The sequence below is a fragment of the Parundibacterium terreum genome (genome assembly GCF_014636315.1).
Taxonomy (GTDB): domain Bacteria; phylum Pseudomonadota; class Gammaproteobacteria; order Burkholderiales; family Burkholderiaceae_D; genus Undibacterium; species Undibacterium terreum.
This window is the reverse complement of sequence record NZ_BMED01000009.1, coordinates 1-57,671: the sequence shown is the minus strand read 5'-3', so window position 1 is coordinate 57,671 and position 57,671 is coordinate 1. Positions and strand designations below refer to the sequence as shown.

General features: G+C 53.3%; 48 protein-coding genes and 1 pseudogene (1 of these 49 running past the window's edge). 15 read left to right on the top strand and 34 right to left on the bottom strand.

What is annotated here, in order from left to right:
* Positions 1–697 carry the 3' portion of an EAL domain-containing protein gene (locus IEW12_RS27770; RefSeq protein ID WP_188569408.1) on the top strand. Its footprint begins 83 nt before the window's first position, so the window shows 697 of its 780 coding nt (coding positions 84–780); its start codon lies beyond the left edge, outside the window; its stop codon occupies positions 695–697.
* 134 nt (positions 698–831) lie between these two features.
* On the opposite strand, the gene IEW12_RS27765 is transcribed toward IEW12_RS27770, so the two are convergent.
* A complete protein-coding gene (locus IEW12_RS27765) occupies positions 832–1,407 on the bottom strand; it encodes a sigma-70 family RNA polymerase sigma factor (RefSeq protein ID WP_188569407.1) in 576 nt (191 codons plus the stop codon).
* A 361-nt stretch (positions 1,408–1,768) separates the two neighbouring features.
* Positions 1,769–5,137 (bottom strand): bifunctional diguanylate cyclase/phosphodiesterase, encoded by a 3,369-nt coding sequence (locus IEW12_RS27760; protein WP_188569406.1) that lies wholly within the window; start codon positions 5,135–5,137, stop codon positions 1,769–1,771.
* A gap of 755 nt (positions 5,138–5,892) precedes the next feature.
* On the opposite strand from IEW12_RS27760, the gene IEW12_RS27755 reads away from it, so the two are divergent.
* Complete coding sequence (locus tag IEW12_RS27755) at positions 5,893–6,309, top strand: hypothetical protein (RefSeq protein ID WP_188569405.1); 417 nt, start codon at positions 5,893–5,895, stop codon at positions 6,307–6,309.
* A gap of 348 nt (positions 6,310–6,657) precedes the next feature.
* Here the strand turns inward: IEW12_RS27755 and IEW12_RS27750 are convergent, their stop codons facing one another.
* Positions 6,658–7,590 carry a LysR family transcriptional regulator gene (locus IEW12_RS27750; protein WP_188569404.1) on the bottom strand — a complete coding sequence of 311 codons (933 nt, stop codon included), beginning with the start codon at positions 7,588–7,590 and terminating at the stop codon, positions 6,658–6,660.
* Positions 7,591–7,946: 356 nt separating this feature from the next.
* On the opposite strand from IEW12_RS27750, the gene IEW12_RS27745 reads away from it, so the two are divergent.
* Positions 7,947–8,612, top strand: a complete 666-nt coding sequence (locus IEW12_RS27745; RefSeq protein ID WP_188569403.1) for a TetR/AcrR family transcriptional regulator — start codon at positions 7,947–7,949, stop codon at positions 8,610–8,612.
* A gap of 75 nt (positions 8,613–8,687) precedes the next feature.
* Here IEW12_RS27745 and IEW12_RS27740 read toward each other — a convergent pair whose 3' ends face one another.
* The 7 genes from IEW12_RS27740 to IEW12_RS27710 form a co-directional block, all read right to left on the bottom strand.
* Positions 8,688–9,491: an enoyl-CoA hydratase/isomerase family protein gene (locus tag IEW12_RS27740; protein ID WP_229751398.1), complete on the bottom strand. Its 804-nt coding sequence runs from the start codon at positions 9,489–9,491 to the stop codon at positions 8,688–8,690.
* A 124-nt stretch (positions 9,492–9,615) separates the two neighbouring features.
* Positions 9,616–11,352 carry an AMP-binding protein gene (locus IEW12_RS27735; protein WP_188569402.1) on the bottom strand — a complete coding sequence of 579 codons (1,737 nt, stop codon included), beginning with the start codon at positions 11,350–11,352 and terminating at the stop codon, positions 9,616–9,618.
* Positions 11,353–11,498: 146 nt separating this feature from the next.
* Positions 11,499–12,287 carry an enoyl-CoA hydratase/isomerase family protein gene (locus IEW12_RS27730; protein WP_188569401.1) on the bottom strand — a complete coding sequence of 263 codons (789 nt, stop codon included), beginning with the start codon at positions 12,285–12,287 and terminating at the stop codon, positions 11,499–11,501.
* Positions 12,288–12,364: 77 nt separating this feature from the next.
* The gene (locus IEW12_RS27725; protein ID WP_188569400.1) at positions 12,365–14,104 is read right to left on the bottom strand and encodes a CocE/NonD family hydrolase; all 1,740 of its coding nucleotides are present in this window, start codon (positions 14,102–14,104) and stop codon (positions 12,365–12,367) included.
* Positions 14,105–14,480: 376 nt separating this feature from the next.
* Positions 14,481–14,666: a hypothetical protein gene (locus IEW12_RS27720; protein ID WP_188569399.1), complete on the bottom strand. Its 186-nt coding sequence runs from the start codon at positions 14,664–14,666 to the stop codon at positions 14,481–14,483.
* Between the two features lie 88 nt (positions 14,667–14,754).
* Positions 14,755–15,171: a DoxX family protein gene (locus IEW12_RS27715; protein WP_229751397.1), complete on the bottom strand. Its 417-nt coding sequence runs from the start codon at positions 15,169–15,171 to the stop codon at positions 14,755–14,757.
* A gap of 18 nt (positions 15,172–15,189) precedes the next feature.
* Complete coding sequence (locus IEW12_RS27710) at positions 15,190–15,888, bottom strand: pirin family protein (RefSeq protein WP_188569398.1); 699 nt, start codon at positions 15,886–15,888, stop codon at positions 15,190–15,192.
* 103 nt (positions 15,889–15,991) lie between these two features.
* Between IEW12_RS27710 and IEW12_RS27705 the strand changes: the two genes are divergently transcribed.
* Complete coding sequence (locus tag IEW12_RS27705; RefSeq protein ID WP_229751396.1) at positions 15,992–16,930, top strand: LysR substrate-binding domain-containing protein; 939 nt, start codon at positions 15,992–15,994, stop codon at positions 16,928–16,930.
* Here IEW12_RS27705 and IEW12_RS27700 read toward each other — a convergent pair.
* The gene (locus IEW12_RS27700) at positions 16,927–17,907 is read right to left on the bottom strand and encodes a LysR family transcriptional regulator (protein WP_188569397.1); all 981 of its coding nucleotides are present in this window, start codon (positions 17,905–17,907) and stop codon (positions 16,927–16,929) included. The genes IEW12_RS27705 and IEW12_RS27700 overlap by 4 nt on opposite strands.
* 179 nt (positions 17,908–18,086) lie before the next feature.
* On the opposite strand from IEW12_RS27700, the gene IEW12_RS27695 reads away from it, so the two are divergent.
* Positions 18,087–19,067 (top strand): LysR family transcriptional regulator, encoded by a 981-nt coding sequence (locus IEW12_RS27695; protein WP_188569470.1) that lies wholly within the window; start codon positions 18,087–18,089, stop codon positions 19,065–19,067.
* On the opposite strand, the gene IEW12_RS27690 is transcribed toward IEW12_RS27695, so the two are convergent.
* On the bottom strand, positions 19,054–19,920 hold the full coding sequence (locus tag IEW12_RS27690) for a pirin family protein (RefSeq protein ID WP_188569396.1): 867 nt from the start codon (positions 19,918–19,920) through the stop codon (positions 19,054–19,056). The two genes, IEW12_RS27695 and IEW12_RS27690, sit on opposite strands and share 14 nt — an antisense overlap.
* A 483-nt stretch (positions 19,921–20,403) precedes the next feature.
* On the opposite strand from IEW12_RS27690, the gene IEW12_RS27685 reads away from it, so the two are divergent.
* The gene (locus IEW12_RS27685) at positions 20,404–21,012 is read left to right on the top strand and encodes an FMN-dependent NADH-azoreductase (protein ID WP_188569395.1); all 609 of its coding nucleotides are present in this window, start codon (positions 20,404–20,406) and stop codon (positions 21,010–21,012) included.
* Positions 21,013–21,235: 223 nt separating this feature from the next.
* The gene (locus tag IEW12_RS27680; RefSeq protein ID WP_188569394.1) at positions 21,236–22,738 is read left to right on the top strand and encodes an MFS transporter; all 1,503 of its coding nucleotides are present in this window, start codon (positions 21,236–21,238) and stop codon (positions 22,736–22,738) included.
* 95 nt (positions 22,739–22,833) lie between these two features.
* Here the strand turns inward: IEW12_RS27680 and IEW12_RS27675 are convergent, their stop codons facing one another.
* From IEW12_RS27675 to IEW12_RS27665, 3 genes are all read right to left on the bottom strand, one after another.
* Complete coding sequence (locus IEW12_RS27675) at positions 22,834–23,691, bottom strand: substrate-binding periplasmic protein (RefSeq protein ID WP_188569393.1); 858 nt, start codon at positions 23,689–23,691, stop codon at positions 22,834–22,836.
* A 222-nt stretch (positions 23,692–23,913) separates the two neighbouring features.
* Positions 23,914–24,396, bottom strand: a complete 483-nt coding sequence (locus tag IEW12_RS27670) for a cache domain-containing protein (RefSeq protein WP_188569392.1) — start codon at positions 24,394–24,396, stop codon at positions 23,914–23,916.
* A gap of 189 nt (positions 24,397–24,585) precedes the next feature.
* A complete protein-coding gene (locus tag IEW12_RS27665; protein WP_188569391.1) occupies positions 24,586–25,443 on the bottom strand; it encodes an aldo/keto reductase in 858 nt (285 codons plus the stop codon).
* 321 nt (positions 25,444–25,764) lie between these two features.
* Here IEW12_RS27665 and IEW12_RS27660 point away from each other — a divergent pair, with 321 nt between their 5' ends.
* A complete protein-coding gene (locus IEW12_RS27660) occupies positions 25,765–26,784 on the top strand; it encodes a zinc-dependent alcohol dehydrogenase family protein (protein WP_188569390.1) in 1,020 nt (339 codons plus the stop codon).
* A gap of 197 nt (positions 26,785–26,981) precedes the next feature.
* Here the strand turns inward: IEW12_RS27660 and IEW12_RS27655 are convergent.
* The 7 genes and pseudogenes from IEW12_RS27655 to IEW12_RS27630 all read right to left on the bottom strand — a co-directional run bounded on the left by IEW12_RS27655 (position 26,982) and on the right by IEW12_RS27630 (position 31,894).
* Positions 26,982–27,674, bottom strand: a pseudogene (locus IEW12_RS27655) (LysR substrate-binding domain-containing protein).
* Complete coding sequence (locus IEW12_RS29090) at positions 27,675–27,902, bottom strand: LysR family transcriptional regulator (protein WP_308789161.1); 228 nt, start codon at positions 27,900–27,902, stop codon at positions 27,675–27,677.
* A 327-nt stretch (positions 27,903–28,229) separates the two neighbouring features.
* A complete protein-coding gene (locus IEW12_RS27650; protein ID WP_188569389.1) occupies positions 28,230–28,478 on the bottom strand; it encodes a hypothetical protein in 249 nt (82 codons plus the stop codon).
* Positions 28,479–28,776: 298 nt separating this feature from the next.
* Positions 28,777–29,406 (bottom strand): NrsF family protein, encoded by a 630-nt coding sequence (locus tag IEW12_RS27645; protein ID WP_188569388.1) that lies wholly within the window; start codon positions 29,404–29,406, stop codon positions 28,777–28,779.
* The gene (locus tag IEW12_RS27640; RefSeq protein ID WP_188569387.1) at positions 29,399–30,037 is read right to left on the bottom strand and encodes a sigma-70 family RNA polymerase sigma factor; all 639 of its coding nucleotides are present in this window, start codon (positions 30,035–30,037) and stop codon (positions 29,399–29,401) included. The genes IEW12_RS27645 and IEW12_RS27640 overlap by 8 nt, the downstream gene beginning before the upstream one ends.
* A gap of 8 nt (positions 30,038–30,045) precedes the next feature.
* Complete coding sequence (locus IEW12_RS27635; RefSeq protein WP_188569386.1) at positions 30,046–31,293, bottom strand: protein-disulfide reductase DsbD family protein; 1,248 nt, start codon at positions 31,291–31,293, stop codon at positions 30,046–30,048.
* Between the two features lie 40 nt (positions 31,294–31,333).
* Positions 31,334–31,894 (bottom strand): peroxiredoxin, encoded by a 561-nt coding sequence (locus IEW12_RS27630; RefSeq protein WP_229751395.1) that lies wholly within the window; start codon positions 31,892–31,894, stop codon positions 31,334–31,336.
* 758 nt (positions 31,895–32,652) lie between these two features.
* Between IEW12_RS27630 and IEW12_RS27625 the strand changes: the two genes are divergently transcribed.
* Positions 32,653–33,462 carry a sensor histidine kinase gene (locus tag IEW12_RS27625; protein ID WP_188569384.1) on the top strand — a complete coding sequence of 270 codons (810 nt, stop codon included), beginning with the start codon at positions 32,653–32,655 and terminating at the stop codon, positions 33,460–33,462.
* A gap of 95 nt (positions 33,463–33,557) precedes the next feature.
* Here IEW12_RS27625 and IEW12_RS27620 read toward each other — a convergent pair whose 3' ends face one another.
* The 11 genes from IEW12_RS27620 to IEW12_RS27570 all read right to left on the bottom strand — a co-directional run bounded on the left by IEW12_RS27620 (position 33,558) and on the right by IEW12_RS27570 (position 47,879).
* Positions 33,558–34,316 carry an enoyl-CoA hydratase gene (locus tag IEW12_RS27620; protein ID WP_188569383.1) on the bottom strand — a complete coding sequence of 253 codons (759 nt, stop codon included), beginning with the start codon at positions 34,314–34,316 and terminating at the stop codon, positions 33,558–33,560.
* A gap of 449 nt (positions 34,317–34,765) precedes the next feature.
* Positions 34,766–36,634, bottom strand: a complete 1,869-nt coding sequence (dsbD, locus tag IEW12_RS27615) for a protein-disulfide reductase DsbD (RefSeq protein WP_188569382.1) — start codon at positions 36,632–36,634, stop codon at positions 34,766–34,768.
* Between the two features lie 49 nt (positions 36,635–36,683).
* Entirely contained in the window at positions 36,684–37,580 is an 897-nt protein-coding gene (locus IEW12_RS27610; protein ID WP_229751394.1) for an FAD:protein FMN transferase, read from the bottom strand.
* Positions 37,574–38,761, bottom strand: a complete 1,188-nt coding sequence (locus tag IEW12_RS27605) for a DUF3570 domain-containing protein (protein WP_188569381.1) — start codon at positions 38,759–38,761, stop codon at positions 37,574–37,576. Before IEW12_RS27605 ends, IEW12_RS27610 begins: the two co-directional genes overlap by 7 nt.
* A gap of 21 nt (positions 38,762–38,782) precedes the next feature.
* A complete protein-coding gene (locus tag IEW12_RS27600; protein WP_188569380.1) occupies positions 38,783–39,022 on the bottom strand; it encodes a DUF4266 domain-containing protein in 240 nt (79 codons plus the stop codon).
* Complete coding sequence (locus tag IEW12_RS27595; RefSeq protein ID WP_188569379.1) at positions 39,019–39,552, bottom strand: TlpA family protein disulfide reductase; 534 nt, start codon at positions 39,550–39,552, stop codon at positions 39,019–39,021. Before IEW12_RS27595 ends, IEW12_RS27600 begins: the two co-directional genes overlap by 4 nt.
* Before the next feature lie 91 nt (positions 39,553–39,643).
* The gene (locus IEW12_RS27590; protein WP_188569378.1) at positions 39,644–41,824 is read right to left on the bottom strand and encodes a choice-of-anchor D domain-containing protein; all 2,181 of its coding nucleotides are present in this window, start codon (positions 41,822–41,824) and stop codon (positions 39,644–39,646) included.
* Positions 41,825–41,850: 26 nt separating this feature from the next.
* Positions 41,851–42,363 carry a JDVT-CTERM system glutamic-type intramembrane protease gene (locus tag IEW12_RS27585; RefSeq protein WP_229751393.1) on the bottom strand — a complete coding sequence of 171 codons (513 nt, stop codon included), beginning with the start codon at positions 42,361–42,363 and terminating at the stop codon, positions 41,851–41,853.
* Positions 42,364–43,004: 641 nt separating this feature from the next.
* On the bottom strand, positions 43,005–43,430 hold the full coding sequence (locus tag IEW12_RS27580) for an organic hydroperoxide resistance protein (protein WP_188569377.1): 426 nt from the start codon (positions 43,428–43,430) through the stop codon (positions 43,005–43,007).
* 171 nt (positions 43,431–43,601) lie between these two features.
* On the bottom strand, positions 43,602–45,314 hold the full coding sequence (locus IEW12_RS27575; protein ID WP_188569376.1) for a thiamine pyrophosphate-dependent enzyme: 1,713 nt from the start codon (positions 45,312–45,314) through the stop codon (positions 43,602–43,604).
* Between the two features lie 1,428 nt (positions 45,315–46,742).
* Complete coding sequence (locus IEW12_RS27570) at positions 46,743–47,879, bottom strand: L-lactate dehydrogenase (protein ID WP_188569375.1); 1,137 nt, start codon at positions 47,877–47,879, stop codon at positions 46,743–46,745.
* A gap of 650 nt (positions 47,880–48,529) precedes the next feature.
* Here IEW12_RS27570 and cyoA point away from each other — a divergent pair.
* The 6 genes from cyoA to IEW12_RS27540 all read left to right on the top strand — a co-directional run bounded on the left by cyoA (position 48,530) and on the right by IEW12_RS27540 (position 53,942).
* Positions 48,530–49,435 carry a ubiquinol oxidase subunit II gene (cyoA, locus tag IEW12_RS27565; RefSeq protein ID WP_188569374.1) on the top strand — a complete coding sequence of 302 codons (906 nt, stop codon included), beginning with the start codon at positions 48,530–48,532 and terminating at the stop codon, positions 49,433–49,435.
* A gap of 1 nt (position 49,436) precedes the next feature.
* Positions 49,437–51,419, top strand: a complete 1,983-nt coding sequence (gene cyoB / locus IEW12_RS27560) for a cytochrome o ubiquinol oxidase subunit I (RefSeq protein WP_188569373.1) — start codon at positions 49,437–49,439, stop codon at positions 51,417–51,419.
* Between the two features lie 59 nt (positions 51,420–51,478).
* The gene (gene cyoC, locus IEW12_RS27555) at positions 51,479–52,039 is read left to right on the top strand and encodes a cytochrome o ubiquinol oxidase subunit III (RefSeq protein ID WP_229751392.1); all 561 of its coding nucleotides are present in this window, start codon (positions 51,479–51,481) and stop codon (positions 52,037–52,039) included.
* Positions 52,036–52,425 (top strand): cytochrome o ubiquinol oxidase subunit IV, encoded by a 390-nt coding sequence (gene cyoD / locus IEW12_RS27550; RefSeq protein WP_188569371.1) that lies wholly within the window; start codon positions 52,036–52,038, stop codon positions 52,423–52,425. The genes cyoC and cyoD overlap by 4 nt, the downstream gene beginning before the upstream one ends.
* Before the next feature lie 244 nt (positions 52,426–52,669).
* Positions 52,670–52,870, top strand: a complete 201-nt coding sequence (locus IEW12_RS27545) for a hypothetical protein (RefSeq protein WP_188569370.1) — start codon at positions 52,670–52,672, stop codon at positions 52,868–52,870.
* Positions 52,871–53,141: 271 nt separating this feature from the next.
* Positions 53,142–53,942: a neuromedin U gene (locus IEW12_RS27540; RefSeq protein WP_188569369.1), complete on the top strand. Its 801-nt coding sequence runs from the start codon at positions 53,142–53,144 to the stop codon at positions 53,940–53,942.
* Positions 53,943–55,059: 1,117 nt separating this feature from the next.
* Here the strand turns inward: IEW12_RS27540 and IEW12_RS27535 are convergent.
* On the bottom strand, positions 55,060–57,671 hold a 2,612-nt coding region (locus IEW12_RS27535; RefSeq protein WP_229751391.1), incomplete at its 5' end, for a PAS domain S-box protein.

Sequence of the window (57,671 nt, the reverse complement as noted above, 5' to 3'; positions counted from 1 at the left end):
TGATTTCACCTTTGCATATCAACCTATCATCGAACTCTCTACGCGGTCGATTTTCGGGCATGAAGCTCTCGTGCGTGGTCCCAACGGGGAATCAGCTTTTTCGGTCTTGTCACGGGTGAACGACGAGAACCGATATATGTTTGACCAAGCCTGTCGCGTCGGCGCCATCAGGGGCGCGGCACAGCTTGGCATTACAGAATTCTTGTCTATCAATTTCCTCCCCAACGCAGTATATCGCCCTGAGGCCTGCATACAGGCAACTTTCGCTGCAGCTCGTGAGCACAAGTTCCCGATACAACGCATTATTTTCGAGGTAACCGAAGGCGAAGAGGTTAGAGACCGACCACATCTCGTGAACATATTTAATGAGTATCACAGGTTTGGTTTTCAGACGGCTATCGACGATTTCGGGGCTGGCTACGCTGGATTAACTTTGCTGTCAGAGTATCAGCCGGATATCATAAAAATCGACATGGAGCTGGTTAGAGGGATTGAAAGAAGCACATCGAAGCGAGCCATCGTAAAAGGTATTGCATCCATTTGCGGCGAACTAAACATTAAAGTATTGGCTGAGGGAATCGAAACAACCGCCGAACGCGACTGTTTACAGGATCTAGGCATCAACCTCATGCAGGGATATTTGTTTTGCAGGCCGACTTTAATGGCGATAGGAATGATCAATCCGGATTCTTGGTGACAATTCGGTAGAAGGGAATTACTTTCTGGGTAATGCCGTAAATACGCTTCTTGTGCGATATGTTCTCACTCAAACTGGGCGTGTGGGCATGTCAAGTCAATCCAGCTAAGGTTCATATATGGCGAAAATCTGTGTTATCGCCCAATTCGCTGGAGATGAGTTCGCATTTGAATAATGCTTCGTCGAATCCATGTTTTGACGGTGCCGAGTGGCAAATTGGTTACACGAGCCACCTCGGCATGTGACATGTCAGCGTAGTAGGCGAGATGAATGAGGTCGCGATGGGTACAGTCTAATACCGACATGCAATAATCCAGGCGTGTCAAATCACCTAGTAACCGCATTGGATCGCTCCCATGGCTGGCAGAAAGGCACTGATATTCGTCGCAATCGTCGATACCCATTTCGATATAGCGATATCGCTTCCGAACCACATCAAACGCCTTATTACGGATGACGCTAGTCATCCATACCATCGGCGCCGCCATGTCATTTTTATAGCTTGAGGCTGAACACCAAATTGACATTAAGCCCTCTTGAACAGCCTCTTCTGCCAGTTCACGATTATTGAGAATGCGGAATGCGGCATTTAAGAGCTGTCCCGCGATGGCATCGTGCAATTGGCGAAAGGCATTTATGTCGCGTGCACTTACTTGTGATAACCAGAGCTTCAATTGGTGTGAATGTGCTTCGCTGTTGTTCGTTGGCATTACGCAGTCCGATCCACGAAAGACAGCTAATGAGCGAAATCTCTATTGCTATCATTGGCGACTATGGATTGCTTCGGATGATTGAACTGTGCGCTTACACACCAACCACTGATTAAAATAAGTTCGATTCATTTTCTCGTTTCTATACTGTCCAGAAAACAATCTATTTTCTTACATGAACACTGATGCCCAAACCTTATGGTGAGGGCTATTTTAATGTTCATGCGGTTTGATAACTTGTTCATTGTTCAGCTTGAATTTGATCGGCTCAAGATTAAGCGCTTGTATGGATGCTACCATTTCTTCCATCGTCCTTTGCTGGCGATCATCATTTCTACATCCTCTCTCGTGAATAAACAAACTAAGCAAGCGTCGTCTTTAAGGGCTGGGCGTTGCGGCTCCACACTTGCCGCAAGGGTTTGCGGCAAGTGCGTTCTAACAAGATTGTCACTTCTGCGACCGGCAGCGGCTTGCTGAAGAAATACCCTTGTATTTCATCGCAGCCGTTTGCTTTCAGAAATTCAAGCTGATCTGCGGTTTCAATTCCTTCGGCGACCACGTCCAGCCGCAGGCAATGCGCAAGCCCTATGATGCCGGTAGTAATGGCCATGTCATCGGCTTCGTTGGGAATGTCCTTGATAAATGACCTGTCGATCTTCACACAATCGACCGGCAGATGGCGCAGGTAGGCCAGCGACGAATAGCCCGTGCCGAAATCGTCTATCGACAGGCGGACGCCGAGCAGTTTAAGTTGCTGCAAGACCCGGATTGCATGCTCAGCGTCATGCATCACCATGCTCTCGGTGAGTTCTATCTCCAACCAGTCAGACGCCATTCCGGTTTGATCCAGGATGTTCGAGATATCCTGGAGTATTTTTTCATCCCGGAACTGCCGGGCTGACAGGTTGACCGCCACCCGCATCGGTGCCAACCCTTGCCTTTGCCATTCGACGTTCTGCCGGCAGGCCGTTTTCAACACCCATTTGCCGATCTCGATAATGAGGCCGGATTCTTCTGCCAGCGGGATAAACTCTACCGGAGAAATCATGCCTAATTGCGGATGCCTCCAGCGCAACAGCGCTTCTACTCCGCTGATTTCGCCGGTGCGCAAGTCGAGCTTGGGCTGATAATGCAAGAACATCTCATCGCGGGCCACTGCATGCCGCAAGCTCGCCTCCAGCGTGAAGCGCTTCAGGGAGTCTTTGTTCATCAGCGGGGAATAGAACTGGTAGCTGTTGCCGTTGACCTTGGCACGATACATCGCCACGTCCGCATTTTTCAGCAGTGTTTCGACATCGCTACCGTCGTCTGGCGCAACAGCAATGCCGATACTGGCGGTCGTCCTGAATTCCTTGCCGTTGATGTGGAACGGCTGCGCCGAACTTTCCAGGATTTTGTTGACGACCGAAATCACGTCATCGGTCCCCGGAAACCTCTCTATCATGATGGCGAATTCATCACCGCCGAACCGCGCCACGCTGTCGCTTTCACGCAGGCACGCTGTCAGCCGGCGCGAAAATTCGATCAACAGCAAGTCACCTGCACTATGGCCCAGCGTATCGTTGATCACTTTGAAACGATCGATGTCGATAAACAGCACCGCCAAGCCTTCTTGATAGCGCGCGTGGCGGTTCAGGGCTTGTTGCAAGGTTTGGTTGAACATGCTGCGATTCGGCAGGTCCGTCAGCGCATCGTGCCATGCGACGTGATGCAGATTCCTTTCTGTCGCCTCGCGTTGCAGGTACAGGCTGATCTGGCTGCTGATGGACAGCAGCATTTTTTGCAATCCCTCATACGGCTGGTATTCAGAGGCGCCGAAACATTCAATCACGCCAAATATTTTTTCGTCTGACGCAACCGGGCAGGCGAACACGCTGGAGACGTTCGACGGCATGGCGGCGCGCTGGCGGTTTTGCGGATAAGCGTCGAAGTCCGGCCTGATGATAGGAGCGCAGCGCTTCCAGCAGCGTCCAGCCAGGCCCTGGTCCAAGGAAATCTGCTCCTCCCTTTGCGCAGCCATGAATGGAGCAAGATCCATGGCATCTGCGCACCATGCGTCGCTGTAAATGAGCTGAGCTCCCTGTTCATCGGCGATGCGGAACACGGCGCATACGCAGTCCAGCCCTCGGACCAGGGTTTCCAGCACTTCGGGCATGACCTGCTCCGGATTTGCGCCGGAGGCAACCAGTTGCGTGACGCGGTGCTCCACTTCCGCCAGCAGAGTGGCCTGCTTGCGTTCAGTGATATCCATGATCGTGCCATTGAGCGAGGCATCGACGGATTCATGCGAAGCCTGAAAGATAATTTGCGTCCAGCGGATGGCGCCATGCGGATGGGATATGCGGTATTCCCCGCTCATCCTATGCCCGCTCCAGATCGCACTCTCCAGCGCCGCTTCCATCTGCGCCCGGTCGCTGTCGCGTATGCGGCACAGGAACTGGCCGAGATCCGGGCGGACGTCGCCGACGGCCATGCCCAGGATCCGATAAGTCTCGGCCGACCAGTGCATGCTTTGATCCGCCGGGTTGAGCGACAGGCTGCCCAGGTGCGCGGTACGCTGCGCCTCGGCCAGCCTGGCCTGGTTTTCCCGCAAATGCCTGGTCATCGCGTTGGCGATCTTGACCGCCCCGCTGCGCGAGATGGTCATCGCGTAAAAAGCCCATGACAGCAGGATGCTGCACAGCAGGCCGCCCGACAGCGCAAGCCAGGGCAGCGCCGCATCGAGCCGGTTCATATTGGACTCCGGCCTGGCGCTGAATACCAGCCCCCAGCTACGGCCGCCTATTTCCATCGGCAACGACGTCATCAACTGCTCGCCGGACACGTCGGCATCGGCGGCGCCCCTGGACGCGTCCAACAGCTGGTTGCTGTCGAAAACCAAATTTTCCTTGCTTTCGAGCTGGGCGGCCGCTTTGCCGCCGGCCGGTCCGCGATCGTAGAGCCGAAAGCGCATGCGCCGCAGACCTTCCTCGTCGGACACACCTTGCATGAGTTTCTTTACATTGAAGCCTGCGCCTACCGAACCGATATAGGCTGCGCGCCGCTGTTCCAGCGTGGTTTGCGGCATGTCGTTGCGGTACAACGGCATGCGCATGGCCAGGCCTACGTGCTGATCCGCTCCCTTGACATGGATTAAGGAGCCGGAAGAGACCAGTTCCCCCGTATCGCGGCTGGTTGCGAGAGCCGCTTGCGTCCTCGGGTTAAAGGCTAGGTCTTTGCCGAAGGTGCTGGCGTTGTTTTCCATCGGCTCCTGATAGAGCAGCACCGAATAGCTGGACCTTTGTCCGGCGGGCTTGATGGAGAAGTCGGGATAGCCGCGCAAGTCCAGGCTGGCATCCTGCCTGACCCTGGATTCAAAGGCTGCTTTATTGTCATCTGTGACAAACTGCGCGTAGTTCAGGTTTTGAAAGCCAGGATAGCTTTCGACCAGCTTGAGGTCTGTCACATAACGGTGGAAATCGACACGGGACACCATGCTGGACGTGTGAAACAGTGCCCTTAGCCCGCGAATGACATCGACGTACGACGAGATGCGCGCACTGATTACGTGGTGGACATCGCTGGCCTTGCGCTCAAAGCGGAGCCGGGCCTCGTCGTCGATCTGGTTCGAGACCAGGGAAAACATCAGCAGCGAAAGCCCGCCGCCAATAATCAAGGTGAGCGATGGGGTAAAGGAATTGCTAGACAAAAAGGGGCGCACATCGCGCCTTAACAGCGACAATCTGTCCATGAATTTATCCCATCGAATCAACAGAGCTCCCACCATCAACGATCCCGATTTAGTTGCGCGAAATGCCATCGATGTAGTTCCCAATTAGCATTTTTCATTGCCCATTCTTTCCAACTTACTTTGACACTTGTCGATGCGGCCATTTGCGGCAATTGCATGATTTGAACAAGATCTAGTACAGCCACTTCCGAAACAAGTCCAACCCACCGTGTTTGTCAGGCGGTTAGCAGCTTTGAGAATAAAAGGCAGGGGTTAATTTGTTGTAGATAGAATCACCGAGTTTTAGCATGGCGCGCATGCTGGAATCGGCGACAGATGGCGAGATATCCGCTTGGTGTTTTAATAACGGGGAGATGGTTTCGAGGTTGAATGGGATCAAACTCTTTGCGCTCAATGATTGGAATAGTAGACCAAAATTTCCGAACGGTAAGGCTCGGACACAAGATTTAACGATTCCAGGAAATTGCTCTCCAACGCGTAAGATTCTATTCTTTTGAGTGACCATCCGGCACCATGGACTGAGGGTGTTATTTTTTCAACTTGAAAGCTCCTACGTCGTGACTCGATACGTGAGCCGGACCATAGTCCGGAATGGCGTCTCATCAATAGCTTGAACCGTTGGAAGCACAGCATATGGTGCTCGCAGAGTCAATGCCTGCAACTCTTTGCATTTAACAATATTGCACAATGTCTTTGAAGCCGCCACTCCTATAATCAGGCGGCTGCATTAGGTTCTATTTTTTTAGGAGTACATCATGGAACGTAAGTATTTTTTCGAAAAAGGAAACTGGGATGAAGCATCTTGGGTCCTCGCAAAACAATTTCCTGAACGATTTCCAACTGAATGCGAATCAAGAAATCATCTGAAAAATGCCGTTCTTGAGGTCCTTGATATGTTAGCTTTGACGGAGATCAAGCGCTTCGACCCCATTATCAATGGGAGCATAATGGCTCTGCCCTCACCATCATTGCAGCGCTCCTACATGGGAGACTATGAAAGTGTTCATGTCCATTTTTGGCAATGCTTATCGACCGATGACTATTCAGTCATTGAGGTGCTACCAACCTGGGGGCCATATGCCGGCGCCACTTCGGACGCGCGGGCACCAAAAGCAGAAACTCATGGCGATACTGATGTTAGATTTATTCATAATATTATTCGAAGAAGTTAATGTTATTAGCCACGCATAAAAGTGGCACCCGTCCCTTGTCTATCCAGTGATTACCCTTAAAAACTTTAAAACTTCCCAGTGTTTTTTTGGGACCCGGACATGACCCGATTTGTTTGACCCGCCTCCACTGTCTGGCGAACGCTGCCGCGCGGTCTTACGCCACCTCGAATCCCAATTCCATCAGATCCAAGTGTAGTTTTTTCAAGCTAAGTCGCTGCTTGCGAATTTTGCCGATCTTCATCTTTAACCAGATAGAAAGATGGAGAGAATATTTGTTGATCACATCAGGTGTTTGCCGCTGCGTGTAGGCTGGCACTGTGTTTTCCGTGCGCAGTTAACCAAACAATTTTACTCATACAGATTTTGATCCGATGAGAGCCAGTGATCTCGTTCGGGATCAGGAAAATGGCGAACCATGAAGTCCACGAAACCGCGTACCTTGGCCGGCATGAGGCGCTTAGTGGGATAAACCAGCGTTACCGAAAAAGAACCAAGATTGTAGTCCGGCAAAACTCTTACCAGTTTTCCTGATGCGAGGTCTTTGCCAAGATTAAAGCTTGGGCGCATCAAGATTCCCATCCCCGCCAATCCGCAGTAGCGCAATAACTCACCATTGTTCGACGTAATTTTGCTAGTAATTGCAATGTCTTTGGACTCATTTTCACCGACCAGGTGCCAGGAATGTTTCAATTGCTCATAATCAAAATTGAGGCAGGCATGCGACGAAAGTTCTTCCGGCTTTTGCGGCATGCCCTTTTCCTTGATGTAGCCCGGAGAGGCGCACAGTATTACTTCTGAGATGCCCAACTGCCTGGAAATCATATTGCTGCTGAAGTTTTGCAATCCTATGAAGATACCTATGTCATACGCCTCACCCACTAAATCCAGCGCCTTGCTAGTAAGTTTGACGTCGATGGCGATATTTTCGTACTCCCTTGAAAACAAAGGCAGCAGACGAGCCAATTGCAATTGACCGAATCCGATGTGACAATTAATGCGAAGGGTTCCAGTTAGCTTGGAGGAGGCTGATGCGGCAAGTGCATCCGCCTCCTCTAGGTCAACGAGAATTTGGCGAATGCAGTCGTAGTAAGTCTGGCCGGCATCAGTCAGCGACATACTTCGTGTGGTTCGATTCAACAACCGAATTCCGACAGTTTCCTCAAGATGGGCAACGTGGCGAGTGATCACCGCGGTAGACATTTCAAGAGCTTGGGCGGCCCCTATGAAACTGCCGCGTGAAACAACTTCAGAAAAAACCCGTATTGAAGTCAATCTGTCCATGTAATTTCTCCACTAAGCCTGTGTTTACTATTTATTTGAATGCTATTGATCAAATTCTTTAGCACTTAGTTCTGTGTTTTAATGCTCGTGAATCGATCCAGTCTGTTCGATCCGCCTCGATTGCTTGTCGAGCACCACTACCTAATCGCGTTCCACTCAGTTCCGAATTCCATTCGATCTGAGTGAGGTCTCCTCGATCACGTCGCAGCCTGCGATCCGTTCTCCGCTTTCGCCTTCAGCCCATTAGAAAGACGAACCCCAGGAAGGATCAGGGTAAGACTTCATGGAAAGGTAGACAACTAGGGGCATCGCAATGCAAGATGTAGCTTTGGCCAAATCCGCTTAATCAATCCGTTATGAGCCTTCCGACCAAACCCCAGCCGACCTCCAGGCGACGCGAGCAACAGCGCGCAGTTGAAACACGCTTGACGATCTTAAAGGCCGCGTTGCCGGAGTTCGCGGACAAAGGGTTCGACGCTGCTAGTCTTCGTACAATTGCCGAGCGAACCGGCCTCCAGCATCCATTAATTACCTATCACTATCGAACAAAGGAAATTTTGTGGAAGGCAGTCGCCGAGCATGTTTTTAATCTCATCGTCGAACTGTGGGATGAAGGCGTGCCGGCAGACACAAAAATGGCACCTATTGAGCGAGTTCGCGAAGAGTACAAAGCTTTCTTCAAGGTCACTCTAGACTTCCCTGACCTTCACCATTTCATACTTCGCGAGAGCCATTCAGGGAATCCGCGCATGGCTTGGCTCGCAGAGAATCTCTTGAAACCGCTGATGAGTCGATTACTACCGCAGATCGAAGCCGCTCAAGCTAGCGGTGATCTCCCGCCCGGCGATCCGGTGTTACTGCACTACATGCTCATCGGCATGACCACAGTATTGTCATCATTGGGCGCCGACATGTCTGCGACTTCAGGACGCTCCCCGGAAAACCCCGCTGTAGTAGCGAACTACTGGGCGCTGCTAGAGACCGTTATTTTTAATAAGGCTTCTGGTCACCGCGGTCAATAATCAAAATTCCATTCTCCTGTTTTTCATTCGTTCACCAATTCTTGGGCGAATCAATGAAAATTCAATAATTTGGAGCTAACATCCAAAAAATCGGGGCGTGCGCTGCTCAGCAAATGCAATAACTCCCTCCTGCGCATCATTCGATTCACCCGATTCCACAATCAGCTTCCGTTCCATCGCAAGTTGTTTTGCAAGACTTTGATGAGGTGCAGCATCGGATACTTGCCGAATACGTACAAACGCTAACGTCGGGCCGCGTACAAGTTCAGCGAGTAGCTGATCGACCTCTGTGCCTAGCACGTTGTCGGGAAAGACCGCATCGAAAATCCTCATATCCAGACATTGCGCAGCTGTCATTGGCCGATTGAGAAGGAAAAGCTGCTTGGTCCTTACAGGGCCTATGCGCCTATTCAAAAACCAAGTGGCCCCAGCATCCGGCGTGAGCCCGATACCGGCATATCCACCACGCAATTTTGCCGATTCGGCAGCAAAAACAATGTCCGAACTGAGAGCAAGGCCGATGCCGCCTCCACCCAGCGGTCCATTGACGGCACTCACAGTGGGCAGCGGCAAGTTTGTCCATGTGAGCAGTGCCGTATTGAGAATACCGAGCAACGCGTCAAGCTGCGATGCCAAACTCTCGGGGTCTTGCGAAAACTTGACGACATCGCCGCCAACGCAAAAGCAGCGGCCGACGCCAGTCAATAATGCGACTCGAACAGTAGGATCATCAGCGATCATATCAACCGCAGACAAAAATGAACGCGCGCTCTCAAGATCCAGCGCATTATTGCGCATAGGACGATTCAAGCTTATTCGTGCCACGCCGTCTTGGATATCGAGTAGCACAGATTCCGATATGACCGGCTGTACGCTCATGCATAGCTCCTCTATTGTAATAACGCCTATAGCGCTGAATTCATTACGCTCTACTAGCCAGCCGGTCGTGAACCTATATGCATCCAAAGCGGCTTTAACGTCGACATGGCAGTAACCAGCATCGTCATGCCGTCTTCTGTTCTTCCACTTCTAGCAAGCGAATCATTTGTTCGCGCATGGCAAACTTTTGCACCTTGCCTGTCACGGTCATGGGCAACTCACTGACGAAATGCACATACCTTGGCACTTTGAAATGGGCGATTTGACCACGGCAAAACTCCCTGACTTCCTCTACCGTCGCTGTTTCACCTTCGCGTAGCACAACCCAGGCGCAAACCTCCTCGCCATTTTTCTTGTCGGGCACGCCAAATACTTGCGCGTTCTGGATCTTTGGATGACGAAACAAGAATTCTTCGATTTCTCGCGGATAGATATTCTCTCCGCTGCGAATCAGCATATCCTTGAGGCGGCCGACGATATTGCAATAGCCGTCAGCATCCAGCGTTGCCAGATCCCCTGTATGCATCCATCCATCAACAATACTCTCATGTGTTTTCTCTTCATCGCGCCAGTAGCCCTGCATGACCGAATATCCTTTCGTGCACAACTCACCCGTAGCACCGATCGGGACAATGCTGCCGTACTCATCGACAATTTTTACTTCGAGATGGGGCTGGATACGTCCGACTGTCGTAGTCCGTTTATCCAGCGGATCGGTGGTCGAGCTTTGAAACGAGACGGGGCTGGTTTCTGTCATTCCATAAGCTATCGTAATCTCGGCAAGATGCATTTTCGCCACTGCTTTCTTCATCGTTTCAATCGGACACGGAGATCCTGCCATGATGCCGGTGCGTAGGTGACTGAGATTAAAAGAAGCAAAATCCGGATGTTCGAGCTGGGCAATGAACATCGTCGGCACGCCATGCAGCGCCGTACAATTTTCTTCAGCAAGAGCGGCGAGAGTTACTCCAGGATCGAATGATTCTCCAGGAAATACCATACTTGCTCCGGTGGACACGCACGAGAGCACGCCCAATACCATGCCGAAGCAATGATAGAGTGGGACTGGAACGCATAACACGTCCGCTTCGGACAATCGCATTGCCATTGCTACATAGCGTGCGTTATTGACGATGTTGCGATGCGTCAGCGTCGCACCTTTGGGGGCGCCGGTCGTACCGCTCGTAAATTGAATATTAATGGGTTCATCGGAAAATAGTTCGGCGTCCAGAGCAGCAAGAATAGCCCCGGCACCACCCTCAAGCGCCGCACTACCGCGCGCCATCAGGTCTGAAAACGCCAGCACACCAGGCAGGTCGCTGCCGTCCATGGATACGACAATGCGCAGGTCGGAGAGACGCTCAACGTCAAGTCGGCCCGCGTGCTGTGCAGCGAGTTCCGGAGCAATCTCCAACAGCATTTCCAAATAATTTGACGATTTAAAACGCTCGGCACAAATGATCGCTTTACATGCAACTTTGTTCAGCGCATATTCGAGCTCGACGACCCGATAGGCGGGATTGATATTGACAAGTATTGCGCCTATGCGTGCCGTGGCGAACTGGGTCAACAACCATTCAGCTCGATTCGGCGACCAGATGCCAACTCGATCACCTTTCTCAATACCTATTTCGACCAGCGCTACCGCGAGCCTATCAACTTCTTCAGCAAATTCACTCCATGTCCAACGTATGCCTTGACCACGAAAAACGGCTGCAGGGCGATCAGGAAAGCGTTGCGCAGTTCCGGCAAGCAGTTGCCCGATCGTTTCTTCACTGAGCTCAATTGCCGTCGAGCCACGCACATAGGAAATGCCGTTACGCGGCGCGATCAGCGCGAATTCATCTAACACTATTGTCATCGAACTATCTCCTCCTATCGGGTCTCGCGAGACCCAATGGAATGTCATGTTTTATCTTGCGCCCGCCTCCTGGCGTTGTGCATGTTTATGGCTAGCTGTTACCGTCGAAGGCGGCTCACGCCGAACTCGCTACAGATTTTTCGGCCCTACTTTCCAAAGAAAATCATATCGGGCGGAACCATATCTGCTTCGAATGCGGCTGCCGTACTGAGAAAGCCGCGAGTTACGTCTTCGCTGGCGTGCAGGTCAATTGTGATATCGAGCATCACCGCATCGGCTGCGGCCACGCCACCGCTCGACCAGGCTTTGAGCAGCGTGCGCGTTGCCGCATACGATCGCGTCGGCCCGTTTGCCAGTTGAATAACCAACTCATTCGCGACACGCTCCAGGTCATCCGCCTTCGCCACGTGCGTTGCAATTCCAAGTTCACCGGCCAAGGTTCCTGGAATCGGCTCTCCCAGCATGGAAAAGCGAGATGCACGGCTACGTCCCACTCGCTCAGCAAGCCGTTGCAAGGCGCCGGCAAGCGGAAGCATCCCTGTAGTGACTTCAACGCAGCGGAACACGGAATCGTGGGCTGCCACGATGAAGTCGCAATTGAGGGCAAGCTCAAACCCGCCTCCAAAGGCTGCTCCTTGTACAACCGCTACCGTAGGGACACGTAGCGACTCAATTGTGCGATATGAGCTATTGATCGCTGCAACAAAAGTGCGGAACCAGTTGACATCCTTGCCCGGCCATTCGCGAACCTCACCGCCAAGACTGAAATTTGGTCCCTCCGCGCGCACTACCAGCACACGGATGTCGCTCTGACTGGCTTCGCGAACGGCTTCTTCAAGGCATTGCGCAAAGCGAGTATCTAAGCGGTTGAAAGGAGGATTAGCCAAGATAATGCTGCCAATGCCGTTATTGCGTTCAAATCGTATGCTTTTCATGGAAACGTGTCTTTCGCGTTCAGGTCGATAAATGACAGATCCATCCCGGAATCGGCGCGGGATGGATACTACCTGCTCTATACGGGTTGTGCGATCAGCGGAATAATCGGCAGCAGCAAATGCGACGGGCGCTCTGCATCACGGTAGATCTTGTGCGTGACCGTCGTGCTGCTGCACACGTGATACGGAATGTATTCGACATCGGTCATCGCGCCTGTTCCGGTTGGCGCATCCATGCTGCAGATCTCTAGACAAATACGGTGTCCCGCCTTGAACTGGTTTGCGGTAGCTATTACCTGTATCTCGTATTTGACGATTTCTCCCGGAGTAACCGGTTCGATAGAACTGCGCGTTAGCTTGTAAAACGGTTCCCATGGCTTGGAGCGCTCCGGGTCTGTCGCCCGATACGATGCTTTCAGCCAACCACGCGTCAATTCTCGCTCCGGCAGATCCTCCGATACGGCACGCTCACCAACCCGCGCGGTGACCACTGAAACATCGGGGCCAACGTCCTTGAGCACCACGAACCAGTTGGTATCGGGCTGATCGATCTCTGCATACAGCGTCAGTGAGATGGGGCCGGCCACCAGGACATCGTGCGCCAAAGGTTCTGTCATGTAGCGAAGGCATTCAACCCGGCTGGTCTTCTTGAGCGGCATTTGTGTGAAGACATCGGGCTCACGCGCCGCCGCGCCTACCTGGTCAGCGGGGCGCGGTGCGTCGGTTGTCAGTCTTTCCCAGCCAGAAAGGTGATACTTCACCCACTGAGTTTCGGGCAAGGGCCAGTCCGTGCCGGTACGCCATTCGTTCGCTCCCATGACCCAGTAGCGTACCGGTGGCTCATTCATGATGCCGGTGTCTATACCCTTCAGCCAATAGTCGTACCAACGAATGACTTCGTCGTGATACTGGTGGAAAGGTCGTTCCAGATGCGCTGGCCCCGTAAAAATCAATTTTCGGGGCTGGTCGACATTTTGAAAGTAATGTTGCGCACCGAGCCAGTGCAACTTATAGGTGTAAGCATATGCCCCCGAGCCGGTATAGTAGGGGATCTTGATCGCCTTGAAATTCTTCTCGGCTTGTTCGACCGTACCCTCTTCTTCCCATGGGTTAGTGAGGATGTGGTACATAACCCTAGTCCTCTGTCCCTTTTGGGTCAGGATGTTGTACAAATTAATGTACATCTTGTAATCAGGGTTGCTGATGGATTTTTCCCACAGCTCTTGCTGCTTTGCAGGCAATTCGCCAGGCGTGCCGCGCGGCTCGTGCACCGTGCTGAATACGTCGAGCAAATATGGGAAAGTGTGTACGACACCGCCCGGATTGAAATCACGGAAGCCAAACATTCCTCCATACGCGCTGCACGCATCGTACGGAAAAATTGCTTTGAGCGCCGGATGCTGTTGCGCAGCGGCGCGCCATTGTTCGCCCGCGAAGCCCGAGATACCCACCATGCCGACTTTCCCATCTGACCATGGTTGCTGCGTAATCCATTCGATCATGTCGTAATGATCAGATTGCTCCTCGCCGTAGTGCCCTTCCGACTTCGCTGAACCGCGCGGTTGTGCGATGACGTGAATATAGCCATTGGCGATGAATCTGCGCGTGTCGCCGGCTTCAATCGGGCCAAACCAAAGCGGCGCCTGGGCCGGTTGAGGCGGCAGTACGTCCGCAATGTCTGGTCCCTGAAGATCTTTGTTATGCAGTGCAGAGGCGTAGAGCACTGGGTATTTGCCAGGCCCTTCCGGCCGATATACATCCACAGCGAGACGTATCCCGTCGCGCATAGTCACGATCACATCACGTTCTTCTATCATGTCTCCGCCCACATCGTTAATAGATATTGATTAGTGGTCCCACAAAGAAACGTCGCTTCCGGGTTCCACCGCAGATTTCTTTCTTCGCTGATTAATTGCGTCGGTCACAACCAAGTGAGCAAAGCTATCAGTCTGTTTTTAAACTTTACACTCGTAAAGTATATTGCTTTGCTTAGGCTTGTCAACGTCAATTTAAAGCCAGTACCTTATCGTCAATAGGTAGCGTATTGGTTCCGCGATCACTGCTCCGCATTTAAGGCCTTTGGGTTCACCGACGCTCCGAACGCATTTTGAGAGACCGGATTCTGCCCATTACTGCAAAGTCTTTGCGCAACGTCAGACCTAAGGACACGAAAGGTTGATCACCTTGAACGACCTACGCTTGCGTTAAGCTATAGATCAGCGAGCGTTTGACTTTCAGGGAAGATTTCAATAGCTGCAACTCACGTCGTGCGCGCATCGCTGCGACATACTCGTGCTGCAAGTCGTGGATGCCGCCATCATCTGTTAGCTCCTTCTTGTCCTCTGCCTTGGGGCCATCATCGGCCAATGTATTACTCAAACTTTTAATTGACTCGTTTGCCGTGTAAAGACCAGCACTTACTTGGTGTATGCGACGCATTATCTTGTTCCAATCTACAGCGATAGTTTTAAACAACAGCAGGCTTATTACTCTTGCGTTCATCCAGACTCAGCGGAGCCGTACCAAAATAGGCGATTTGTAGAAGGCCGCCGGCCATCATCAAATTTTTGAGACAGTGAAACATCTGATTTTGGTAAGCTAAGTTACTGTGAAAAAAAATTGCAGTTGCGATCAAGAAGGCTATCATCCCCAATACGGCTGGCCGGGTGAGGTGATTGGCTAACAGCCGAGCTCCGCCGCTGATCTCCACCAGTGCAGCAACAAGCCAGGCCAAGGAAGCTGACGGCAAACCGACCGCGGCGATATGAGCAACCGTCAGCGCAAAGGCGAAAATCTTGGAACGTCCGCTCTCGATGAATGGCGCGCCGTTAGGCAAGCGCCCGACGAAAGGGAAGAAACGTTTGTGCATGATTTCAGTATTCACGAAAAGTGGATAAGCGCTTCACAGCACTTCGACCAGAATAAATTCAGAGTCTTCGATTGCTTCAATGGTGATGTGAGTCTCGCCAATAATTGCCACGCCGTCGCCCATTTCTACGCGTACTCCGTTGACCGTCAGTGTGCCGAGAGCAGGTACCAGGTAAGCGTTACTGTCAATGCCCAGGAAATAATCTACTCGCTGGCCCGCCTTGAGAGCCGCCCCTAAAACACGAGCGTCCGCGCGAATAAGTAAAGCCCCGTCGTCGCTCGGCACGCCGCTAGCAAGCGGAACCAAACGTCCTGCACGATCCTCTTTCGGAAATGGTCTGGTATCCCAACGCGGCGCTCCGCCAGGCTCACGCGGCCGTATCCATATCTGGAACAGCTTTAGGGGGATACTTCCGCTGTTGTATTCCTCGTGGAGGATCCCGGAGCCAGCACTCATAACCTGAACATCTCCAGCAGCGGTTTGCCCTTCATTTCCCGTGTTATCTCGATGAGATACTGTCCCTTGCCTCACATAAGAAATGATTTCCATATCTTTGTGGCCATGCAATGGAAAACCCGTCCCGGGCGCGATCTCGTCATCGTTCCAGACTACGAGCGCACCCAGTGCATGATGCGTAAAGTTGCCCTTGTCGCTGACAACAAAATGGTGTTTTGCTTTTAGCCAACCGAAATCACCTCCGTCCAGCTCTGTTCGTGGTCTATGTTGAAGCATTGCATCTCCAGAAAATTTAAAAAGGCCTGACGGATTCGAGTGTAAAATCGAAACGGTTCCAGATAAATATCCAATTTTTCAAAGAACCATTGTCGGCAATAGAATGATTGAAGGTTTAACCATTACTATGGACATCCAAGACCTAAACAACATGCGCTTGTTCGCCGCCGTAGTGAGCCACGGGAGCTATACCTCCGCCGCGACAGAGCTGGGCTTACAGACATCGAAGCTCAGCCGCCGTGTGACCGCTCTCGAACAGGAACTCGGCGTCCGGCTCTTAAACCGTACTTCGCGCCGGCTATCTCTTACGGATGCCGGCAAGATGTTTCATCGCCACTGTGTTGCTCTGGTAGCGGAGGCACAAGCAGCAAAACTGGCGATCGATCAGACGCGCGCCTCACCCCAAGGCGTGGTTCGGATCAGTTGCCCGCCCGGCTTGCTGCACGGCCAAGTGTCGCCCATCCTGTCGCAATACATGATCGACAATCCTGCCGTCCGTATCGTGCTCGACGCGACCAACCGACGCGTTGATGTCGTCGAAGAAGGTTTTGATATAAGCATCAGGGTACGGTTGCTGCCGCTGGAGGACTCAGATCTGGCGATGCTGCCATTGGCGAAGTCGCACCGAATTCTGGTGTCCGCCCCAAGCTTGATAGCCACCCAGCAAGTGCCAACAACTTTAGACGAACTACGCCTCTTTCCTACGCTTGCCACGGCCCATGCAAGCGAGCGGTATCAATGGCATTTCCTCGCACCGCAGCCGATCTCATTCGAGCACACGCCCCGATTGGCGACAGATGACCTCGCCACGCTGCGCGATGCAGCTCTGCGCGGCGCGGGCATCGCGCAAATGCCAAAGGAACTGGTGCAAGATGATCTAAACAAAGGAACGCTTATTCAGGTGTTGCCGGAATTGACTACGCCGGAGGGTAGTGTCCATGCCATCTTCCCATCCCGCCGTGGCATGGTGCCCGCAGTACGTAGCTTGCTAAACGCTCTAGCAACGGGTTTCACTGCATCATCATCCACCGACCAAAACTAAGACATGGGTTCAAAATGAATGCGCGCTTCGATGTCTCCATGTTTTTCTACTGCTCTGGTGCGTTTTACTGCGAAGTCATTCGTCAACGGGATTTCCTTTAAGCGATCAATAAACCATCTGCCGGCGGGGCCGGGCGGCGATTTCGTTTGCCAGATGGCCGACATGGGCAAGGTCAATCCGTCAGGTGGCACGTCTTCAATCTGCAACACAGATAAACGACCGCTTTCGATGTCGTCGCGCACGATATGCAAAGGCATACCGCCCCACCCTAAACCATTCAATAGAAAATGATGCTTGGCGAAGAGGTCGGCCAGCCGCCAGGTCGTCGGGGACATGACGCCGAGATCACGTCCCGTCGACAAGTCTGACCGATCCGTCAGGACGATCTGTGTATGCTTAGCGAGGATGTCCTTTGCAATTTTTCCTTCATGCAATGCCAAAGGATGGTCGCTTGCTCCGACCATGAGCAGCGAAATGCCAGGCAAACGTTCGCTGGTAAGTGTGTCTGGAATGACAGGTAACGAGCCAACAATACCGACGCTGCAACGCCCCTCAAGAACAGGCTGAAGTGCGGCGCCAAGGGCCTCGACATAGATACGCAAAGCGACACCTGGATACTCCTGACGAAATGCTTTCGCCACTTGGGTAACCGCATCGATAGGGTAGAACACGTCAACAACAATCGAGAGCTCCGGTTCCAGGCCAGCAGCCATTCCCTTTGCCCGCGCCTTAAACATGTCCACACCGGTGATGATGTTGCGAGCGTCGGCCAGAAGTTCGACACCGGCCGGTGTCAGCTTGGGATAGCGTCCCGAGCGGTCGAACAACAGTATACGAATCTGCTCTTCGAGATTGTTGATCGTCTCACTAACGACCGATTGCGCACGAAACAATTTACGGGATGCAGCCGAAAAACTGCCCTCATCGACCGCAGCAATGAACGTGCGCAATTGATCCAATGAAACACCGTCTAACATATCTCCCCCAATACACATCGAAACAATCGATGGATTAATGATTTTATTTTTTTGAGTCTTGCAACATGCAAGATCAGAAATTCAGCCGATGCTACTGAAGTTGTGATTGTTTGCATATATCCTGATTTGCAACGTATCATTACCTCAGATGGAACGATAAGGGCCTGCAAACAAGAATGATCGACCAAATCACAGATCTCAATGACCTTCGACTATTTGTTGAAGTAGTCGAACGAGGAAGTTTTACCGCCGCCGCCCGCAGTCTCGGCCTCCAAACGTCCAAGCTCAGTCGCCATGTTCGTGCTTTGGAGGAGGAGCTAGGAGTTCGTCTGCTCAACCGTACCAGCCGTAACCTGTCGTTGACGGAAATCGGGCGACAGTTTCACCGGCACTGTCTTGCACTGGTCGCGGAATCCAAAGCTGCCAAGGAGATTGTGGATCAGACGCGAACCAAACCCCAGGGCACAGTGCGAATCAGTTGCCCGGTCGCGCTACTAAGCTTCGGTATCGCGGACATCATTTCGCAGTACCTCTCGGACAATCCCGAGGTCCAAGTTCTCGTCGATGCAACAAATCGTAGAGTCGATGTCATCGAGGAAGGCTTGGATTTTGCCATTAGAGTCAGGCGCCCACCGCTAGAGGACGCCGAACTCGCAGTTCGGCAATTGGGAGTATCTACCTTCATTCTTGTTGCTAATCCAAACATGGTTGAGCGGTACCCCACTCCTACTTCTATCGACTCATTAAAGGATTGGCCAACCGTTACGATGGCCGATAGTAGTGAGCGATACATCTGGAATATGCTCGACTCCGACGGTCACACCATATCGCTGGCGCATCATCCTCGCCTGGCGACGGACGATATCGCCAGCCTGCGTAGCGCGGCGATACTGGGCGCTGGCGTGGCACTGCTACCCAGGGAATTCGTGGATGAAGACATTCGGTCCGGTAGGCTACGGCACCTTCTGCCGGAACTTGCAACAAAGCCTGGTATTGTGCACGCAGTTTTCGCCACGCGGCGAGGCATGGTTCCGGCCGTGCGCAATCTGCTTGATGCCCTCGTTGCGGGATTTGAAGCCCTCAATCAAAGGCTGTACCCCGGGCCGGCTAAAAAGGAAGTCTTACCAGCCTGCACCGAGAGCAGCATTAAGCCTGCTTGATCAGACCCTGACTTTGCAATCGACTACCGATCTGCGCAATGTTGAGCTCACCTTGCCAAAGTGCTTCAACATCGGTATGAACGGAGTAGTATCCTGCGACCAAGTCGTACGGGTGTTTGATCGCGGAGCCGAGCACGAAACCAGTGTCAGAAATAGCTTCAAAGTGAATTTCGTCTTCGGACTCTTCAAAAACAGCGAGCTCACCTGAGGATATCCGTTCAACTGCCGACACCTGCCCGTCATGAACTGCGATCCAAGTCACATTATGGCCTTTGGATGGAGAGAAACTCCAGCGCTCGCCAGCCTTCAGCCGTACGTCCAGGTAGGTCATACCTGCAGGCGCGGCGACAATACTTTTTTGTCCCTCATATTCGCCTATGATGATTCGAGCAGGTCCGACAGTTTGAAAGGCAGAGGCTTCGAGATACTGACTATGAGGATCGGCTAATTCGAGTTCTGGCGGCATCGCAATCCATAGCTGAAATCCTTTGCCGCGCTCATTGCCGTGTAAGCCCCCTGTATGCCAGACGCCGCTACCTGCTCGCATCCATTCCGCGCCGCCAGAACCGATAACGCCTTCGCGTCCTGTCGTTTCTTTGTAAAAAGCCTGGCCGGACAAAATCAGCGTCAATGTCGCAATGCCGGAATGTGGGTGAAATCCAAACTTTGGCGCGTCTGCTGCATCTGCTTCGAAATAATCAAGAAATACAAATGGCTTAATCAATTCGCCGATGTCTCCGGGGCTTACCAATCGTGTGATGGCCCCATGTGCCTGTCCTCGTGTACGGAGCGCAACCGTTCGTTGCTGTTGATTGCCCCTCTCGGATTGCGTGCTTTCTATATGAACTGCCATCTTTTTCTCCATGCCATGATAAGTACCTAAGTACCGTGATCGGTTTACCGCAGCCCCAGTCAACTCGACAAGCTCATCATGATGTACCCATGCGCTGATTTGGAGGTGCAACGTTGGCGAAAGAATATAGGTTAGCAATCCATCTTAAAAGACGAAAAATTTAGATGCTATCCATCTGTGTAGCCGATGAAAGAAACATAAATGCCATTTCGAAAACAGGAGTTAGTTGAGTTTCCCCTGCGTAGCCTCAAAAAAACAGTGCCGGAAGGGATGGGGCAGGACTGCGAACAACATGATGCCCGTCTCCGTAAAATTCTTCCGAGTTGATCGCGAGAATGTACAAAGATGCTGCATCACAGCGCCAGTGTGTATCGGTCAAAACGATAGATTACATCTAAAAATAACTACTATTCAGATCGTAAGTCGAAGCCTATTATCCGATTTCTTGCAAACGGGTCGTTTGCCATTTTGGAGATCATTATAATGAAATTGCTACATTTAGATTCAAGTATCCTAGGACAAGGTTCTGTCAGTCGTGAACTTTCTGCGGAAGTCGTTGCCACATTCCTCGCCCGCCAACCAAAATTTGCGGTCACTCGCCTTGACCTTGCGGTCACACCGATCGGCCATCTGACAGCAGCACATCTCGCTGCTGCGCAAGGCGCTCCTGTCGACGAAACATTGAAGTCTGACGTTGCTGCGGGCCAGGCTGCGCTTGATGAGTTCCTGGCTGCAGACATTGTGGTCATCGGCGCGCCGATGTACAACCTTGGCATTCCCTCTCAACTAAAGGCATGGATCGATCGTATCTCCGTTGCCGGCAAGACGTTTAGATACGGGGAACATGGCCCAGTCGGACTGTGCGGCGGCAAGAAGCTGGTCATCGCCTCGTCACGTGGCGGCGTTTACAGCCAAGGATCCCCTGCAGCCTCCTACGACCATCAGGAAACCTATCTGAAGGCGGCCTTCGGCTTTTTGGGTATCACAGATATCTCCTTCATTCGCGCCGAAGGTGTGGCGATGGGCGGTCCAGAGGCTCGTGATGGAGTCATCGAATCGGCAAAGAAAGAGTTCGCCGCGCTAGCTGCTTGAGGTGGCGCCATCGCCATGACCATTCCACACGTGCCTACATGAAACTGTAGTCACCGCTTTGTTTCGTGGATGGGCGTGGCGATACGCTCCGCTAGTAGTTTGCAGCACTGGGGAAGCCCGCAATTGAGAGTGGGAGGACGCAGATAGGTGCCCTTCTGGTGACGAACGGCGGCATGACTGGTGCTGACTGCATACGTTTTATACAAATCAAAGGAGACTCTGCATGACCCCTTCCATCAACGGCGACAAACGCTGGCTAGCACTCATTGTTTTGTGCCTCGGCGTGCTCATGATCGTGCTAGATACCACGATCGTGAATGTTGCATTGCCTTCGATCGCTGCAGATCTCGGTTTTACTGAAACCTCGCTGGTGTGGGTAGTTAACGCATACATGCTGACTTTTGGCGGTTGTCTATTGCTTGGCGGGCGGCTGGGGGATCTATACGGCCATCGCAAGTTATTCCTTGGCGGCATTACACTGTTCACGGTGGCATCGCTCGCATGCGGCATGGCCAATTCACAAATCCTACTGATAGGCGCCCGCGCCGTGCAGGGTTTAGGCGGCGCTGTCGTCTCCGCCGCCTCGCTGTCGCTCATCATGAATCTGTTCACTGAACCTGGCGACAGAGCCAAAGCGATGGGTGTATACGGCTTTGTGTGCGCGGGCGGCGGCATGGTCGGTGTATTGCTCGGCGGCCTGCTGACAAATCTTCTAAGCTGGCACTGGATTTTTCTCGTCAATTTGCCCATTGGCATCGTCGTCTATGCATTGTGCGTCGCGCTCTTGCCATCTGCACCCGGCCAAGCGCAAGGTGAGCGACTCGATGTGGGCGGCGCTGTGACGGTTACCGCATCGCTAATGCTCGCCGTATACGCGGTCGTGAACGGCAATGAAGCGGGCTGGACCTCAGCGCAGACGCTGGGGCTGTTGTTTGCCGCGCTGACGCTGTTGGCCTTGTTCCTCATTCTCGAAGGACTCGTGCAGCACCCATTGATGCCTCTCAGTCTTTTTCGCTTGCGCAACGTCGCGGCGGCCAATGTGGTCGGAGTACTGTGGGCGGCGGCAATGTTCGCGTGGTTTTTTATCTCAGCGCTATATCTGCAGCGCGTACTCGGGTATAGTCCCTTGCAGGTTGGACTTGCGTTTTTACCGGCCAGTCTGATTATGGCGTTCTTTTCGCTGGGATTGTCGGCACGCGTGGTGATGCGCTTCGGCCTGCGCCGTCCACTTGCAGTTGGACTGCTCGTCGCGGCCAGTGGACTCGCGCTTTTCGCAAGGGCACCGGTAGACGGTAACTTCGTGATCGACGTGCTGCCGGGAATGATCTTGTTCGGCTTCGGTGCGGGAATCGCATTCAATTCCATTCTTCTGGCCGCAATGAGCGACGTCGATCCGAGCGATTCGGGGCTTGCATCCGGTATAGTCAATACATCGCTGATGATGGGGGGTGCCCTCGGCCTCGCGGTCCTTGCAAGCCTCGCTGCAGCACGTAGTGATGCGATGCATGCTTCTGAAAGCGCTACGATGGCACTTAATAGCGGTTATCACTTGGCGTTTCTGATCGGTGCGATCTTAGCGGCGACGGCAGGCGTGGTGGGAGGGCTACTATTACGTCCTGGACAACCAGGCGGTGCCAGCACGCAACCGAATGCTGAGATACCTGAGGTAACGGTGACGGACTTTGCGTCTATCACCGACAATACGGTCGCTACAGAACGCCACTGACCGAGTATCGCCACTATGAGGCGATAAAATGGTGACAACGACGATTGTGAAGTCGAATCACCGTAGTAGATAAAGGCTGCGCGGAGACGCAGCCTTTACCTTGCCCCTCCTGCGCGAATCACCTCCAATGGAATTGGCTGGTGTGGAAACCAGCGTTTGTATATTTCGGAGAACTGGCCGCTACGCTTGACCTGTCGAAGCGCATCTTCCCAAGCCTTGATGGTGTCGTGCGACGTTCCTGGTGAGAAAGCGAGATAGAGGTCTGAAGTTTCCAGTGTCATAAACTTCTCTACATCGGCAGGTGAGTAGCCGGCACTGCTCAACACTGCCGGGGCACTAAGGCTGGCTTCTGCCCACATGTCAAACCGTTTCTTCATCAACATATTTGCTAGCACACCTGATGTCGCTGCCTGCTCTAATACACGAAAGCGCTTTTTCTTTACCATTTCTGCCTGAATGCCGTCGCGGAGAACGCCGATTGGCTGGTCGAACAGTTTGTCTCCCATCGCGAGTAGCCTGGTTGCGTCGCCTTTCCGAATGAAGACATTGGCCTCGGTCCTGACGATGGGACCGACTAAAGTAAGCTGGGACTGCCGCTCCTCTGTGCGCACGACACAGATCATCAATACATTTGGCTGAGTTAATACTTGGTGATAACCACGAGCCCACGGGACCACTTGGATCAGAGTTGGTTGCCCAAGTCGTACTTGCACCGCCTTCACAACCTCTATAGCCATGCCATCCGCTTTTCCGTGAGAGAGAAAATACAATGGCGGCCAGTCCTGAGTCAATATGGTCAGGTCGTTAGCACTGGAGGTTGTAGAATTGGTGACCAGGGACGCAACGAAAAGCACAAGTAATATGCGTCGTTTGCACGGCCCGATTGAGGCCTGCCTGGAAATCCCTGAGGCAGACAAACTTGCACGAATGAGCTTGCAAAATATACCTAACATGGCCTCTACTTCATGACTAATTGGTATTGCAATCAACTCACTATGTCTCGATATCAACTTAAAGTGGAATGAGAATTGCCGCGCTGTTCTAAATCAATGACATGCAGGAGGTCAAGAGAGCCCCCCATATATATTGTCGGTAAGGAAAATTGCCAGATGACCATGTGCTAGTGCAGTTGGTTTGCGCGCACGACCTTGATTATGCCAGATCTTTGAAGTTGCCTATTTTGCGCCATCGTTGACGTAGACTCCGACGCAAACTAGCGTATCTCCGCCAGCATCCTCGCAATACGTTTTATTGGTGGCTAATTCTTTAGTCACCGGGTTAGGGAAGCGATAAGTGGAAGTCCAGCCTTTCTTCTTCAGCTTGACGATATCGATCATGTTTTTGACGAACGGCACACCATCAACATCTTTCAAGGCGATCATGTTCTTACCTTCCATCCTCTTGTTTTTAGGCTGGACTAAGCCATTGCCGTTGTAGTCATATACAAAAGGGAAAAGGTCTTTGTCATTGAACGCGGTACCGGGATTGTCGCGAAACGTTTTATACGCATCTTCTGGACCTAGCTTATGAATCAAGGCAACCGCTCGCTTCACCATATCTTGTGCCTCCGCCTCACTTCCATGATCGCCAGCCGCGAAAGCAGAAGTTCCGAAAAGTTGACCAAAAACCATAGATGCTGCGAGTGCGACTCTTTTCATGGCTGCCTCCTGTTTAATTGCAATGAGCTACTATTCTATTGGACTCGTGGCACGTCCAATTTGAATTGAATGAAAACTGAGTTTGCCGAGGCTGCTTTTCTTCCATTTGGCAAGCAGAAATCGCTTTAGGCCATTGATGCGAATCCTTGACCAGGCCCATCATGGACGGCAGTGAGTATGAGTACGTAGTTAGTCCCAATCCGGGGCGAGATGGGGTGGATTGACAATCCGGCTTCCTGAAGTATGAAGCTTAGTTATCGTTTGCATGTCTTCATCGGCAAGCTCGAAATCGAAGACACGGGCATTTCCGGCGACTCTCTCGATCTTCTCGCTACGGGAAAGAGCAACGACCTGGGGCTGTTGGATCAGCCATCTTAAAACGACTTGCGCAATAGTTCGCTTATTGCGCATGGCTATTTCCTTCAGGACGGGATCTTTAAACACGCGTCCAAGTGCCATCCCGCAATAGGCCATCAGGCTTGCCTCGTTGGCCTGAGCCGTCTCGATCAGCACGCTTTGGTCCAGGAAGGGGTGATACTCCACCTGATTTGTGACGATTGGGTATTTGGAAAATTCAATCGCCGATCGCATCATTTCGGCGTTGTAGTTACTTACACCAATGTGACGAACCTTTCCCGCATCTACCGCACGGTTTAAGCCGTCGATCTGCTCTGCAATGGAAACTCCACCGCGTGGCCAATGCACTAAAAGAAGGTCTATATAGTCGGTTCCAAGATTCTGCAGGCTTAGATCGACTGACGCCGCAAATCGTTCTGCAGGATAGTTACCAACCCAAACCTTGGTTGTCACGAAAACATCGCGACGAGAAATTCCGGAGGCACGGATTGCTGCACCAACGTCAGCTTCGTTCTGGTACATCTGAGCTGTATCGATATGCCGGAAACCGTGATGAAGCGCGGATACCAGTATCTCTTGAAGGCGCGACCCCGACATGCCGTAGGTGCCAAATCCTAGGCGGGGAATTTGTGCCCCGCCAACAGCTAGCGTTTCAGACAAAACAGGCGGGTATATTGCATTAGCGGACATTAATCGCTCCTTACTCTCTCATTCCAGCTCAACAGACAATCATCTCTCGGAAGGGCAGAAGGCGCCAGACAGAATTTTCCGATATTGCCCATCGGTGTTTACGATGGATGCAAACAGAATCGCATCGACTAACTGCGAGAGAATGTGATTATTAACAATTTAGCGGTTTCAGCAAGCGGACCAGGTAGGTTTCATCATTCACGTCGATCGATCTGCTGAGCCGATAGTATTCATCTGAATATATGGGCTATTCAATTTGAAGAAAAAACGGAAAAATAGTTGGGATAACGAATGTTTCGATCAAATTTTTAAAGGTAGTCCATGAAAGCAGTTCAACTTCGCCAGCCAGGCGGTCTTGATAATTTAGAAGTAACAGACCTGCCCGTCCCCGGAATGCCCGGCCCCGGCGAGGTGTTTGTACGATTACGAGCCAGCTCACTGAATTACCACGACTATTTGGTCGTGACCGGGAAAATGCCGGCGAGAGACGGGCTCATCCCTATGACGGATGGGGCCGGGGAAGTACTTGCCGTCGGTGACGGCGTGGAAGAATTTCAGGTTGGAGACAAGGTGATGTCTGTCTTCTTCCCGGACTGGATCGACGGCGCGCCACGCAATGTACCTCTGTCCCAGGCCTTTGAGCATGTGCCAGGCGATGGCGTTGACGGCTGTGCCCGCCAATTGATGGTCGCACCCGCTACAGCCTTCACTCATGCGCCGCGCGGCTACTCAGATGCGGAATCGGCCTCACTGGTTTGTGCAGGTCTGGCAGCTTGGCGGGCACTGGTCGTGGAGGGGCGTCTGAAAGCGGGAGACATCGTTTTGGTGCAAGGCACTGGCGGAGTGTCTTTGTTCGCACTACAGATCGCCAAAGCGATGGGCGCCACCGTGGTAGCGACCTCGTCATCAGTGGAAAAGCTCGAACAGCTAAAGGTACTCGGCGCAGATTACCTGATCAACTATCGGTCAGAACCCAATTGGGGCGCCGCCGCGCACGCGTTGACCGGAGGGCGTGGAGTCGACCATGTCGTCGAAATCGGCGGCACTGGAACTTTGGAGCAATCCGTCGCTGCCAGTCGCGTCGGAGGTCATATCGCGATGGTCGGGCAGCTATCTGGCCAAAAAGGACTCTTGCCCACATTGGAGATGATGGGCAAGCAGTTGCGGATAAGTTGGATGATGGTAGGCTCGCGAGCCATGCAGATCGACATGGTACGCGCCATAGAAGTCAGTGATATCAGGCCGATACTTGATCGCACCTTCCCCTTGCATGAATTGGCAAACGCCTTCCGCCATCAGGAGAGTGGCGCCCATTTTGGAAAAATAGTCATCGACATTTAATGGGCTTAGTCAGTGTTAGTTGCTACTTTCACGTAGCGCACATGAGAAGATAATCGTGCAAGGTAAGCCGACACGATAAGAGCCGCTATCCGCGCTAATTTTCCACCCAGATAATATACGCTCGACACGAACGCTTGGTAAGAACAGGGTTGCCTTCTGTGTAAGCGCAAGCGCACTCGCCTTCGGTGGGTTCTTGACTAAAGCTCGCGACTCAGATTTTGGTATCCAGCCACAAGTGCATCGAGAAGATGACGCACGTCAGGTACCATGCCTTTCCGTGTTGGGAAGACCGCGTGACCAATCGCTGGTCTTGTTGCAAGGTCCGGCAACAGGTGGCACAACTTGCCCGACTTTAAGTCTTCGCCCACGAGATCTTTCGGTAGCATTGCCACGCCAACGCCTTTTATCGCCGCGAGGCGCAAGCTGGTAATATCGTCGGCCGCCAGTCGAGGGTGATGTGCCAGCGATACCAAGTGTCCGTGGGAGCCGACCATGTTCCATATGTATCGTTCACTGGTATCCACCATACTGACTGTTGGTCAGTCCTTTAAAGAGTCGATCGTTGCAGGGACGCGGTACCGCTTAACCAAGTTAGGGCTAGCAACAAGAATGAAAGTCGACGATCCCAATTGCCGCACAGCGAGGTCTGAGTCCTCCAGTGGTGCTAGCCTGACCCGGATTGCAAGGTCTATCCCTTCTTCAATGACATCTACTCCGCGATTTGTTGCATCAACCAGAACTTGGACTACGGGATTGTCCGAGAGGTACTGCGAAATGATTTCCGCAATACTGAGGCTCAGCAGTGGGACTGGACAGCTGATCCGCACGGTACCTTGCGGTTTTGTTCGCGTTTGGTCTACGATCTCCTTGGCAGCCTTGGATTCCGCCACCTAGGCAAGACAGTGCAGATGAAACTGTCGTCCGACCTCCGTCAACGACAGATTACGGCTGGTGCGATTGAGCAGGCGAACTCCAAGCTCCTTCTCCAAAGGACGAACGTGCCGACTCAGTTTCGACGTTTGAAGTCCAAGGCTGCGGGCGGCTGCAGTAAAGCTTCCTCGCTCGACCACTTCAGCAAATAGCCGCAGATCATTGAGATTCGTGATTTGGTTGATCATTTTGGTCTCAAATTACCGAACCTGTACATTCAATCCTTGCAAACCCGCATGGATAAAGGATATACAAGGATTTCACTGCGCTCTTACTTCACAAATCCCACGTCTGTAAGCTATTGAATATATTGGTTTTGCGTTTGCTCAATAGCGCAGTTCAGGGATGATTTTATGTCTCGGATATCTATATTGCGATTCACTGAAAAGAGGCGTGAATTCACTAAATTTTTACTGGTCAGACAAATTTCCCCTGGGAAATGGGACAGTTATTGATAATTCGCAAACCTGAGAAAAATTGGCCTCCTATAAAAAGACTGCCAAACGACGCAAAACTTAAGAGACGGCCAGGTCATCCCGTTTCTTCTCAGTTTCTGGAACCGAGTGTGCTGTCAAAACGTGTCCAATGACCGACTTGGCGACGAGATGCAAATTTGCTTCCGCTTTGACGATTCGTGGCAGGCCGAGGCCGAATGAACAATAGAGAAGCGCGACGTTTCGTTTGGCGTGCGCCTTCTTCTTCACCATGTTGACGACGTGGGACAGCTCCCGCTCGCTCAGGACCTTCGCTTGCCCCTCGCGCATATTCGCTCCAGAATGGTTTAAAAGTATTGTCATATTGCAATAATTAAACATTCTATCCAGCCCTTTGAGCCTCGTACATCGCAGGAGTGGCTCAGGCAGCCAAAATGCTTACTAATTGCGCTTAGTAAACATTTCTGACGAGGCATTCCAACTTAACACGAGCGGGGTGCTATTTATTGCAATTAATGCCGCTTTGGGGAACGCGGTCAATGACATCAAATTACGGAATGCAGCATTTATAAGGGCGTTTTGCTTTTGTGCCTTGAACGGAGGGAGGCATTGCTCTGGCTGCGTTTCTTCAGATCCGAACCCATCGCCGTCCGCCGATCACAGTAGCGGCCACCAGCGTGATTGCGGCGGCCAAGTGCATCGATAAATCGATCAACTCCCCCGCTACTGGATGACAGAATCCCAGGAGAATCTGTGACGTTGCTGCGATGCCAAGTCCCGCGATCGCCAGGCTGCTGGTCGGACGGAGCGAACGGGTGCGCCGCAGAGCGGCGATCGCGATCACGACCATCGGGGCACCAGCAATCATCATGAAGGTATAACAGTATTGGCCATCCCCAAATCGTCCCACCGGGTCTGGCGACATCGTCGCATCGATCAGTCCAATCAGTAACCAGACAACAGAACATACGATCACCCATCGCCGATGCGCCATGCGGTATCCAGCAATGCTGAGGGAAAATGCGGTCGTGATGGCAAGCGCGCCAAGGCAAAACGACGCGAGTATCCACAACCCCGCCCACAGTGCACCCGGACTGGACCAGTCCGCCGTTCCCCGATGCATAGTCAGAGACGTCAGGAAACCACAGGGCAGCGCAACCAGCATCCATCCAGCCGCCCGCAGCCAAGGCGTCGCCGGTCTTTTCACCGGGTGCGCTTCGCGACAAAGCTGTTCAATCAAGGTATCGTGGTTATTCATAGTCGGTATTCTTATCTCGGCGAAGCGTAGTAAAAGCGCGATGGAGCATGGACTTCACCGCCGATAACGTCATGCTGCTGGCCAACGCGGCTTCCACTAGGCTCATTTCGCATAAATGTACAAGTTCAACCATCTGTCGTTGACGGTCGGGGAGGCGGCTGAGCAAGCCATCCAGTTGCTGATGGGCCGCTAGTTTGTCATGCCCATCCACGATGGATGGGTCCCGATGCTCGAATACGGCTTCCTCATCAATCACCTCCCAGCTTTGGCGACGACCGCGCGACCGCAGCGCATCAATGGCGCGCGCCGAGACAATGGCACATAGCCAAGGCAAAAACGGGCGGATTGGATCATAGGTGTTCCGGACCCGGTGGACGGCCAGCAAAACGTCTTGCACTACGTCTTCAACAAGCGCGTCATCCTGATGGATTTTCCGCCGTACCAGCCCGCGAATGACTGGCACGATCGCCTTCAGCAAACGGGCATAGGCGATCTGATCACCGTCCTGAGCGCGCACCATCAACTGTGGCCATGCGGCTCTTGAGGCATCGTTCTCAGTTGGCGACGTATCTGTCAAACCTTGTTCCCAGTGATGTTTATCCAGCCACAGATGGCTTTCGCCGGGTGCCATTATATAGTTTATGACCGTTTTTTCGATGCCTTCTCCAAAGCGGACATCACGATGTCCGGGCTAAGTAGTTGAGGCAGGAGCACGGGCTCGCCACCGTCCGCCGGATAGACCACGTACACTGGAAGTCCTCCGCGGCCGAACGCATTGATGGCCTGGTCGATATCCGGATTATATTTGGTGGAATCAGCGATCATGTAGACCGTTTCCGTTTGGGCCATCGCGTCCTTAACCGCTTTTGTGGACAACGCCGCCTTGTCATTGACCTGACAAGTGATGCACCACGAGGCCGTAAAATTAACGAAGACAGCTTTTCCATGCCCGCGCTGGGCGGCAATGGCCTGGGGTGTCCAAGCGGTTGGATTAGCCGACGCGGCTGGTCCAACAGCGACAGCATTCACCTGACTGCGGCTATCGCTGGTCGTGGGCAGATTTGCCACAGGAACTGCCAGGACGATCAAAAGAACCATGGCAAAAACCAGCAGCGGTCGGTGACGCTGTCTGGAAAGCTGGCGTTGTTGTGCTAAGCCGTAGAGCCAGGCCACAAGCCCCAGCAGGACTGACGACGCCAGCAGCGTCCCCAGCGCGGCGGAACCGGCCTGCTGGTCCAATACCCAGGCAAGCCAGGCGGCTGCGGCCAGCATCGGAAACGCCAGCACTTGTTTGAGCACGGCCATCCACGCGCCGGGCCTCGGTAACAGTCGTGCGAATGCGGGCACCAAGGCAATGATGGTGAACGGCGCACCGAAGCCGAGCGCTAGGGCCAGGAAGATAGCCATACCCTCGGCGGGCGGGCGCAGCAGTGCCGCGCCGACAGCTCCGGCCATGAATGGCGCAGTGCAAGGCGTCGCCACGATAATCGCCAGAGCGCCGGTCAGCGCGGCGCCGAGCGGCCCCGTACGCGGACCCGCGATGCCGCCGATGCGCTGCGCTACCAGCCCGATCTCGAACACGCCCATCAGATTGAGCGCCAAGGCGAGCATGATGAGCGTCAGCGCGGCGATCAATACCGGAGACTGCAACTGGAAGCCCCAGCCGACGGCAGCGCCTCCCGTGCGGGCCGCCAATAGCGCGGCGCCAAGCAGGAGCATGGTGACCACTACGCCGGCAAGAAATGCGAGCCCTTCCATGCGCGCCGCGCGCCGGTCCTGAATATGGCGGATGAGGCCAAACGCTTTCAGCGAAATCACCGGGAATACGCAGGGCATGAAGTTGAGGATCAGCCCACCCAAAAATGCGGCAGCAAGCGTCGTCAGCATCACTGGCTCCATGTCTGGCTCAACAACATCGGGAGCGCTGTCATTTGTTCGTCTCGTGCCATGCTTTGACCGCGCTCATGGCTTTTTGGATATGCAATTCCGGGTTAGGGTCGGTGTAGCTGAGCAGAATCTTGCCATCCGGCGCGATGACGAACGAGGTGCGCTCAGAGAGCGCTTTTCCGTCTTTGGTGTGGAATTGGGTCTGATACTCTGCGGCGATCTTTGCTCCTGGATCCGCCGCCACCGCAAACTTGTCACGGCATTCGAGTTTCGAGAACTCTGCGACCCGGTCCGCATTGCCCGCAGTGACACCAATCACTGTGGCGTTCATCTTCTGGAATTCGTCCGTCGCTTCAGCGAATTCATGTGCCTCCACCGTGCAGCCCTGGGTGAACGCGGCAGGAAAGAAATACAGCACGACCGGACCTTTGTGCAAGGCTTTCGCCAGCGAAAACGTCATCGGTTTACCTGCAAGCGCTGCATCCAAGCGGAAATCGGGGGCCTTCGCGCCTTCGGGCAAGGCCGCCAAAGCATAGGAGGCGGACGCCGCCAGGACGGTTAATGTTGCTGCTTTTGCCAGATATATCGCGAGCCGGGTCATGAGGAACTCCATTTGAAAGGGGGGATTGACGATCTAATGATCGCTATATCTGGCAGTTCGCTGTTCGTGGCAAAAAAGTTTCGGTCAAAAGAAAAAATTGTGTGGGCACTTCCCGGTGGCCGGATTGGGACTCCAAGTCGCCACCAACGCTTGGGGCGCTGGCTTTGCGGCGCGCCGGACTAAGCGGTCAATCATCGGCTGATTCCCTAAGTTAAATTCATCCGATTGAACGGCTCGAAAACCCTCCAGAAGATGTGATCGTTTGCCCAATCTGTTGATTTGCAGCGAAATCTGACCCACTGAGGGGGCAGACAAAAACTTGGACTGGCTTATGCATTGATGCCGAGGCTCTTTCGAGACTCCCGCAAAAAACCGCTACCGATCTTAAATTTAATTGATGATTCCCGCTACATGTCGTGACATTAAATCAAAACCGCTCATATTTAATACCTACAGCCCAAAAAAAACAATCTCAACTCCTGTGGCAGAAATCTCACTTTCCATGGCAGCAGTCTCACCTTCTGTCGCACTTTGCGACTTCGCATAGAACGGTCAATGGATAGACTTTTCAGGATATGTTTTCTACCACTTTTAGCCTATTCAAAAATTGAGTGCTCACATTTAATATGAGCGCTATGAACCTACGGTAAGTCATCTGGCAGCGCCATAGATTCGCCTTACATTTCTTTATTTTTCTACGATCTGAGCTAAGTCAAAGATTTTTCAATCGAAATTTAGCAAAATTGTGAGGTCACTGAATGCATTTGGAGCGCCACAAACATCCTGCGTTCGACAGAGCCTGCAAGCAAATTCCCTTGCAAGAGGCGTTGATCAAAACCAGCGGATCCGTCCTCAGCGACAAGAACGGAGTTGCGGGAGCAGATACTCTTGAATTGAATATGAACCTCTTGGCAAGCATCGCACATGACGTGCGCGGGCCGCTCACGATAATTTGTGCTTTGGTAAAAACTTTGAGCGACTCGTCACCCATACTTTCGCCCGTGCAGGCAGATATTCTGACGCGGCTCCAAACGGAAGCGCTGCGAACAAACACACTACTTAATAGCCTGCTTGATTTATTGCGTATTACCCACACGGACTACCCCTTAAAACAAGAATGGCAGTCGATGGAAGAGGTGATCGGCAGTGCTTTGCGGATCTGCGCAAAATACTTAGATAGACATCGGGTGACTGTTGCCATCGCAGATGGTTACCCGCTTCTGCGGTTTGATGCCATCTTGATCGAAAGAGTGCTAATCAATCTGTTAGAAAATGCAGCGAAATACACTCCATCTGGTTCACACATCTCTCTCGTAGCTACCTTTGACGTCAAGGAGGCTCGTGTAGTAGTGCAAGACGACGGTCCAGGTTTACCTGATGGTTTGATGGGCCAGCATTTTAAAGCCTTTCAGCGAGGCACCTCAACATCTGGCATTTCCGGCACCGGCCTGGGACTAGCAATATGTCAATCCATATTGACAATGTCTGGTGGGCGTTTCTTTGCTTGTAGTAGCTTACTCGGCGGGGCCGGTCTGACCCTAGCTCTGCCAGTGAAAAGTCGTGAGTAGGAGCGCTAAAATGCAATGCGTACCTTTGTGTTTTAGAAAATGAAAAATCGCTCGGTTGAGCGATTTTTTATTTTATTGAGACAGCTAAGTGTGCTTCAGTTCCATTTGGGAGGGCGTTTTTCAAAGAAGGCCGTCATCGCTTCCTTGGCATCTGCGGAACGTACTCGCAAAGCGAACTCTTCATTTTCTAGCTTTACAGCTGTTTCTAATTGTTCACGCGTGGAGCGCTTCATTAGCTTCTTGCACGCCTGCAAAGCGCGGGTTGGTTTTTCAGCGAGCTTCTGTGCCATCTCGGTCGCTGTCACGAGCAGTTCCTGATCCGGCACAACCTTACTAACCAATCCTAATGCCTCTGCATGAGAGGCATCGAATGGCTGACCCAGCATAATCAACTCAGCAGCGCGGATATATCCAAAGCGTTCTGGAAGAGAAAAAGTTGCACCAAACTCTGGTATTAGACCCAAATTAATGAAGGGTAGCTGGAACTTAGCACTTTGCCCAGCGTAGACGAAGTCACAATGTGTCAACATAGTTGTTCCGCCGCCTATTGCGGCACCATGTACTGCGGCGACCAACGGTTTATCAAAGTTAATCAATGCCATGATTAATTTTGACTGCGGACTTTCGTGTGGCCCTGGAGGATTTTTCATAAAATCCTCCAAATCGTTCCCTGCACAAAATGAGTCACCGGCACCATGCCACAGCACGACACGTACCTGATCATCCTTTGCTGCATTGTCGAGTAAATCGGCCAATGTCACGTACATGGCGGAAGTCATCGCATTTTTCTTGGTTGGACGATTGAATTGAATATGTAAGATGCTGCCAGAACGTTCAGTCTTGATGTCACTCATTTTATATCCCCTTTACCCTTGCCGACAATATTCGGCTTCCGCTTAAAAATGGAAATCAAAGATGTCCGGTGGCGTTCTCTCGATTGCCATCTGTTTGCCCAACGTCGGGGATTTTAAAATCATTCAGAATCCCAATTATCGGTTGGCTGCAATTGTCTTAGAGGCCCTATTTTCTATCGGGAATCGTTTCGGGTGAATACCCCAAATGGCAGAGGCAATACGCAGGAATGCTAGTGCCGCGATCATCGCGACATGCTGGACCACCGTGTCCTACAACAGCGCTCGTTGAAACCCGCTTTTTCCCTTACAAACGACGCGCCGTTACATGACTCCAGAAATACGGACGCCACTATCTGAGTTTTCTGGGCAGGCGGTTATTTCGTGTAAAGCAAGATAGTTTGCCGAAGGTGCAGATGTCGATTGACTCATCATTTTTGTGTGCGTTAAGGTTACAAGTGCCGCGACAAATGGTCGATAAAACTTTCGGGGTTCAGAAAACCGATGATGCGGCTTTGTGGTATCTCTGCACCTGATGCATTGAATAAAATTATCCCGGGTGGACCGAACAGGTTAAATTTTTTCATGAGCGCCTTATCCTCGGCGCTGTTTGCGGTAACGTCTACCTGCAGCAGCCGTAACCCCTTCAATTTGTCACTGACTTTCGTTTCGGAAAAAGTATAGCGTTCCATCTCCTTGCAGGACACGCACCAGTCGGCATAGAAGTCCAGCATTACCGGCGTGCCAGCTGTCGCCAGAGTCTGCTCTAGCTCGGCCACGCTGCGTATGCGAGTAAACCTGACTTCAACGCGGCCGGTCGCCGAATTGCCCGGACCGGCTGGATCTGCGACGGCAACCCGCAGGTGCGTCAGCGGCTGCAATATGTCGCTGCCGGAACTGGCTGCACCGATCAGTTCAAACAGGCCACAGACCAGGAACACCAGTCCCAGGGTCTTGCCTAAATAGGTGCGTAGCCCGGTGTTCGCCGGCAACGGCTCAAACACATGCAGGAACACCGCGCACAGAATCGCAAAGCTGCCCCAGATTGCCATCATCACGCCGACCGGGAATACCGGCGACACCATCCAGATCGCCACCGCGATCAGCAGCAGCCCGAATACCTTTTTCACGTGGTTCATCCAGGCGCCGGCGCGCGGCAAAAGGCTGCCGGCCGATATCCCGGTTAGCAGCAAGGGTACGCTCATGCCGACTGCCATAGAGAATAGGGCCCAGCCACCGGTCCATACATTGCGCGTCTGGCTAATGTACAGCAAAGCGCCGGCCAAAGGCCCGGCGACGCAGGGACCGACTATCAGCGCCGACAATGCCCCCATCACAAACACTCCGATGAAGCGGCCGCCACGTAATCCTCCGCTGGTGGTGCTCAGGCGGCTTTGCAGCGCGCTGGGCATCTGCAACTGGTATACGTCGAACATGGACAAAGCCAGCCCCACCAGCAGGGCGCCGAATGTCAGCAACACCCAGGGTTTTTGCAGAGCACCGGCCAGGCCTTCTCCCGCAAGGCCGGCGGCCACGCCCAGCGACGTGTACACCAATGCCATACCGAGGCAGTAGGCCAACGCAAGCATCAATCCACGCCCGCGCGATACCGTGCCCTCGCCGACAATGATGGAAGACAAGATGGGCACCATAGGCAACACGCAGGGCGTAAAGGACAGCAGTAGGCCGAATAGCAGGAAGGCAAGGCCAATGCGCCAAACGCTGCCGCTTTGCAAGGTGCGCTGTGCCAGCGAGCTGTCGTCTTCTGCCGGCGGCGCTATGGGTGCCGTCGTTGCCGCCGGTGCTGCGAATGCTGCCGGCACGCCGGCCGGCATATCCGACGCCGCGGCCAACGGTCCCGGCTTAGCAGGGTCGACCAAATAGGTCTGCTCTGCCGGCGAGTAGCATAAGCCCGCATCGGCGCATCCCTGATAACCCACTTTCAGCGTGAACGTATGGCCGGCATTGCCGGCATTGCCAGCTTGCGTGATCGGCAGCTTAACCACCAGCCGGTTTTCATAGGTTTCTAGCTCGCGGTTGAAATTGGTGTCGAATTTGCGTATCCCCGCTGGCAGCTTGGGCTCACCCAGCACCACATCCTCCCCTGCAGCCTTGAAGGTCAGCCGCTCGCGATAGAGGTGATAACCTGGAGCGATGGACCAGGATATCATCAAGGTCTTCGCGTCCTTCAACTCGCTCTGCAGCTGGAATGCCTGATCCGGCTCCAGAAAGTCGTCGGCCAACGCAGCGCCGCCAATAAGCACCAACGCGAAAAAAGCGATGAGTGAACCTTTCCATCGATGTATGCACCCGTATTTCATCAAGCTCTCCGCATTCTCTAAATTTTTTAAAATAAACAGGTCCTAGTTTTCAGGCATTTTTTTTCAACAAGTTCCCCTGCTGGTCTATCGCCAGATAGCTCATACCAGAACTGTCCAGGAAAACCAGCGCGTCCTTCTGTTTTAGCATCGCGATGGTCGAGCAACTGCCGGCGGCTATGGCCAGCGGCCCCAGCACGCTGACCGAGCGCCAGTGAGAAACCGGCATGCCGCAGCGCGGATTAAGGATATGGCAGTATCTGCGCCCATCCAATTCGAAAAAACGCTCGTAATCACCGCTGGTCGCCAGTGCGCCGCGGCTGACAGGGATAGTGGCGATAATCCTGTCAGCATGGCGCGGATCCTGAATGCCGATGTCCCATGCCTGTCCGTCCGGCTGCGGTCCGATCACGCGGATGTCGCCGCCCAGGTTGGCATAGCCGAACTGCACGCCCTGCTCCTCCAGCACCGCCGCCGCCCTGTCAGCTGCATACTCCTTGCCGAAGCCACCGAAATCCAGCTCCATCCCGGCCCGCGGCAAACAAATTCTGCGCAGGTCGCGATGCACCTTGGCCCAGCCTATCAAATCAAGCAGCGGAGCAAGCTTCTCCGGTTCAGGCAGCGCTGCGGCGCGAAAATTCCACGCGCGGCGTAGTACTCCGGAGGTGATGTCGAATAGGCCGTGGCTGGCCTTATACATGCAATCCGCATAAGCCAGCAGTGCCGAAGTTTCCTCGTCGCACTCTACAGCTTCCTTGCCGGCCGCGGCATTGATGCGGGAAACGATACTGTCGGGGCGATAGCGGGAGTACTTGTGTTCGATGCGCCGCACCTCATCCACCGCCGCTTGCGCCAGGCGGCCGGCGGCGGTTTCATCCGGAGCGGCCAGCCTGATTTCGCAGCGGCTTGCCATCGCTTCGAACGCAATGCGGAAAACCGGCTCTACCACTGGCGTGTCACTCCCAATTGTATGCTCTGCGCGCGCAGTGGCTCCAGGCCCGGGCTGCCCTGATGGAACAGGCGCCAGCTTCCGCGCTGCTGATAGGACTCCAGCTTGAGGTCCACCGCCCAGTCGCGCGTCAATTGTTTGATCAGCTTGAGACCCAGCGTGACGGCGCCGAATCCCGACAAGCGCTGATCGGCAGACACGTATTGATTGGAGCCAAATACATATCCCGGCGGGAACGGCGCACCCAGCTGCGTGTCATACACCGGGTCGAAGTAAAAACTGGCCGCGCTCTGGGTGTACAGGCGGATTACCGGCGCAACTGTCCATCCTTGCGCCAGCGGCTGCACGTACTCGGCGCTGAAGGTATGCGCCCTGATCTTATAGCTGTCGGTATAATAGCGGTAGCTCAGCCGGCTGGTGCCGTCGCTGCCGGAATAGTGATGGTTCCATTGTGCAAGCAGCGCGGTCTGGTTGCGCACCCGCGGCCGGTTGTCTACTTCCTTGTAAGGGTCGGAGAAATAGCCGTCGCCGAGGCTGCGGGTCACAGTCAATTGGCCGATGTCCTGCGACGTAAAAACCTGGGTCACGCCTAGCAGGAAATTATTGGTTCTCTTTTGTTCGTCAGTCACGATAAAATTCACCGGATTGATGCGGTCGCGGGCGCCGCCTATGCCGACCGACCAGGTAGTGTTCTTGTCTTCACTGGAGAGATTGCCCTGTACCGACAGCGCACGCGACTCGTAATCGTGCTCGGTCGAATAGGCGGCGCCCATAGTCAGGCTGCCGCGCGGGAAATAGCGGGTCACTGAAAAGTCGGCGCCAGTGCGCTGGTCATTCATCCGCGAAGCGCCGGAAACCGCAGTATGGTAGCGCGGCGATGCGCCGGATACGTTATCCGATGTCAAGGTGCCCTCTATCGCCCATTCTCCGGCAACCGGAGTCATAATGGAGATTGCCGGCGAGTGCGAAGTAATCCGGTTCAAGCCCGGCTGGTTGTCCCGGTAATCGAGGTACTTCAGGCTGAGGACGGCATTTTCCGGCGGACTGTCCGCATGGGCCGCTTGTATGCCTGGCAGTACCAGCGCCGCAGTCAGGATCGTTGCGCCGAGCGCCTGCTGGCCGCTCGACGATGGGGTAACCGCTGTTGCAGCAGCGGGAGTTGATTGTTTGCGTATAGTCATGTCAGATCGTTTTCAGGGTATTCAATTGCAACCACAACCGCCGCCGCCGACGCTGGAACCGCCCGACGCTGCTTCCCGGCTGGTATAGATGTGTTCGTTGAAGCGTGCTTCCAGCTTGTCGCCGCCGAAAGTCATCTCGGGCCGCGCGAGCGTGCCTTTTTCCCACGGCTGTACCGTGCTGATCGACGCGCAGCCGGACAAAGCCGTCAGTGCACTGCAGAGCGCGGCGACGCGTGCCAGTTTCTTGATTGCCGTTTTCAATTTTTGACTCCCAGCGAAGCTTTGATTTTTTCTTCCAGTTCCACCTTGTCGGCGTCCTTGAAGCCGCTATGCTCGAACAGCACTTTGCCATCTGGGCCAATCAGCAGGCTGCTGGGCATGCCCCGGACGCCGTAGTTGCGCGGCGTGGCGCCTGCAGGATCGAAGGCAATGACGAAATGGGCCGGCGTGCCAGCGAGGAAAGTGCGCGCATCTTCATTCCTGGCGTCCAGGTTGACGCCGATAACCTGCAAGCCCTGAGCGCCGTATTTGTTCTGCAGCTCGTTCATCCATGGGAAAGACTGGCGGCAGGGGCCGCACCACGAGGCCCAAAAATCCAGATAGATCAGCTTGCCCTGGTATTTTGCCAGTTTCACCTGGCCGTCTATCCCGTTCAAATCGAACGCTGGAGCGGCGCTGCCCTTCTCCAGCGCGTACGCCTGCGGCAAGTAAAGGATTGCGGAAAAAATGGCGAGCGAGGCTAAACGCGCTCTACCGCCCAGGATTTTCTTTGGTTTAAAAATTGAATTCATCGCGACACCTGATTCGATATACAACCGCTTTAAACAAGAGGCGCCGCCGCTTGCTGCAACAGGCCGGCACCACGTATTCCCCTCTTGGCAGCTAGCGGGAGGATTTCCCGTCATGCCTGGACTGGCGACGGCGCCAGACCAGCACGGCCGCAGCCATGAACACCATCAGCACCAGCAGCGGATCATTGCCACTCTTGGCCGCCGAGCAGCCACCGCCGCCCGTGTTTTGCGCCGCGTTGCTAGATGCCGGTTGGCTTGCCTGGCTGGCTGTGCCGGTGAATGAGATGGTCCAGCTGGTCGCTGCAGCGCTGGACTGGATCACTACATTGCCGTTGCTGGTTCCAGCAACAGTCGGCGCATACTGCACCAGCAGGTCGCAGGAGGTCCCAGCCAGCAGCGCAAAGGGGAAAGCCGGGCAGGTGGTGGCATCACTGCCGGCAGAAAATGGCCCGCTAAATGTCGCGCTGACCAGCGAAACCGCAGAGTTGCCGGTGTTGCTCAGGCTAAAGCGCTTGCTCAGTGGAGCGCCACCGATTGCGCTAGTGCCGAAATCGAAGGCCTGCGGTGAAATGCTCAGTGTCGGCGCAGTCGTCACTACCGCAATGCCGTTGCCGGCCAGGTTCAGATTGAATTGTGCGCCGCCATCGGTGACCAGCAGCAGGCTGCCGGACCGGGCGCCCGCCGCCGACGGTTTGAAACTGGTTTCTATGGTGCAGTTTGAGGCAGGGCTGACCGTGGCATTGGCACTGCAGGTGCCGCCTAGGATAAAGTCTCCCGGCTGGCTGCCGCTGACAACCAGCGACGTGATTTTCAGCGCTGTGGTGCCGGAATTGCTCAAGGTCGTGGTATGGGCCGCCGAGCTCTTGCCGACCTGAGTATCGGCAAATGCGATGGTGCCGGAGTCGGACAACTCAGGTTTCGCGGTAGCCTTGGCCGTGACTATGGCGGTAATGCCGACCTGAACCGTAGCAGCACTAGAACTGATCACCAGGTTGGCGGCCACATTGCCTTCAGTAGTCGGCGTCAGCGCCAGCGGTACCGCGCAGTGCGCACCGACTGCCAGCGTCGTACCGCAGCTATTGCCGGCCCCAATCGCGACAGCGGCCGAACCGGTCACGGCGATCGATGTAAAGTTCACTGCGACATTGCCAGAGTTGGTCAGCGTCACGGTCTGGTTGGCGGGAGTCGAACCTATGCTCTGGGTGCCGAAGGCAACCGCAGTCGGATTGGCAAGGATAGCAGGTGCCGGCGTTGACCCCGAACCGCTTAAGCTGATGCTCGCAGCACCGTTGGATGCGTTGGAGGCGAGGTTAAGGCTGGCAGTAAAATTACCCGCTACTGTCGGCTTGGCCTGCACGGTGACCGTGCAGCTGCCGCCCGCAGTGACCGGCGTCTGCGTGCTGCAACTGCCGCCCAGCGTGAATACGCCTGTATTGGCTCCGCCCAGCGTTATGCCGGTAAGGTTAAGGGCCGCCTGGCCACTATTGCTGACTGTGATGAACTGCACCGAAGATGAGGTATTGATGAGAACGGCGCCAAAATTGACACTGCTCGCCGATGTGGCGATGCTTGCCTGCGGCACTGCGTTGCCGGTGCCGTTCAGCGCTATGGTGCTGACACCGCCAGTGGCATTATGCGTGATGCTCACTGAGGAAGAACGCGCGGCGGCAACTGTTGGCCGGAAGGCGGCATGGATAGTGCAACTGGAGCTCGCAGCGACGATGCTGCCATTGGCACAAGAGCCGCCTGCGACAAGCAGGAAATCGGCAGCAGCGCCGCCGGCAATGCTAATGGTCCCGACATTGAGCGACGCGGTACCGTTATTCGATAGGGTCGCCTCCAGCGCGCCGCTGGTCTGGCCCACGGTAGTGCCGGCAAAAGTCAGGCTGGGCGGAGAGACCGATGCGGCTGGCGCTGCCGTTACAGAAGGATTGCCAATGAACGCCGCCAGGTCGGCGATTTCCGATGCGGAGAACTTACCATTGAACAGAGAACCCATTCCGCCCAGGTTCTGCGCGAAAGCGCTGCTTATGACGGCTGGGTTATTTGCGGCGGCCAAGATGCCGTTGACATTGTTCGCCGGACTTGGACCATGGCAAGAGGCGCAACTCACGCCTCCAGACACCGGTCCGTTCAGAAACAGGTTTTTGCCGTTCAGGGCGTTGGCGGCATGCGCCAACTGGGTGCTGCAGCTGAATCCGAGTATGGCGTAGATACTTATTGCGCGCAATTGACGCAGTAATCGGAATAGACGCAAATGCGGCCTGGTCATAGCTTCTTCCTCATAGGTGAATAAATTTAAAAACCACAAAAACAAAGTGCAAAGGCATTAAAAAAACTATGGACCAGCGCGCACAGCCGCCAGTCCCTGGTAGCCTGGTAAACGAGTGCGAGCACCAAGCCCGGCACAAATACCATCCCGGCCATGAACAGTCCTGCGGATAAGTGCAGCAAGCTGAATCCGGTCGCAGACAGCAGTACAGGCGCAAGTATTGGCAAAAGCGTGGACAAGATCGCGGGCAAACCAGTAGGTACTGCGGCTGCCTGCACTTCCAGCCGATAGTGCTCGCTGCGTCCTATCGTCCATTCCTGCAGGCCGGCCCGAATTATCCACTCCTCCAGCAGTGGCGCCAGCAGCAACAGGCGAAGCAAGATGCCGGCATCGGGATGTTGCAACTGGCTCCCACACAAGCGAGGTATCGTAATAAACAGGGAAACAAAATCCATGGAGATAGTGCGCGGTTCAATTCCTAAATCCCGGCCGGGATCAGCGGCCATTACCTGTGCTGTCTTCAGGCCCAGTTTCAACATCGAAGCAGGCCAGTTATTTCAGTCGGTAAATACGATGCCAAGCAGAAATGGTTCAAAGGGCTAAAGAAATTTCGTTAAAAAAAATTTTTATTTGACGCATCGGCAGGTGGGGATTTTTTTCTGGGTGTCATGAACCTTTATAGCTGAATCTGGCACTAACCCATTCACAGAGTGAAGGCTGAACTCAAGGCGTCGATGTTCTAAAAGCCACCGAAATGCCGCCACAATATCTATGTTGGATACCTACCCTTGTCAAGCCTTGCGGCAAGCGACTTTAAGCGGCCTCCATCGGAGGGGGTCAAAGTAATCCCGTGAGAAGCAGCACAACCAAAAATGATGCCAATCATTCGTCTTTTTTTTTTGGGATTGATGATGACATCACACCGCGTCATGACTCAGCGCGATGGTGTATTGCAGCTTTGGTGTTCGCCCGCGTGGCATGGCGCCGAAGATGAGTCATTTCGTATTTACGGCTATCCGCTAAACCGCATTGAGGTTGCGGCAACACGACACCTCCAACAAATGGAATGTCCGCAGCCCCAAGATGCGCACCAAAGTCGGTCCACCCTACTGCGAATCTTTGCTATCAACGCTGGATGGGAAACCCGCGCATAGTGCGACTACCCTGGAAAATGCGCGGATTAGACAAGCGTTAGCTTGACGTCGATGTTATTGCGCGTCGCGTTCGAATAAGGGCAGACGACATGCGCCTTGTCGATCAGAGCTTGCGCCTCCGCGCGGCCTATCCCCGGCAGCGAGATTTTGAGTTCGACTTCGATACCGAAGCCCATTGGAATCTGTCCGATCCCGACGATACCGTCGACAGCGACTTCCTTCGGCAAAGTGATCTTCTCGCGCATGCTGACGGTCCTGAGTGCGCCAATGAAGCACGCGCTGTATCCAGCGGCAAAGAGTTGTTCTGGATTTGTACCGTCACCGCCTATGCCTCCGAGTTCCTTCGGTATTGTCAACTTGAGATCAAGGTAGCCCTGTGGATCCGTCGCACGTCCGTCGCGCCCGCCAGTGACGTACGCATGAGCACGGTATAAGACTTTTTCAATGGTCATTCTAAATTCCTTCTCATATCAAGGTGGTAGTGGGGGTGGTTTAATCCACTCGGTCGTCGAGTGGCGAACGCAACTCCCCACGCGTGCGATAAAATTAACTAAGGAAAAGTAACCCAGCCGTCAATTCAGCACTAGCACAACGCTTACTTTTCGCAGGGAAATTTCGCCAGCTTAAAGGAAGTTTTCACGCACCATTTCCAGCACATCGGCCCCGCGCCCGTTGAGTACGGCGCGAACGGAGTACAGGGCCATGCCGATCACGGGCTTTGCTTCAAAAAAGGGCGGCTTGACCAGTTCCAGCGGGTTTACAATGACATTAAGAAGCGCGGGGCCCGGTTGGGACAGCCATTCTTGCACGCTCGTTGGAAGCTCGGAGGCGTTCCGAACCGTTTTCCCCCAAAGGCCGATCGCCGTGGCCACATTGCCGAAATCCGGATTCTTCAAGTGCGTGAAAGTGTCGAGCATGCCCTCCGACTTCTGTTCGATTTCCACGAAGCCCAGCTTGCTGTTGTCGAATACGACGATCTTGATCGGCACGTTTTCCTGGATCGTGGTGAGGAGTTCGCCGAAGAGCATCGAAAGGCCACCGTCTCCGCACATGGCGATCACCTGACGGTCGGGACATGCCTTTTGAAGTCCCAATGCACTCGGGAGGGCAGTCGCCATGGTGCCATGCAGAAGGCTACCGAAGATCTGGCGTTTGGCGTTGGCCTCGATCAGGCGAATTGCCCATACCACCGATGTGCCATCGTCCGCGCAAAAGAGTGCATCGTCGTTGGCATATTGGTTGATCACCGACGTCAGATACGAGCCGGGGATGGTGTCGTTGTGTCCGGGTACGAGATGCTTTCTTGCAGATGCCATGGCCTCGGCGTATCGCTTGACATACTTTTCCTGAAAGGAAGCATCGTCTTTGCGCTCCAGGTGCGGCAGCAATGCCTGCAGTGTAGGTTGAATATCGCCGACGGCACCCAGGGTGACATGATGCCGTCGCCCTATATGCGTCGGGTCGATGTCTATCTGAATAATCTTGGCTTCGTCGGGATAGAACTGACGCCACGCAAAATCAGCACCCAGCAATAACAAGGTGTCGCATTCGAGCAGGGCGTTGTAGCCGGCTTCATTCCCCAGGATGCCCGTCATGCCGATGTTGTAGGGATTGTTCGGCTCAAGAAAGCACTTTCCGCGAGAGGTATGGGCGATCGGGGCCTTGAGCTGATCAGCCACTGCAATGATTTCGTCGAGTGCCCCCTCGCAGCCGGACCCCGCATAAATAGCGATCCGTTCCCCGGCGTTGAGCATCAGTGCAATTTGTTCGATCTCCGCGTCACTCGGCCGGATGATCGGGCGAGTATGATGAACGCGGTAAGGGAAGTCTTCTTTTACTTCGCCGTGGGACATGTCGACCGGGACGATCAGCACTGCGACTCCACGCTTGGCCAACGCGGCCTGGCAAGCCATTACCGTTTTTTTTCTGGCTTGGTCAGGCGTCAGGATCATTTCGCAGAATACCGAGCATCCTTTAAAGATCGACATGAAGTCCACCTCTTGGATGAACTCAAAACCCATCTCACTCATCGCCACCTGACTTGCGATCAGGACTACAGGAGCACGATTACGGTTGGCTTCATACAATCCGTTGATGAAGTGCAAACTGCCCGGGCCGCAGCTACCCGCACACGCCGTCAGGTTATTCGTGTACTGCGCTTCTGTGCCCGCAGCAAAGGCGCCCGCTTCTTCGTGGCGAACGCTGACCCAATCGATAGAGCTGCGCTCCAGGTTTTCCGCGAACAGGTTGAGCGTGTCACCCACGATGCCGTAACAGCGCTTAACGCCAGCCTGTTCGAGAACTTCGACAATTATTTCTGCAACTTTCTTGCCCATATACGTCTCCTAGACGTGAGGTGATGGAGAATCGCATGAACAACGTGGCAACCTATGTCCTGACGTGTTCACCGCGAACGAGGGCATCGACCGGACGTGTCCGTGAAAACGACATAACGCGGTTCCACCGTATGTCGGCCGCACGATGCGTGGACAATCGCATGCCAACAGGCCGGAGGTATGAAGCTCACCAAGCTGAGGTTCGCGTCAGAGTCCTACCTTGCTGTGATGATAAGAACCAGGAGGAAGGAGCGCAATTACATGAAGCTGTAGTTCGTCTTGTTCGAGGAGTAGGTCGACCTGGCGCTGCTGACTTGCCGATGACCCGAAGGACTGGAAAATCCTTGCATCTTGGAAATTGTCGACAGTATGGCTGGGTACCGTGGCAGGATCGGATCGAACTAGGTCTGATGGCGTTCTCGAAAGCTGTGTTCACCATCGGCCGAATCTCGGCTAGCGAATATGTTAAACGCTGGTACGGTAAGTGTTCTATTGAGATATTTTTTATTGGTGAAAGGGGGTACCCTTCGAGCTGGACCAACGCAGCGAGATGAAGTGATACGCTTGTCGAACCTTCACAAGAGAAGTGACACCATGTCAGCTAGAGACAGAGGAATGTGCTGGCTCATAGGCTCTGTTGCACCCATCTGCTGCGTGGCAGCTACTGCAAAGACAGTGCCATTAAGATAGAGATACTGGTGACCCTTCGCATTCGCCAAATTCGTTGGACGAGATCATTTTCCGCTCATTGCAAAGCGAGGCTTTCCTGCCACTGGCGCAGGCTTTCGAGATTTTTGTTCGCGCGCATGGGCATACGGATGCTGTGGCGAGGACGATGCGCGATTGGAATGGACATGGATGATCGCGTACAAAGCTTGTCGTGAACGCGACCTGATGTTGGACATGTTGGCCTGGCGCATCGTGACACCAAAGCCCAATTGCTACCGCTCGATAGTGGCATACGACCACCCCGCCTGAAGATTTCGGCGTCACGCATGCCAGCGAGGACGATTTGTACGCGATAATTGACTGGCTGCTGCAACGGCAGGGAATGATCGATAAAGGGCTCTCGGCGCGTTAGTGCTCTATCTTGTTCATTTCTTGTCTTTCCAAAGTAACGTTGATTTTAATTCACCTAAGGTAGACTAAATTTTAGGCGACACTTACCTTAATGTCGATACTAAGAAGCACCGACAGGAGATACGCGGACTGTCATACTTCTGCCGGATTGACGCTTTCAAATCCCATACTCTCCGGACCCAGCTCTTCAAAGAAGACGTCGACACTCGTACTGGATTACTCTGCACAATGTAACCGCCAAACTGCTCTGGAAGCAACATGACTTGTGTCTGATCCAAGAAACTTCTGCGTGAGTGGCGCATGGACTTGCACCTACCCGAAAGACAGCGACCTACACAACGGCGTGCGTCAATCCTTGAGCAGCAAGTCAGAAGTGGCTCGGTTGACATCACTACATCCCGTCAGAATCATGGCGACCCTGAGCTCCTCTCTAAGGATGTCCAACATGTCCCGGACCCCTGATTCGCCCGTCGCCCCCAATGCATATGCCCACGCCCGTCCTACGAAGCATGCCTTGGCGCCAAGCGCCAGCGCTTTCAACACGTCCAGGCCCGAGCGAATGCCTCCATCCATAAACACCGGAACTCTACCTTCAACGGCATCGACAACCTTCGGCAAGGCACGAATGGTCGATGTCACGCTATCGAGTTGCCTGCCACCGTGGTTTGACACCACAATCCCGTCGATATTTGTCTGTACAGCGCGCTTTGCATCTTCGGGGTCGAGAATACCTTTCAAAATAATCTTTCCAGGAAAGATTGACCGTATCCACTCGATGTCTCTCCAGTTAGTCGATGCATCGAAGTTGTCGTGAACAAATTTTCCATACGGGACGCCTTTGGGCATTGCTCCAGCCACAGTACCGAACTTCAGTGGCCAGCCTTTAGTGACGATATCGAGGGCCCAGCGTGGGTGCGTCACGCCTTGGGCTACGAACCCCAGCATCCCAAGAAGCGTCGGGTCCTTCTCCATCCCGTCGTGCACCTCGCTGTATCGCCGCCCGGGGGTCGCAAGATCGACAGTGAATACCAACACCTTCGAACCTGCAGAAACTGATCGTTCGATCACGCTCTTTACGAAACCGCGGTCTTTGAGCATATAGAGCTGGAACCAAGGAGGAACGCCAGTCTTTTGCGCGACCTCGTGCACGTCGCACACCCCCATGGTCGACAGCGTAAACGGAACCCCAACCGCCTTCGCCGCATTGGCCGCTTTGACTTCGCCGCGGCTCGAGTACATTCCGGCCATACCGACGGGCCCTAAAACGATTGGCAGTGACATTGCCTGCCCCCACAAGTCAATCGACAAGTTGATATGCGATTCGTCCACCATCACACGTTGGCGCAACAGCGTGGCCTGTAGCTCCGCCATATTCGCGCGCAGCGTGTTCTCCTGGAAAGAGCCACCGCTGATGTAGTCGTACAGGAATCGGGGAAGTCTGGCTTCGCATAGTTTGCGATAGTCTTCAATGTTCGCGATATTCATGCTGGTCTTCAACTCCTTAGGAAGGTAGGCGCGCTGCATCAGCGATAGAGTGATCGTGGAACTCTATATTACGTCCGGGACCTAGAATGCGCTATCCCTCCTACGGGGGGGATGGCGCCGAGAAACTAGGTGCGCATTACGCCGTCGTTCGGACCGCATCCGCGACTGCCAACCGCGCCGAAAGGCCCGCCGACAAAAACGATTGTGTTGGAAAACCTTGATCGTACTAAGGAGACCATGTCGGCCACTACCGTCTTCGGACCAATGTACGAGAAATTGCTTCCCCAGCGCCACATGCTGGACCAAATACCAGTTCAGTTTTCTCACGGATTCCAAAATCGAAACGCTTCCTCTTGGTATGAGCGTTAGTACGATTTCTCAGGCCAGTTTTGGAATGCGATGTTGTACATGGCTTGTCGCGTTTTTTACAATATATTTGCGACAGTACCAGATGAAAATCTCTCATTTGGGAGACCTGAAAATTGATCGACATGAGCCTATCCCCCATGCGAGGGATAGCTCTGCCCTGGCTGATCCTGCATTATTGGCTCGTCGCCAATCACATCGGAATCGCAACCTTCCATTGAGATTCGACACCACTGTCCCGCATAATTTTTCGGGAAAAACGTCACGGAGGCCGTCGAATAACCATGAGACTTCGTCTTTTGAAATTGAGTTTAGTGACTTTCGGCACAACCCTGTCAGGCTGCACGGAAGGCGTGTTGGTAACGCACGGACCGATAGGAGCCTCGGAAAAATTGCTCCTACTAGAAGCATTGATCACGATGTTGGTCGTCGTTGTTCCAGTCATTGTGCTAGCTTTGGTGTATTTCTGGTGGTTCCGTTCGACAAATAATAAGGCCATCTATCGGCCCGATTGGGAGTATTCAGGCCGCATCGAATTCAGCATTTGGATGGTCCCGCTACTAGTAGTTCTCTTCCTCAGCGCGATTGCTTGGACGGGAGCTCACGACCTTGATCCCTACCAGCCAATTGCATCGGAGCAAAAACCTTTGAACGTTCAGGTTGTCTCTATGGATTGGAAATGGCTATTCATCTACCCGGACCTTGGCATAGCGAGCGTCAACGAACTCGCTGTACCCGTCGGCGTTCCGGTCAACTTCAAATTAACGTCGGCGACCGTCATGAACTCATTCTTCATTCCCAGCGTGGGAGGCCAAATCTACACGATGGCGGGAATGCAGACGAGCCTCTCCCTTCAGGTCACCGATCTGGGAACCTACGAAGGGTTTTCTGCTCAATTTAGCGGCGATGGATTCTCCGACATGCACTTTCCAGTATTGGCAACGAACCAAGCCGGTTTCGAAGCATGGGTCGCGAAGTTAAAGAGCGGTGGTGGCTCTCTAGGCCCACGCGAATATACGCGCCTCGCGAGCTCACACAAGACGTCAGGCATTGAACATTTCGCCTCTGTCGATGGCGACATTTTTGGATATGCAATGCTGCTGAGCGTGGACTCAGTGGCGGTGAGCCGGGAATGCGGTCAAAAGCCTGCGATGGCAATAGACGGTATGGTCCTCGGAAAGGAGTATTGAAATGTTCGGAAAATTGACGTGGGATGCAATTCCGTTCGACCAACCCATCGTGATGGGCACGTGCTTGGTCATTTTAATCGGAATTTTCGGGGTCCTTGCCCTCATTACGTATCTGAAAAGGTGGCGTTGGCTCTGGACCGAATGGTTGACGACGGTGGACCACAAGCGCGTTGGGGTGATGTACACGCTGCTTGCGCTGGTCATGCTGCTTCGCGGCTTCAGCGACGCTATCATGATGCGTTCGCAGCTGGCACTGGCGCATGATGGCGCAAAGGGTTATCTACCCCCAGAGCACTATGACCAGGTTTTTTCAGCTCATGGCACCATCATGATTTTTTTCATGGCGATGCCCTTCGTCATAGGTCTAATGAATTTCGTGGTGCCGCTCCAGATTGGTGCACGTGATGTCGCATTTCCCAAGCTCAATGCTATCAGCTTCTGGTTGACCGCCGCCGGTGCCCTGCTTGTGAATCTGTCGCTGGGAATAGGCGAGTTTGCCCGTACGGGATGGCTTGCTTATCCTCCATTATCGGAGCTCGCGTACAGCCCCGGAGTAGGGGTTGACTATTACCTGTGGTCCCTGCAGATATCCGGAGCAGGAACACTGCTCTCGGGCGTGAATCTGCTTGCGACTATTTTAAGAATGAGGGCCCCTGGCATGAAGCTTGATATGATGCCGGTGTTCACGTGGACTGCACTTGCATCCAACATGCTGATCGTAGCCGCGTTCCCTATCCTAACTGTAACATTTTCGGAATTGCTGCTCGACCGCTATGTTGGAATGCACTTCTTCACCAATGACGGCGGAGGAGACCCGATGATGTTCATCAACCTTATTTGGTCTTGGGGGCACCCGGAGGTCTATATTCTGGCGTTGCCGGCCTTTGGGATTTTTTCTGAAGTCATCGCGACTTTTTCCGGAAAACCCCTCTTCGGCTACCGATCCATGGTGATTGCCACTATGGCGATTTGTCTGCTCGGCTTTACGACCTGGTTGCATCATTTCTTTACTATGGGGTCAGGGGCGGACGTCAATACGTTTTTCGGCATCACAACAATGATTATCGCGATTCCCACTGGGGTCAAAGTATTCAACTGGATCTTCACAATGTACGGCGGCCGTGTTCAGTACACGTCCCCGGTGCTTTGGACCATAGGCTTCATCATCACCTTCACGGTGGGCGGCATGACTGGCGTCTTAATGGCCATTCCTCCGGCGGACTTCGTACTGCACAACAGCCTTTTCCTGATTGCGCATTTCCATAACGTCATCATTGGCTCCGTTGTCTTTGCCTGCCTGGCCGGCTTGACGTACTGGTTCCCGAAGGTGTGGGGCTTCACGTTGGATGAGCGCCTGGGAAAGGCCGTGTTCTGGTTCTGGTTTGTGGGCTTCTATTTTGCTTTCATGCCGCTTTATGTCCTGGGCTTCATGGGCATGACCAGGCGCCTGAACCACTATAACCATCCCTCATGGAACATCTACCTCTATGTGGCGGCATTCGGCGCCTTCCTGATCCTGATTGGCATCCTTCTACAGATTATTCAGCTGGTCTACAGCATCTGGACTCGCGACCGTCGGCGTGACGTCACCGGGGACCCATGGAACGGCAGGACCCTGGAATGGTCAACTCCGTCGCCGCCTCCGATGTACAACTTCCCGGTCCTCCCCGTCGTTACCAGCGTCGACGCTTACTGGAAGCAAAAGATAGAAGGCGTGTCGAGCGCGGCCCAGACATTTGAGGAGATTGAAGTGCCAAAGAACTCGTCCCTGGGTTTTTTCATCGCCTTCTTTGCGGTAATTGGCGGCTTTGGAATGATCTGGCACATCTTCTGGCTTGGCGCCCTCTCTCTTGCCGCAATAATCGCGCTCATTGCGGTTTTCGCGTGGGATGAAGACGATGAATATGTGCTGTCGGCCGCCAGCGTCAATGGGATGCAGTCCAACGCACAAGGCCGTCCGGCCACACCAATAAGGTCAATCTAATGTCCAGCTCATACGCAACGCCATTCGAAGCAACTCCAATAACAGGAGACGGCACACCGATGCGCCAAAGAGTCACCGCATTTGGCTTCTATCTCTACCTACTCAGTGACGCGATTCTTTTCGCTGGGCTCTTTGCCACTTTTGCGGTCCTTCATAACTCGACTGATGGGGGGCCGTCGGGCCATGATCTCTTTAGCTTGAAGAACGCCTATATTGAAACGGCGCTGCTGCTTACCAGCAGCCTGACATGTGGCATGGCAATGCTGGCTTGCGATAATCGCAACCGCGTGGGGGCGCTCTTCATGCTGGGACTTACCTTCCTCTTGGGAGCGGCGTTCCTGAATCTGGAATTGTCGGAGTTCCGTCAACTCATCACGGATGGCGCGGGGCCGGACCGCAGCGCATTTCTCTCCTCATTCTTCACCCTTGTTAGCACGCATGGCCTGCACGTTCTCGCTGGACTCCTTTGGGCCATATACATTGGGGTGCAACTTCTCCTCAGAGGATTTTCGCCCGCTGTGATGCGCCGATTCTATTGCTTCAGCCTGTTTTGGCATGTAATTGATGTCGTCTGGATTGCCGTGTTTACCTTCGTTTATCTCATTGGAGGTCGCTCATGACTGACTATTTATCACCACAAGAGCCCGCCACCGAAAAAGCGCCCGGCATTCGGACTGGTGGCGGTCATGGGACATGGCACGGATACTTGATAGGCTACCTCTCTGCAGCGTTCTTGACTACAGCAGCGTTTATTCTGGCCATAAATGATTGGATGACTCCCGCGAGCATTTTGGCTGCCGTGAGCGTGCTTGCCGTTGCGCAGATGCTGGTTCATCTCATCTTTTTCTTGCACATCAATACCGCTCCTGAGCAGCGCACCAACATCTTGGCATTCGCCGCAACATTGCTCATCATTTTTATCGTCGTCGTGGGGTCGCTCTGGATTATGTCCCATCTGCATCACAATATGATGCCAATGAATATTTTGATGAAAATGCAAAGATAGTCGGAAATCTGAAGTATCGATGCGTAACATTACTTGCTGCTCTCTTTGTCCAATACCGCCAGGCGAAACGTATGTAATATCAGGCTATACGCCCCACAACCGAAGCGCTGCTTTGGATCTTTTTCGAACATATCAACGAACAGGCGTTCGGTGCGCTAGTTAAGGCTGGACACGCCTATCGCGAGGTTTTGTTAGTGCGGCCTTCTCCCGCTATGAAAATATTTTTTTCAAAGCTATAGAGTTAATGACCAAGCCTAAGGAAGACTTTGCAAGTCTGGCGATGCTTGAAATAGGGGAGCGCATTTCTGAAAGCTACTGTGAATACGAACTCAGCTTATCCATCTCGCTGTTGTATGCCGATAGCACCGATATTTTTTGGGTACTAAGACCTTGCAATCAACGGCTGGCGATCCTCAAAACGAGTATTCCACTCTGGGACTATTAATTGGAATTCAACCGGAGCCTGATGAGTTTATCAATATGAAACTAATTTGTGTCATCAAAGGTCCCAGGCTTGTCGCGTGACACTTTTAAAGCATTAGGGGAAATTGCAACAATGGGGAAAACACGGTGCCTGAAACAAGTGTCGAAACGGTGGGAATTCAACAAATTTTTTGAAACTATTCGAAAGCAATAATTTTCGCAAGACTTTACTAGGGAAAAGTATGCTGCAGTGTCTATACAATGGGTCCGCCCGATATTTCCGCATAGCCCTCGTGCCGAGAATCATCGTTTTCCTGGGCGTACTCTTTTCGTTCGGTAGATATTCGTTCGCCGAACCGGCGTCTGAAGAGCCTCAAGTCGCAGAGGCCCGAGAAGCACAAAATCCTATCGCCCATTTAGTTACTCTTCCTCTGCAAAATAATACATATTTTAACGTTGGGCCATATGGCACAACACAAAATGTATTATTAGTGCAACCAGTTATCCCAGTAAAATTAAATGACGATTGGGTGTTAATCACTAGATGGATTACTCCATTGATCTATCAACCGCCGGCTACTTCAGATTCAAATGGTCAATTTGGGCTAGGTAACATGGAGCCACAGTTTTATTTTTCGCCTGCACATCCGGGAGAGGTTATTTGGGGTATCGGCCCACAGTTTTGGTTGCCGACCGCTACAAATAGAATGCTCGGCACCAATAAATGGGGCACCGGTCCCGCGGCGGTGGCGTTAACGATACAAGGTCCATGGGTCGTTGGCGCGCTGATTAATAATGTGTGGGCTGGCGAAGGTTCGCAACGGGTTAATCAGCTGACGTTTCAGCCTTTTGTGAACTTCAACATGAAAGGAGGCTGGTATCTGGTATCTAGTCCCGTCGTTACTTCGAATTGGAAACAAAAATCAAGCGAGCGCTGGACGGTACCAGTTGGCGGAGGCATTGGTCGTTTATTTAAAGTTGGCGGCCAGTCTATCAATACCAATGTACAAGTATTTTCAAACCTCGCTAGACCCATAAACGCGCCTAGTTGGTCATTCAGACTGCAGGTCCAATTTCTATTTCCGAAATCATGACGCAAGTGGTTGGCCGTATCGCGTGAATTCAAGGAACTCGCAGTCAAACGCGTGGCCGATGGCTCAGCCATCGCGGCGCCGGAAAAAAAGCTCAGATCGAGCGACTAGAGGCTGCGCAGCTCGATTAAGACAGCTGCATCAGGCAAGCTAAATAGGCAGATACATAGTTAAACCAGGTAATTTAGCTGTTTTTGGTATGTCACTGATGTAGTTTGGATTGCAGTATTCACGTTCGTTTATCTCGTCGCAGGTCGCTCAGGACTGGTTATATAACGCGTCAAACACAACCCGACGAAAACTCACCCGGTATCAGGACTGGCGGTGGTCATGGAAGATACATGGATGCTGGACAAACAATTCAACTGCGTCATGGCACCTGTCTCGAAACGGATTATCGCGAGTCATTTTGAGGCGCTTGGTCAGTAGAGCAAAAAATAGAATCTGGCTGCGATGGCAATCCCAAGCAATGAGAAATAGAAAATTCTTTCCTAAATTCTAGCCATTGTTTCCAACCCATCAATTTCACCAACAATTGGCTGGACCGCATTTGAAGTCGGCTGTTGCGTAGTCACTTCATTTTTTTGCAGAAATCCGATCTAGCTATTCTCCATATTTTCATTCCGCGTCAACTTAGTTACAGGCAGCGAATAAGTGACTACCCCAGCGGCTTTTTCTGGTCGTCACAAAAATCATGTAAGATAAGTTACTGATATCTTTATATTTTAGCTTGCGATCAACAGCGAGCCAGGTCATCAAGCAACGGACCTGCCTTATTCACAAGTTCGGAAAAACCGCAATACTGTAACTGTAATAGTTCGATCGCGAGATCCGTTTGGTCTGAATCTGTACGCACTGTTAAATCGTGAAATTCACGTGCTCTTCCATGTTGCAAAAATCCTGATACCTAAGTAGCTAGGCTATGAGGCCGAGATATCGCCTATTCCGATCCATGTGCGATGACGTTGACCATCACTTTATAAAAATTAAAAGGCCATAACAAAAATTGGGGCAGGTACACCATTGCAAAGTTCTTGTCTCCGGCGTCCAGTGGCAACAACCAGATATGGTCGTAATCGAAGTATTCCCGAGGTAACTAGAGGTAAGATGACTCATTCTTTCAATTTGGCTCCAAAATATGGGTCGGAAGGCTGAAACTAAAGGTCACACCATGGACTTCATTGCGCACGACCCAGATACGACCGGCGTGAGCTTCGACTATCGACCGGGAGATCGCCAATCCCATGCCCATACCCGTTTCCTTCGTGGTGGTAAATGGCTCGAATATCGTCTCCAGATTTGCCAATCCAGTACCCTCATCCTGAACATCGACAACTACGTCTTCCCCGTCGCGTCGAGAGCGAATCAATAAGGACTTCTTATGCCCTGTCGTAACCGACATGGCCTCAACGGCGTTACGCACTAAGTTGACGATCACTTGCTGAATCTGCACCGCGTCGGCCCTGATCATCGGTACGTCCTGAGCTAATCGAGTATCGAGTAAGATCTCGTTTGCTTGAATTTCGTCTGCCATCAGAGTGCATATTTGAAATATCAGCTTATTGATGTCAAGATCGACCTTCGCAGGAGCCGAGCGCTTGAACAGTGCACGAATGCGGAATATTACGTCCGCTGTTGCATATCCGTCACGGACGATGGCGTCAGCGCTGAAACGGGCCTTTTCGATGTTGGCTGGCATCGCAGCGAGCCAGCGCCTGCAAGCCTGTGCGTTGGCTACAACAGACTGCAGCGGTTGGTTAATTTCGTGGGCTATGGATGCTGATAGTTCAGCTACCGTTGCTATTCGCGAAGCCTGCGCAAGCTTTTCCCGCGCATATCTTAACGCCTCTTCCGCGCGCGTGCGCTCGATAAACTGTCCAACCTGGCCTGCGATGGAGCTCATCATCTGTATGAGTTCGGGATCGGTATCGCGGACCTCGCGATGGAAGAGTTCAATCACGCCCAAGACCCCGCTCTTGATCGTAATTGGGAAGGCGAAAGCAGTGCTGAGCCCTTCCATTGCGGCCTTTTCCACCGACTGAAACTCCTGATCGACCGTCGTGTCGGTAATCCATACAGGTGCGCCACTCAGCCATACTCGATTGGAGAGGTACATGCCGAAGCCATCTATTCCAGTTTCCAACTCGGAGTGGGGGCTCGGGAAGGAGGCAGACGACCATGTTTGCATGCAAGCTATGACGCCTGCTTCCGGATCAACGCGCCAGAATGCAGCACGTTCCCATTCGAGTGCCTCACACAATTCGCGAAGAATGCGCGGTGCTGCTTCTTCGAGTGATGCCGCTTCGGACAGCGTCTGCGTTACACTAAATTGGGCGAGTAGCCGCTGCTCGCGAAGCCTACGGTCGGTAATGTCGGTGGCAAGTGCAATCCCGAAAAGGCGCCCTCCGCGGTCGAATGCCCGCGCGCGCACTTCGACGGGAAACATGCGCCCGTCCTTGCGAAGGCGGCGGCTTTGAAACGTCGCACTTCCTTCTTCGATCAGCCGTTGCTTGATCCGCTGGGTCTTTTCCTGTGTCATGTCGCAGTCGATCTGACAGGTACTCATGCCGATTAGCTCTTCGCGCGTGTAACCCAGTGCTTCGCAGGACTGACGGTTTACGTCAAGAACGATACCTTCATCGTCATAAAGAAAGATGGCATCCGTCGCGTGGTCCACCAGGGTTCGGAAGCGCTCCTCGCTCGTTCGTAATGCGTCTTCGCTGGCGATCAGATTGCCGTGCGCTATCGCGCTCGACAACGCATCTTCCAAGCGCCTGCCAATCTCTTCGAAGAGCCGCCGTTCCACGGCGGTCCAAGAGCGCAAATGGGAGCACTGATGCAACCCGAACAGGTATGGCCTGTCGCCTTTGGGGTGAACTGCGACCGCAATCGTCGACAGAATCTTGAATCGGTCGCGAATCTCCGACGGGATGCGATCCATCACCGCCCCTGGGCCGTGCAATACGTCGCGCAGGGACTTCGACGTTTCTGCGTCGACCGGCAATTCCTGGCCGAGCGTGAAGACACCCGGATAATTCGGCTGCGTAAGCTCGATTACCGCGCGACAGGTCGGCGCTTCGGGGTCGCAGGGATATACCAGCCAGGCCCTGTCGCATTCGAAGATCGCCAGCGTCTCCTCAAGCACACCGCGCGTCATACCCTCGACCTCGTTCGTTCGTTGCATGGCGCGGTTGATGCGGTCCATGCACTCAAGAAACCATAAATGTTCCTCGCGCTCTTCCTCCGCGCGCCTTTGCTCCGTGATATCCATCACAGTTCCGACGAATTCGATCACCTGGCCAGAGTCATCCAGAATCGGATGCCCCAGGCTACGAACGGTACGCACCCCTGTATTGGTGCGCCCTATTCGGTACTCGGCTTCCCAGTCGGCGCCTTCGCGCAAGGCCTTCTCAAAGCTTTCCACGACTCGGGCGCGGTCATCCGGATAAACGTCTTCCGCTACTTGTTCGAACGAAGGCAGGCCCTGCGCAGGGTCACGGCCCATGACGCGATAACACTCGTCCGACCAATACAGAATAGCATTCGAAACCGGGTTCAGTGCCCAGCTTCCGGTATGGCTGACCATTTGCGCTTCCGCAAGATAGTGGCGGCTGCGCCGTAATTCTTTTTCCGCTTGCTTACGCTCAGTCATATCGATGACAAAAGCTAAAACACGATTTCGTTCGTCGGCGAATCCGGCCACCCCGATGAGCACAGGAACGCGGTGGCCAT

Bases quoted from the DNA above. Each gene is read 5' to 3' on its own strand.
- IEW12_RS27745 (WP_188569403.1), top strand. From the start codon at position 7,947: ATGAGCCTTCCGACCAAACCCCAGCCGACCTCCAGGCGACGCGAGCAA.
- cyoC (WP_229751392.1), top strand. From the start codon at position 51,479: ATGCGCCAAAGAGTCACCGCATTTGGCTTCTATCTCTACCTACTCAGT.
- IEW12_RS27680 (WP_188569394.1), top strand. From the start codon at position 21,236: ATGACCCCTTCCATCAACGGCGACAAACGCTGGCTAGCACTCATTGTT.
- IEW12_RS27595 (WP_188569379.1), bottom strand. From the start codon at position 39,552: ATGAATTCAATTTTTAAACCAAAGAAAATCCTGGGCGGTAGAGCGCGT.
- IEW12_RS27570 (WP_188569375.1), bottom strand. From the start codon at position 47,879: ATGAATATCGCGAACATTGAAGACTATCGCAAACTATGCGAAGCCAGA.
- IEW12_RS27635 (WP_188569386.1), bottom strand. From the start codon at position 31,293: ATGCTGACGACGCTTGCTGCCGCATTTTTGGGTGGGCTGATCCTCAAC.
- IEW12_RS27750 (WP_188569404.1), bottom strand. From the start codon at position 7,590: ATGGACAGATTGACTTCAATACGGGTTTTTTCTGAAGTTGTTTCACGC.
- IEW12_RS27685 (WP_188569395.1), top strand. From the start codon at position 20,404: ATGAAATTGCTACATTTAGATTCAAGTATCCTAGGACAAGGTTCTGTC.
- IEW12_RS27575 (WP_188569376.1), bottom strand. From the start codon at position 45,314: ATGGGCAAGAAAGTTGCAGAAATAATTGTCGAAGTTCTCGAACAGGCT.
- IEW12_RS27545 (WP_188569370.1), top strand. From the start codon at position 52,670: ATGACCAAGCCTAAGGAAGACTTTGCAAGTCTGGCGATGCTTGAAATA.
- IEW12_RS27580 (WP_188569377.1), bottom strand. From the start codon at position 43,430: ATGACCATTGAAAAAGTCTTATACCGTGCTCATGCGTACGTCACTGGC.
- dsbD (WP_188569382.1), bottom strand. From the start codon at position 36,634: ATGAAATACGGGTGCATACATCGATGGAAAGGTTCACTCATCGCTTTT.
- IEW12_RS27640 (WP_188569387.1), bottom strand. From the start codon at position 30,037: ATGGCACCCGGCGAAAGCCATCTGTGGCTGGATAAACATCACTGGGAA.
- IEW12_RS27625 (WP_188569384.1), top strand. From the start codon at position 32,653: ATGCATTTGGAGCGCCACAAACATCCTGCGTTCGACAGAGCCTGCAAG.
- IEW12_RS27630 (WP_229751395.1), bottom strand. From the start codon at position 31,894: ATGACCCGGCTCGCGATATATCTGGCAAAAGCAGCAACATTAACCGTC.
- cyoD (WP_188569371.1), top strand. From the start codon at position 52,036: ATGACTGACTATTTATCACCACAAGAGCCCGCCACCGAAAAAGCGCCC.
- IEW12_RS27710 (WP_188569398.1), bottom strand. From the start codon at position 15,888: ATGCTTCAACATAGACCACGAACAGAGCTGGACGGAGGTGATTTCGGT.
- cyoB (WP_188569373.1), top strand. From the start codon at position 49,437: ATGTTCGGAAAATTGACGTGGGATGCAATTCCGTTCGACCAACCCATC.
- IEW12_RS29090 (WP_308789161.1), bottom strand. From the start codon at position 27,902: ATGATCAACCAAATCACGAATCTCAATGATCTGCGGCTATTTGCTGAA.
- IEW12_RS27755 (WP_188569405.1), top strand. From the start codon at position 5,893: ATGGAACGTAAGTATTTTTTCGAAAAAGGAAACTGGGATGAAGCATCT.
- IEW12_RS27735 (WP_188569402.1), bottom strand. From the start codon at position 11,352: ATGACAATAGTGTTAGATGAATTCGCGCTGATCGCGCCGCGTAACGGC.
- IEW12_RS27620 (WP_188569383.1), bottom strand. From the start codon at position 34,316: ATGAGTGACATCAAGACTGAACGTTCTGGCAGCATCTTACATATTCAA.
- IEW12_RS27585 (WP_229751393.1), bottom strand. From the start codon at position 42,363: ATGTTGAAACTGGGCCTGAAGACAGCACAGGTAATGGCCGCTGATCCC.
- IEW12_RS27665 (WP_188569391.1), bottom strand. From the start codon at position 25,443: ATGTCCGCTAATGCAATATACCCGCCTGTTTTGTCTGAAACGCTAGCT.
- IEW12_RS27740 (WP_229751398.1), bottom strand. From the start codon at position 9,491: ATGAGCGTACAGCCGGTCATATCGGAATCTGTGCTACTCGATATCCAA.
- IEW12_RS27650 (WP_188569389.1), bottom strand. From the start codon at position 28,478: ATGCGCGAGGGGCAAGCGAAGGTCCTGAGCGAGCGGGAGCTGTCCCAC.
- IEW12_RS27760 (WP_188569406.1), bottom strand. From the start codon at position 5,137: ATGGACAGATTGTCGCTGTTAAGGCGCGATGTGCGCCCCTTTTTGTCT.
- IEW12_RS27765 (WP_188569407.1), bottom strand. From the start codon at position 1,407: ATGCCAACGAACAACAGCGAAGCACATTCACACCAATTGAAGCTCTGG.
- IEW12_RS27675 (WP_188569393.1), bottom strand. From the start codon at position 23,691: ATGTTAGGTATATTTTGCAAGCTCATTCGTGCAAGTTTGTCTGCCTCA.
- IEW12_RS27730 (WP_188569401.1), bottom strand. From the start codon at position 12,287: ATGAAAAGCATACGATTTGAACGCAATAACGGCATTGGCAGCATTATC.
- IEW12_RS27660 (WP_188569390.1), top strand. From the start codon at position 25,765: ATGAAAGCAGTTCAACTTCGCCAGCCAGGCGGTCTTGATAATTTAGAA.
- IEW12_RS27705 (WP_229751396.1), top strand. From the start codon at position 15,992: ATGATTGAAGGTTTAACCATTACTATGGACATCCAAGACCTAAACAAC.
- IEW12_RS27690 (WP_188569396.1), bottom strand. From the start codon at position 19,920: ATGGCAGTTCATATAGAAAGCACGCAATCCGAGAGGGGCAATCAACAG.
- IEW12_RS27605 (WP_188569381.1), bottom strand. From the start codon at position 38,761: ATGACTATACGCAAACAATCAACTCCCGCTGCTGCAACAGCGGTTACC.
- cyoA (WP_188569374.1), top strand. From the start codon at position 48,530: ATGAGACTTCGTCTTTTGAAATTGAGTTTAGTGACTTTCGGCACAACC.
- IEW12_RS27645 (WP_188569388.1), bottom strand. From the start codon at position 29,406: ATGAATAACCACGATACCTTGATTGAACAGCTTTGTCGCGAAGCGCAC.
- IEW12_RS27700 (WP_188569397.1), bottom strand. From the start codon at position 17,907: ATGTTAGACGGTGTTTCATTGGATCAATTGCGCACGTTCATTGCTGCG.
- IEW12_RS27590 (WP_188569378.1), bottom strand. From the start codon at position 41,824: ATGACCAGGCCGCATTTGCGTCTATTCCGATTACTGCGTCAATTGCGC.
- IEW12_RS27670 (WP_188569392.1), bottom strand. From the start codon at position 24,396: ATGAAAAGAGTCGCACTCGCAGCATCTATGGTTTTTGGTCAACTTTTC.
- IEW12_RS27725 (WP_188569400.1), bottom strand. From the start codon at position 14,104: ATGATAGAAGAACGTGATGTGATCGTGACTATGCGCGACGGGATACGT.